At 50.9% G+C, this 57,671-nt stretch carries 51 protein-coding genes, 1 tRNA gene and 2 pseudogenes (1 of these 54 running past the window's edge); 21 read left to right on the plus strand and 33 right to left on the minus strand.

Annotated elements, in window-relative coordinates; translation table 11 throughout:
- The 5 genes and pseudogenes from tnpA to BUF15_RS17025 form a co-directional block, all read left to right on the plus strand.
- A pseudogene (gene tnpA, locus BUF15_RS17000) lies at positions 1–266 on the plus strand (IS200/IS605 family transposase); the annotation flags it as partial.
- Positions 267–675: 409 nt separating this feature from the next.
- On the plus strand, positions 676–2,064 hold the full coding sequence (locus tag BUF15_RS17005; protein WP_073614912.1) for a tetratricopeptide repeat protein: 1,389 nt from the start codon (positions 676–678) through the stop codon (positions 2,062–2,064).
- Positions 2,065–2,626: 562 nt separating this feature from the next.
- Positions 2,627–5,101 carry a glycogen/starch/alpha-glucan phosphorylase gene (locus BUF15_RS17015; protein WP_073614914.1) on the plus strand — a complete coding sequence of 825 codons (2,475 nt, stop codon included), beginning with the start codon at positions 2,627–2,629 and terminating at the stop codon, positions 5,099–5,101.
- A gap of 213 nt (positions 5,102–5,314) precedes the next feature.
- Positions 5,315–7,186 (plus strand): fructose-bisphosphatase class III, encoded by a 1,872-nt coding sequence (locus tag BUF15_RS17020; protein ID WP_073614915.1) that lies wholly within the window; start codon positions 5,315–5,317, stop codon positions 7,184–7,186.
- Between the two features lie 9 nt (positions 7,187–7,195).
- On the plus strand, positions 7,196–8,143 hold the full coding sequence (locus tag BUF15_RS17025) for a fructose-bisphosphatase class II family protein (RefSeq protein WP_073614916.1): 948 nt from the start codon (positions 7,196–7,198) through the stop codon (positions 8,141–8,143).
- A 71-nt stretch (positions 8,144–8,214) separates the two neighbouring features.
- Here BUF15_RS17025 and BUF15_RS17030 read toward each other — a convergent pair whose 3' ends face one another.
- The 7 genes and pseudogenes from BUF15_RS17030 to BUF15_RS28385 form a co-directional block, all read right to left on the minus strand.
- Positions 8,215–8,733, minus strand: coding sequence for a hypothetical protein (locus tag BUF15_RS17030; protein ID WP_073614917.1), 519 nt, complete (start codon positions 8,731–8,733; stop codon positions 8,215–8,217).
- 35 nt (positions 8,734–8,768) lie between these two features.
- Positions 8,769–9,116, minus strand: coding sequence for a hypothetical protein (locus BUF15_RS17035; protein WP_073614918.1), 348 nt, complete (start codon positions 9,114–9,116; stop codon positions 8,769–8,771).
- A 147-nt stretch (positions 9,117–9,263) separates the two neighbouring features.
- Complete coding sequence (locus BUF15_RS17040; protein WP_073614919.1) at positions 9,264–10,127, minus strand: methylenetetrahydrofolate reductase; 864 nt, start codon at positions 10,125–10,127, stop codon at positions 9,264–9,266.
- A 135-nt stretch (positions 10,128–10,262) separates the two neighbouring features.
- Complete coding sequence (locus tag BUF15_RS28380) at positions 10,263–10,769, minus strand: hypothetical protein (protein WP_073614920.1); 507 nt, start codon at positions 10,767–10,769, stop codon at positions 10,263–10,265.
- Between the two features lie 288 nt (positions 10,770–11,057).
- Positions 11,058–11,756: a sigma 54-interacting transcriptional regulator gene (locus tag BUF15_RS17050; protein WP_268753199.1), complete on the minus strand. Its 699-nt coding sequence runs from the start codon at positions 11,754–11,756 to the stop codon at positions 11,058–11,060.
- Positions 11,757–11,825: 69 nt separating this feature from the next.
- Positions 11,826–12,173, minus strand: a pseudogene (locus tag BUF15_RS27780) (response regulator); the annotation flags it as partial.
- 285 nt (positions 12,174–12,458) lie between these two features.
- Positions 12,459–12,629, minus strand: a complete 171-nt coding sequence (locus tag BUF15_RS28385) for a transposase zinc-binding domain-containing protein (RefSeq protein WP_234981209.1) — start codon at positions 12,627–12,629, stop codon at positions 12,459–12,461.
- Between BUF15_RS28385 and BUF15_RS27785 the strand changes: the two genes are divergently transcribed.
- On the plus strand, positions 12,555–12,797 hold the full coding sequence (locus tag BUF15_RS27785) for a hypothetical protein (protein ID WP_234981210.1): 243 nt from the start codon (positions 12,555–12,557) through the stop codon (positions 12,795–12,797). The two genes, BUF15_RS28385 and BUF15_RS27785, sit on opposite strands and share 75 nt — an antisense overlap.
- Positions 12,798–13,300: 503 nt before the next feature.
- Here the strand turns inward: BUF15_RS27785 and BUF15_RS17065 are convergent.
- Positions 13,301–15,715 carry an acetate--CoA ligase family protein gene (locus BUF15_RS17065; protein ID WP_234981205.1) on the minus strand — a complete coding sequence of 805 codons (2,415 nt, stop codon included), beginning with the start codon at positions 15,713–15,715 and terminating at the stop codon, positions 13,301–13,303.
- A 366-nt stretch (positions 15,716–16,081) separates the two neighbouring features.
- On the opposite strand from BUF15_RS17065, the gene BUF15_RS17070 reads away from it, so the two are divergent.
- From BUF15_RS17070 to BUF15_RS17080, 3 genes are all read left to right on the plus strand, one after another.
- Positions 16,082–16,741 carry a nitrite/sulfite reductase domain-containing protein gene (locus BUF15_RS17070; RefSeq protein ID WP_073614925.1) on the plus strand — a complete coding sequence of 220 codons (660 nt, stop codon included), beginning with the start codon at positions 16,082–16,084 and terminating at the stop codon, positions 16,739–16,741.
- Positions 16,742–17,008: 267 nt separating this feature from the next.
- Entirely contained in the window at positions 17,009–18,112 is a 1,104-nt protein-coding gene (locus BUF15_RS17075) for an OmpA family protein (protein WP_073614926.1), read from the plus strand.
- A gap of 120 nt (positions 18,113–18,232) precedes the next feature.
- Positions 18,233–19,138, plus strand: a complete 906-nt coding sequence (locus BUF15_RS17080) for a motility protein A (RefSeq protein ID WP_073614927.1) — start codon at positions 18,233–18,235, stop codon at positions 19,136–19,138.
- Positions 19,139–19,166: 28 nt separating this feature from the next.
- Here the strand turns inward: BUF15_RS17080 and nhaA are convergent, their stop codons facing one another.
- On the minus strand, positions 19,167–20,351 hold the full coding sequence (gene nhaA, locus BUF15_RS17085; protein ID WP_073614928.1) for a Na+/H+ antiporter NhaA: 1,185 nt from the start codon (positions 20,349–20,351) through the stop codon (positions 19,167–19,169).
- Between the two features lie 496 nt (positions 20,352–20,847).
- Between nhaA and BUF15_RS27440 the strand changes: the two genes are divergently transcribed.
- Together BUF15_RS27440 and dnaE are read left to right on the plus strand one after the other, a co-directional pair.
- Positions 20,848–21,762, plus strand: a complete 915-nt coding sequence (locus BUF15_RS27440; RefSeq protein WP_200802406.1) for a pentapeptide repeat-containing protein — start codon at positions 20,848–20,850, stop codon at positions 21,760–21,762.
- 5 nt (positions 21,763–21,767) lie between these two features.
- Positions 21,768–25,319 carry a DNA polymerase III subunit alpha gene (gene dnaE, locus BUF15_RS17095; RefSeq protein WP_073614929.1) on the plus strand — a complete coding sequence of 1,184 codons (3,552 nt, stop codon included), beginning with the start codon at positions 21,768–21,770 and terminating at the stop codon, positions 25,317–25,319.
- A gap of 114 nt (positions 25,320–25,433) precedes the next feature.
- Here the strand turns inward: dnaE and BUF15_RS28630 are convergent, their stop codons facing one another.
- Genes BUF15_RS28630 through xerA form a run of 4 tightly spaced genes read right to left on the minus strand, consistent with a single transcriptional unit; the run spans position 25,434 to position 28,968 of the window.
- Complete coding sequence (locus BUF15_RS28630; RefSeq protein ID WP_419249779.1) at positions 25,434–26,039, minus strand: zinc ribbon-containing (seleno)protein DG; 606 nt, start codon at positions 26,037–26,039, stop codon at positions 25,434–25,436.
- A gap of 13 nt (positions 26,040–26,052) precedes the next feature.
- On the minus strand, positions 26,053–27,468 hold the full coding sequence (hslU, locus tag BUF15_RS17110) for an ATP-dependent protease ATPase subunit HslU (protein ID WP_073614932.1): 1,416 nt from the start codon (positions 27,466–27,468) through the stop codon (positions 26,053–26,055).
- A complete protein-coding gene (hslV, locus tag BUF15_RS17115) occupies positions 27,465–27,995 on the minus strand; it encodes an ATP-dependent protease subunit HslV (protein ID WP_073614933.1) in 531 nt (176 codons plus the stop codon). Before hslV ends, hslU begins: the two co-directional genes overlap by 4 nt.
- Positions 27,996–28,050: 55 nt before the next feature.
- A complete protein-coding gene (xerA, locus tag BUF15_RS17120; RefSeq protein WP_073614934.1) occupies positions 28,051–28,968 on the minus strand; it encodes a site-specific tyrosine recombinase/integron integrase in 918 nt (305 codons plus the stop codon).
- Between the two features lie 354 nt (positions 28,969–29,322).
- Between xerA and BUF15_RS17125 the strand changes: the two genes are divergently transcribed.
- The 5 genes from BUF15_RS17125 to BUF15_RS17145 all read left to right on the plus strand — a co-directional run bounded on the left by BUF15_RS17125 (position 29,323) and on the right by BUF15_RS17145 (position 34,343).
- Entirely contained in the window at positions 29,323–29,571 is a 249-nt protein-coding gene (locus BUF15_RS17125; RefSeq protein ID WP_073614935.1) for an exodeoxyribonuclease VII small subunit, read from the plus strand.
- Positions 29,546–30,442, plus strand: coding sequence for a polyprenyl synthetase family protein (locus tag BUF15_RS17130; RefSeq protein ID WP_073614936.1), 897 nt, complete (start codon positions 29,546–29,548; stop codon positions 30,440–30,442). Before BUF15_RS17125 ends, BUF15_RS17130 begins: the two co-directional genes overlap by 26 nt.
- A 130-nt stretch (positions 30,443–30,572) precedes the next feature.
- Positions 30,573–32,495 (plus strand): 1-deoxy-D-xylulose-5-phosphate synthase, encoded by a 1,923-nt coding sequence (dxs, locus tag BUF15_RS17135; RefSeq protein ID WP_073614937.1) that lies wholly within the window; start codon positions 30,573–30,575, stop codon positions 32,493–32,495.
- 155 nt (positions 32,496–32,650) lie between these two features.
- Positions 32,651–33,250, plus strand: coding sequence for a metallophosphoesterase family protein (locus BUF15_RS17140; protein ID WP_073614938.1), 600 nt, complete (start codon positions 32,651–32,653; stop codon positions 33,248–33,250).
- The gene (locus tag BUF15_RS17145; RefSeq protein WP_084554124.1) at positions 33,216–34,343 is read left to right on the plus strand and encodes an Lrp/AsnC ligand binding domain-containing protein; all 1,128 of its coding nucleotides are present in this window, start codon (positions 33,216–33,218) and stop codon (positions 34,341–34,343) included. The genes BUF15_RS17140 and BUF15_RS17145 overlap by 35 nt, the downstream gene beginning before the upstream one ends.
- 146 nt (positions 34,344–34,489) lie before the next feature.
- On the opposite strand, the gene BUF15_RS17150 is transcribed toward BUF15_RS17145, so the two are convergent.
- The 4 genes from BUF15_RS17150 to BUF15_RS26840 all read right to left on the minus strand — a co-directional run bounded on the left by BUF15_RS17150 (position 34,490) and on the right by BUF15_RS26840 (position 37,945).
- Positions 34,490–35,503, minus strand: a complete 1,014-nt coding sequence (locus tag BUF15_RS17150; protein WP_073614939.1) for an NAD-dependent epimerase — start codon at positions 35,501–35,503, stop codon at positions 34,490–34,492.
- Positions 35,504–35,637: 134 nt separating this feature from the next.
- Positions 35,638–36,909 carry a class II fructose-bisphosphate aldolase gene (locus tag BUF15_RS17155; protein ID WP_073614940.1) on the minus strand — a complete coding sequence of 424 codons (1,272 nt, stop codon included), beginning with the start codon at positions 36,907–36,909 and terminating at the stop codon, positions 35,638–35,640.
- A gap of 272 nt (positions 36,910–37,181) precedes the next feature.
- A complete protein-coding gene (tatC, locus tag BUF15_RS17160) occupies positions 37,182–37,799 on the minus strand; it encodes a twin-arginine translocase subunit TatC (protein WP_143170756.1) in 618 nt (205 codons plus the stop codon).
- On the minus strand, positions 37,712–37,945 hold the full coding sequence (locus tag BUF15_RS26840) for a twin-arginine translocase subunit TatC (protein ID WP_234981206.1): 234 nt from the start codon (positions 37,943–37,945) through the stop codon (positions 37,712–37,714). The genes tatC and BUF15_RS26840 overlap by 88 nt, the downstream gene beginning before the upstream one ends.
- Before the next feature lie 119 nt (positions 37,946–38,064).
- Here BUF15_RS26840 and BUF15_RS17165 point away from each other — a divergent pair, with 119 nt between their 5' ends.
- From BUF15_RS17165 to BUF15_RS17175, 3 genes are all read left to right on the plus strand, one after another.
- Entirely contained in the window at positions 38,065–38,376 is a 312-nt protein-coding gene (locus tag BUF15_RS17165) for a GIY-YIG nuclease family protein (protein WP_073614942.1), read from the plus strand.
- Between the two features lie 292 nt (positions 38,377–38,668).
- Positions 38,669–40,063 (plus strand): sigma-54-dependent transcriptional regulator, encoded by a 1,395-nt coding sequence (locus BUF15_RS17170; RefSeq protein ID WP_073614943.1) that lies wholly within the window; start codon positions 38,669–38,671, stop codon positions 40,061–40,063.
- A 6-nt stretch (positions 40,064–40,069) separates the two neighbouring features.
- Positions 40,070–41,767: a two-component system sensor histidine kinase NtrB gene (locus BUF15_RS17175; protein WP_073614944.1), complete on the plus strand. Its 1,698-nt coding sequence runs from the start codon at positions 40,070–40,072 to the stop codon at positions 41,765–41,767.
- A 34-nt stretch (positions 41,768–41,801) separates the two neighbouring features.
- Here the strand turns inward: BUF15_RS17175 and BUF15_RS17180 are convergent, their stop codons facing one another.
- The 16 genes from BUF15_RS17180 to serA form a co-directional block, all read right to left on the minus strand.
- Positions 41,802–42,461 (minus strand): hypothetical protein, encoded by a 660-nt coding sequence (locus BUF15_RS17180; protein WP_073614945.1) that lies wholly within the window; start codon positions 42,459–42,461, stop codon positions 41,802–41,804.
- Positions 42,462–42,792: 331 nt separating this feature from the next.
- Positions 42,793–44,061, minus strand: a complete 1,269-nt coding sequence (murA, locus tag BUF15_RS17190) for a UDP-N-acetylglucosamine 1-carboxyvinyltransferase (RefSeq protein ID WP_073614947.1) — start codon at positions 44,059–44,061, stop codon at positions 42,793–42,795.
- Positions 44,062–44,079: 18 nt separating this feature from the next.
- A complete protein-coding gene (gene prmC, locus BUF15_RS17195; protein ID WP_073614948.1) occupies positions 44,080–44,952 on the minus strand; it encodes a peptide chain release factor N(5)-glutamine methyltransferase in 873 nt (290 codons plus the stop codon).
- A gap of 32 nt (positions 44,953–44,984) precedes the next feature.
- Positions 44,985–46,055, minus strand: coding sequence for a peptide chain release factor 1 (gene prfA, locus BUF15_RS17200; RefSeq protein ID WP_073614999.1), 1,071 nt, complete (start codon positions 46,053–46,055; stop codon positions 44,985–44,987).
- A 236-nt stretch (positions 46,056–46,291) separates the two neighbouring features.
- The gene (gene rpmE, locus BUF15_RS17205) at positions 46,292–46,507 is read right to left on the minus strand and encodes a 50S ribosomal protein L31 (RefSeq protein ID WP_073614949.1); all 216 of its coding nucleotides are present in this window, start codon (positions 46,505–46,507) and stop codon (positions 46,292–46,294) included.
- 167 nt (positions 46,508–46,674) lie between these two features.
- A complete protein-coding gene (rho, locus tag BUF15_RS17210) occupies positions 46,675–47,925 on the minus strand; it encodes a transcription termination factor Rho (protein WP_084554126.1) in 1,251 nt (416 codons plus the stop codon).
- 532 nt (positions 47,926–48,457) lie between these two features.
- Entirely contained in the window at positions 48,458–49,060 is a 603-nt protein-coding gene (gene coaE, locus BUF15_RS17215) for a dephospho-CoA kinase (RefSeq protein WP_073614951.1), read from the minus strand.
- Position 49,061: 1 nt separating this feature from the next.
- Entirely contained in the window at positions 49,062–50,033 is a 972-nt protein-coding gene (locus BUF15_RS17220; protein ID WP_084554128.1) for an RluA family pseudouridine synthase, read from the minus strand.
- Between the two features lie 162 nt (positions 50,034–50,195).
- On the minus strand, positions 50,196–50,675 hold the full coding sequence (locus tag BUF15_RS17225; protein ID WP_073614952.1) for a CarD family transcriptional regulator: 480 nt from the start codon (positions 50,673–50,675) through the stop codon (positions 50,196–50,198).
- A 288-nt stretch (positions 50,676–50,963) separates the two neighbouring features.
- Positions 50,964–51,557 (minus strand): aminoacyl-tRNA hydrolase, encoded by a 594-nt coding sequence (gene pth, locus BUF15_RS17230; RefSeq protein WP_073615001.1) that lies wholly within the window; start codon positions 51,555–51,557, stop codon positions 50,964–50,966.
- Positions 51,558–51,688: 131 nt separating this feature from the next.
- Positions 51,689–52,240 (minus strand): 50S ribosomal protein L25, encoded by a 552-nt coding sequence (locus BUF15_RS17235; RefSeq protein WP_073614953.1) that lies wholly within the window; start codon positions 52,238–52,240, stop codon positions 51,689–51,691.
- Positions 52,241–52,341: 101 nt separating this feature from the next.
- Complete coding sequence (locus tag BUF15_RS17240; RefSeq protein WP_073614954.1) at positions 52,342–53,280, minus strand: ribose-phosphate pyrophosphokinase; 939 nt, start codon at positions 53,278–53,280, stop codon at positions 52,342–52,344.
- A 46-nt stretch (positions 53,281–53,326) separates the two neighbouring features.
- A tRNA-Gln gene (locus tag BUF15_RS17245) sits at positions 53,327–53,402 on the minus strand.
- Positions 53,393–54,307: a 4-(cytidine 5'-diphospho)-2-C-methyl-D-erythritol kinase gene (ispE, locus tag BUF15_RS17250; protein ID WP_159441322.1), complete on the minus strand. Its 915-nt coding sequence runs from the start codon at positions 54,305–54,307 to the stop codon at positions 53,393–53,395. Before ispE ends, BUF15_RS17245 begins: the two co-directional genes overlap by 10 nt.
- A gap of 33 nt (positions 54,308–54,340) precedes the next feature.
- The gene (locus tag BUF15_RS17255; RefSeq protein WP_073614956.1) at positions 54,341–54,676 is read right to left on the minus strand and encodes a DUF1844 domain-containing protein; all 336 of its coding nucleotides are present in this window, start codon (positions 54,674–54,676) and stop codon (positions 54,341–54,343) included.
- A gap of 128 nt (positions 54,677–54,804) precedes the next feature.
- Positions 54,805–56,397 (minus strand): phosphoglycerate dehydrogenase, encoded by a 1,593-nt coding sequence (gene serA, locus BUF15_RS17260; protein WP_073615002.1) that lies wholly within the window; start codon positions 56,395–56,397, stop codon positions 54,805–54,807.
- A gap of 314 nt (positions 56,398–56,711) precedes the next feature.
- Between serA and BUF15_RS26845 the strand changes: the two genes are divergently transcribed.
- Together BUF15_RS26845 and gltX are read left to right on the plus strand one after the other, a co-directional pair.
- Positions 56,712–57,002 carry a hypothetical protein gene (locus tag BUF15_RS26845; protein ID WP_143170758.1) on the plus strand — a complete coding sequence of 97 codons (291 nt, stop codon included), beginning with the start codon at positions 56,712–56,714 and terminating at the stop codon, positions 57,000–57,002.
- Positions 57,003–57,092: 90 nt separating this feature from the next.
- Positions 57,093–57,671, plus strand: partial view of a glutamate--tRNA ligase gene (gene gltX / locus BUF15_RS17265; RefSeq protein WP_073614957.1) — the 5' end (the start) only. Its footprint extends 909 nt past the window's final position; 579 of the gene's 1,488 nt are visible here — the first part of the coding sequence; its start codon is at positions 57,093–57,095; its stop codon lies off the right edge, out of view.

Consider the following 57,671-nt stretch of genomic DNA (forward strand, 5'->3'; position numbering starts at 1 on the left):
ATCTGCAGCCGGACCACATTCACATGCTGATCTCAATACCACCGAAATATGCTGTGTCCCAGGTGGTTGGGTATATGAAAGGAAAGAGCGCAATCCACATTGCACGAAACTACCTTGGGCAGAAGAAGAACTAAAGTGGGATGCACTTTTGGGCACGAGGTTATTTTGTCTCAACTGTAGGCACCGACGAAGAGGTTGTTCGGGCATATATCCGGGAACAAGAAAAAGAAGACCATCGTGTGGAACAGCTATCGCTCTTTAAATAAGCGACCACCCAATGGTGGTCAGTAAATTTGTTTAACATACCGCTTTGAGCGGTCCAAAATCTAAAGCCACCGGCTTTGCCGGTGGATACTTACTTTTAGATTATAATGCATATCATCGGAAGAGTCAGCGGTCCCACCTGCAAAGAGCTGTTCTTTTGTCAGGCAAAAGAATATCCTACCAGCCGGCCAAGCCGTTGACTACGCCAAACTGTCACATTGTTTCAGGCTGTATAGGGGGCCATAAACCATGATCCAGACTGTCAAGCATGGCCGCCCCGACGTGAACAGCTTAAAAAGGTTGAATAATCAATTGTGACCAAGTAAAAAAGAAAGAGGCTTTCAATCCATTTGCCAACACTGCATCAAACACCACATCGTTTCCTCGTCTCCTTCGTAGTTGCAGAAAAACATGTGGCGTCTTGAAAAGATTATCAACCCTGACAGTCGATTTTCCTACCTTAGTGGGGCCGACCCAACACCACGAATTCGCAGCACCATGCATGACCTGAATACGATTTTCGCCGAAGCTGTCCGTTGCCATCAACAGGGGCTGTTTTCTGAGGCCCAATCCAGATACCTCACGGTTCTTGAAGCCCTGCCTGACAATATCAATATCCTTGGCAACCTGGGCCTTCTCTGTCGCGATATGGGGAATCTTGAGGAAGCTCTCCATTATTGCCTGCGTGCTGCCAAAGCCGCCCCAGATGACCCTGTCCAGCAAGTCAATCTGGGTGCCGTTTACGAAGCGATGGGCCGGCTCGACCAGGCCAGGAGCTGCTATGAAAAGGCTCTGGCCCAATGCCCGAACCATCCCAAGGCACTCAACAACCTCGGCAAGCTTCTCCATCTGCAGGGCGAGGCGGAAAAAGCGCAGACACTTATTGAACAGGCGGTGGCCATCGATCCAGGTTCATCCCTGGCGTTGAACAACCTGGGAGTCATCCTGAGTGCCCGTGGCAATACTCGTTCCGCTATTACTTATATCGAAAAGAGCCTTCAGCTCGACCCCGCCAATATCGAGACACTCTACAACCTGGCCGGCCTCTACAACTGCGAAGGACAATATGATTCGGCTGCCGAGTTACTGGAACGGCTGCTGGCGCTTGCCCCCAGCCACGGTCCGGCCAGCCACATGCTGGCAGCATTAAGAGGCGAGGTGCCCCCGACAGCACCGCCCGATTATGTGGCTATGACCTTCGATCGTTATGCGGGCCGTTTTGATCGGCACATTCAGGAGGTACTCGGTTACACGGCCCCTCTTGCCCTGGCGGAGATGACATATGAACTGACCGATCAGCCCACATTCGATCATTGCCTTGATCTTGGCTGCGGCACAGGCCTGTCCGGAGCCGCCTTCCAGCCACTGGCCGGACAGTTAACCGGTGTCGATATCTCACCGCTGATGCTATCTCAGGCTCAGGCAAAAAACATCTACGCACGCCTTGAATGCGCTGAGATCCTCTCATTTCTCGACACCGAAAAACAGCAGTATGACCTGGTTGTCGCCGCCGATGTCTTTATCTATCTGGGCCAGCTTGAACCAGTCTTTCAGCGACTACAGCGCCTCGCCGTACCAGGGGCCCTCCTTGCCTGCTCCATCGAGCGAACTCAGCAAAACACCCCCTTTACGCTTCGGGTCTCCGGACGGTATGCCCATAACCCCGATTACCTTGTACAGGAAGCCCACAAAGCTGGCTTTGGGGTCAAGAGTCATCGCGAACACGATCTGCGCAAGGAAAACAATAACTGGATAGCCGGCGATCTCTTTATTTTTGAAAAAGAAAGCCATCACGCCTGACCCGACTCGTCACATTTGCATCCGGGATATGGCACCGCACATGTCCCGGCTTGCCCCGCACTTCCACTCCCCATAGCGCTCTGTACCTTTTCCGCAATTACTGCCAACACTTTGTAGTTAACAGCAGAAATATGCTATACTAGCGTACCGTCAAAAACATATCGCTGATCTCTTCAACCGTTCGTATGTACATTCGAAACGCTCTCATCTCAGACGACAGAGCAAGCACTCGAACATGTGCCTAACCTCAACCGGTGGAGAAGTAATAATGCTAGGCAAGGTGATCAAGCTCGAGATACAGGAAACGTTCAGGTCCTGTCCCACCTGCGGATACAGGGATGGCTTTCACTCCTCCTTTCAAAAAGAGGGTGCGTTGATGAAGTGGCTCCTCAACTGCCCATCATGTCACGACACATTTGATATTGGGTTGACGGCAAACCAACAACTGGAATCCATAACCAAGAAGGGTTGATCCAGACTCCCGGCCGAGTTGTTTTTTCTCTACCCATCGGTCCCCTCCCCCTTCTGCCCTGGCCCCGCCCAGAGTGTGACAGGAGCCTCAATGACGCATATAAGCCATTATCCACCCGTGTGTAATGCCCTTGAAGCCGACAATGGTGCTTTACGGGATGCCATTTTGTACCATTTGCAATATTCCTGCGGTTCTACCAAAAAAGAGGCCACTCAAGGCGAGTTGGCCCGTGCGGTGATGCTCGCTGTCAGGGATCTGCTGACAGAGCGTATGCTGGCAACGGAAAAACGATACCAGCAGCATAATGCCAAAAGGCTTTATTATCTCTCAATGGAGTTTCATCTCGGCAGAACCCTTGGCAATGTGCTTGCCAACCTCGGTCTTACCACTCTCCTGGCCAGGACCATGGAAGAACTCGGTGTCGATCTTGAAGAGATAAGGGAACAGGAATCGGACGGTGCCCTTGGCACCGGTGGTTTGGCCCGGCTTGCCGCCTGCTTTCTCGATTCTCTCGCTACCCTTGATATGCCTGGTTTTGGCTATGGACTCAAGTATCAGTTCGGCCTGTTTCGTCAGGAATTGGTCCAGGGGTACCAGAAGGAACTGCCAGGCCGTTGGGATACGGAGCACAACCCCTGGTTGATCTCACGTCCCGATGAGGTGTTCGCAATTCCGATGTACGGCAGAGTGGAACCATCCAGAGGACGTAACAATCGTTACGCACCGGTCTGGCAGGATCAGAAATTCGTATTAGGTATTCCACACGATATGCCCATTGCCGGGGCCGGCGGCAAGACTGTCAACACCCTACGTCTTTTCTCGGCCAGGTCCGCAGATGCCTTTGATATTCAAATTTTCACCGCCAACGACTATTTTCAGGCAATCCGGCATCAGCTCTTTTCCGAATCAGTCTCCAAAATGCTCTACCCCAGTGACGTGGATGACCAGAGCCTTGAAATGCGGCTCAAGCAGGAATATTTCCTGGTCGCCTGCACCATCCAGGATATCATGAAAAAATATCTGAAAACGGGTGGTGAGATAAGCAATTTCGCACAAAACACTGCAATCCAGCTCAACGACACCAATCCCGCCCTTGCCATTGCCGAGCTGATGCGCTGCCTGGTAGACGAACATCAGCTGGACTGGGACAACAGCTGGGATATCACCAGGGCGACCTGTGCCTACACCAGCCACACCCTCGTTCCCGAAGCTTATGAAAAATGGCCAGTACAGCTCTTTGAAAAGGTGCTGCCACGTCATCTCCAGATCATTTATGAGATCAACCACCGGTTCCTCCATGAAGTCCGGCTGCGGTACCCAGATGATGAAAACGCCCCAACCCGGATGTCGCTTATAGAGGAGACCGGGGGCCGACAGCTCAACATGGCCCATCTGGCCATTATAGGCAGCCATTCAGTCAACGGCGTCGCAGGCCTGCATAGCCAGCTGTTGCGCGACAACGTCTTTCCCGATTTTGCCGACATGTTCCCCGAGCGGTTTTCCAACAAGACGAACGGCGTGACCCAACGGCGCTGGCTCTATAAAGCCAACCCGCCACTTGCTAATCTCATCACCTCGGCCATTGGCAACGAGTGGATTATTCGAGCAGAAACGTTGAGCCGCCTTGATGAGTTCGCAGCAGACAGTCAGTTCCAGAAACAATTTGCAGAGACCCGAAACCACAACAAGCGTAGTCTTGCCGACCACATTATGCGAGTTACCGGATTAGTTATAAATCCGGATTCACTTTTTGATGTCCAGATTAAACGGGTCCATGAGTACAAACGGCAGCTCCTCCATCTCCTCTATATTATCCATTGCTACCGGGCAATCATCGAAGATGGCGAGCCCCCCCAGGTACCCCGCACCCATATTTTCGCTGGAAAGGCCGCACCCGGTGACCCTGCCGCCAAACTGATCATCAAACTGATTAATAATATCGGCCAAGTCATCAACCGCGACACCCGGACTCGGGATATGCTGAAGGTGGTGATGCTGCCCGATTTCGGGGTGAGCCTGGCAGAAAAGATCATCCCGGCCGCGGATCTCAGTGAGCAGATTTCCATGGCTGGCACAGAGGCATCAGGCACCGGCAACATGAAACTGGCCATGAACGGGGCACTCACCATCGGCACTCGCGACGGATCCAATATCGAGATCATGGAGGAAGTAGGAGCCGACAATTTTTTCACCTTTGGCCTCGATGCAGATACCATAGAGGAGCTGCGCACCGAAAACAGCTATAACGCATGGGATTATTATGCGGACAATCCATTGATCAGACGGGCTGTGGACTGTCTTGACAGCGACATGTTCTGCCAGGAGGAACCGGGACTCTTCAGGGATATTTTTGCCAGCTTAATGTATGAAGGCGATTATTTCTTTCATCTCGCCGACCTTGAGAGCTATATCGACACCCAGCAACAGGTGAACGAACTCTACACCCATCCTGCTTCCTGGCGGAAAAAAGCGATTCTTAATATCGCCAGATCCGGCAAATTTTCATCGGACCGGACTGTTATGGAATATGCCGAGACAATCTGGCAGCTGAAACCGGTCGTCTGAATCCAGACGAGTCCGGCCAAGTTGCCTCCGGCTGTCAGCCGTATTCCGTTGCGACAACCAAATCTTCGCAAATAATCAGTTTGCGCCGTTACTGTGCAGATGCTACAATGCGCCAACGTTCTGAGATCATAAAAAAAGAGGTAACAGACGTGACCGTTCGCCGGCAGCTGCCGGTCCCAGCGACTGTAAACCACGGAACCCCGGAGTCATGAGATGCCCCGTACAACACATTCCGATACCGACCAGCCCGCACCAGCACTGTCTGTCCGGGTCGGCGAGATAGATAAGCTGGCCAACGAGCTTTTGCAAGTGGAAAGCCAGCTGGGAGCCAACATCCCGACAACACTCTGGATCAGCGATCTGCATGGTGAAGGAGACCGCTTCAAGTCGATTCTTCGTGGCCGGTTCGGCATGCTCTACCAGACCTGCCGTGAAGCACTCCCCAACACCTTTTCCTCGGAGAAGATCCAGTACCTGGTCCGCATTATCCGCCGTACCGAGTACTTCAAGGACAAAGACAACTACATGGATATCCAGGACGTCATCTTCTGCCTGACGGAAGTCCTGAAATATAAGATATCGAACCGGATGTACGATGTGCACGAAATTCTCAAACCGGAATTCCGCGATACCATCAGCAGGCTCCTTGCCGGCCTGCCGGTGCCGGACCCGATTTTCGAGGAAGAGATCATCTCCAGGCGCCTTATCGCCCATCTCTCCCTGGCTATCCGTGAAGTACTCCTCGACCGGATCCAGGTTGTCGGTGACATTTTTGACCGGGGACCGCAACCGGACAAAATTATCCGCATTCTCTCGTCTCCCGCCTACAATAGGATCGTCGACTACGTCTACGGCAACCACGACATTCTCTGGATGGGAGCTGCCTCGGGCAACCGCTCACTCATTGCCGAGGCTCTGCGCATAACCTGCCGCTACGATCATTTCGAGCTGATGGACAGACTGGGTTTTGACACCAGTCGCCTGGCCGAATTTGCTTCTGCGACCTACCCGGCTGAAACCGTTACCGGTAAATTCAAGGCGAAGACCGACCTTGGCCGGTCCATGGAGAAGGCGCTGGCGATCATCCAGTTCAAACTCGAAGAACGCACTATTCTCGAAAATACCGAATACGAGATGCAGTCGCGCATGTGGATGGACAAGCTTGCAGCCATGTTGAAAAGTGGCGAGACCGCAGGGCTGAACGACACATCTTTTCCAACCATTGATCTCAACGATCCATTGCAACTGAGCGCTGAAGAACAGACAATCATCGACGACCTCGCCAACCAGTTTGTTACCAACAGAAAGCTCAAACGACTACTGGCCTTCTTTTTTACCCGCGGCAACACCTACCATATCCACAGTAATACCCTGAACATCCACGCGCTGGTGCCCTCCACCGCCGATGGCCACTTTGACGATTTCATGGGCAGGAAAGGCAAACTCCTGCTCGACTTCATCCAGGATATGATTCGTCGGGTGGGTTTCAACTACATCGAGGGGAAACCCCAGAAAAAGCAGGACCAGGATCTCTTTTTCTATCTCTGGTGCGGGCCAAAGTCGCCGTTTTTTGGCAAGCACGCGATGAAGACCTTCGAACGCTACTTTCTGCTCGATAAGGAAAGCCATGTAGAACGATCGCTCTACTGGAAGGACAATATGCAGACCAAGGCTTTCAAGCAGAAGATGTTACAAGAGTTCGGGGTCAAACGGGTTGTCTACGGGCACACCCCCGTCAACTATATGAAAGGTGCGAAGATGGCCAGCGACGACGGCGTTGCCATCAATGTGGATGGCGGCTTTGCCGAGGCCTATTATAATCGCGGCCACTCTCTGGTGCACACCCCGCATCAGCTCTACGGCATCATCCTGCCAACCCCCGAAGAGATCAAAGAAGCGATGAAGCGGCTGGAATCGGCCCCACTTGATATCGAGCTGATCGACGAGTTCAGCCATCCCATGAAGATTAAGGACACCATCGAGGGCAAGGAATTGATGGCACGAAGAAATGATATTCTTCAGCGCATCCACGAACTGGCGAAAGCCAGCGGTTATGATCCGAAATCCAAAAAGAAACTGGACTGAGAAAGAGCTATGAACACCAACTACGGTATGGAAATTGTCCGGGCGACGGAAATTGCCGCACTGACCGCCGGCAGGATGCAGGGGCTCGGCGATCACGACGCCATTCTCAACACCACCCGCTCTGCCATCATCAAGACGTTGAACCGTATCCACATCGACGGTGCCGTGGTTAACGACCGCTTTCACGACCGTGAAGATATCGTCAACCTGCCTGAACGGATCGGTCAGGGCGGAGAAAAGACCGATGTTATGGCCATCGCGCTCGAAGGCTACCATAACGCCGCCGATGGCCGGAACAACGTCACCTCCTTTGCGGCGATCGCCCGGGAAGGCTCGATTCAGTCAGTGCCCAATCTCTCGATGTACAAAATTGTTGTCGGACCCGAGGTGGGCAACGTCATCGACATTAACCAGCCCCCGCTGGTGAACGTCAAACGGACAGCACGGGCGCTCAGAAAGTACACGGAAAACGTTACCGTCTGCATCCTGAACCAGGCCCGCCATTACCAGCTGATCCGGGAAGTTCGGAGCTGCGGTGCCCGAATCAAGCTGATCGACGAGGGTGAAATTTCGGGTTGCCTCGCCGCCATTACCGGCGAAAAGGCAGATATCTATATGGGCTACGGATTTGCTCCGGAAGGAACCATGGTGGCGGCGGCGCTGAGCTGCCTTGGCGGCTACTTTGAGGGTAAGATCTTCTATGAAAATGACAGGGACAAGGCACTGGCCGCCGAGCACGGCATCAAGGACTTTGACAAGACCTTCAGAGCCCAGGACCTGATCCGCTCCAAAGAGGTCGCTTTTGCTGCAACCGGTGTCACCGACGGCGAGTTCCTCGAAGGCGTACGGTTCACCTCAAACGGTGCCGTCACCTCCTCTTTTGTCGCCCGGGCCGAGACGCATACCTATCGTCGCTTGGAAACCAGGCACTTCTTCGACTATAAGCCGGTTTTTTAATCCTCGTGCAATATGCTTTTTTCGGCCGACAACAACGTCCGTCCTGGCATTATCGCCGAACGGACGTTGTTTTACTGCTCCCCCAGCCATTTTTTGATATGGCGGGTCAGCTGCTTTACATCCTTATACTGATGGTTGTTCCCGGGAACCTCGACTATGGTCGTCTGTGACGCCTTGCCGATTCGTTCACACAACATTCCACTAGTTCCGACCACATCATCTTTCTGCTGGATATAGAGGGCGGGTAGAGACAGCCCATCGACAAGCTGGAAGAGATCGATGTTCTCTTCGATAAAGGACGTTACCGGGGTACCGATAAAAACAGCACGTTTCGGTGCGATCACCGACTTCTGGCAAGCCAGCAGACCAACAACCACCCCTACAGACTTCCCTATCAGCAAATCAACTTCTACCCCGCGTAATCGTTCGATTTCTGCTTCCATCATCATGCACTGTTCACCACCGGTGCCATCCCAGTGTCCATAGCGCTGAATGGTGACGCTGCTGTCCGGCAGAGCCAACTCCGAGATAAGGCTAGCCCCCCATTTCTCGGTTTTCTGATTGATACCAGGTAATAATAGAATATTCATAACTCAACTCCTTTCCCGTTATACTGCATCTTCGTCTAGTGAAACTCTGTTAAATCCCCAGGTTTAAACGAACGAGATAAGTGAGACACGATAGTGTCATACTCTTTTTTCTGGTTGACAGCGTATTGAATATACAGATGATTTATTGAACCTTTACCTACATATGTTTTCAGATACAAAATATCCCCACCCTTGAACCCAGAAAGAACAAACCAGTTATCACCTTCTTTTCGGTAGGTGATTGAGTCAAAGGCCATACCCTGTTCAGCCATTTCGGTACTGAGGGTATTGTCAGTCGCGTTGTTGATCCCGCTGGCAATCATCATGAATTTATTACGATCAAAGAGTTGTATTCCATCACCATTATCTGGAGGTGTTTCCATCTGAAATCCATCGGGATACTCAACACAGAATCCAAACCGTTCATTACAATACGCCACATACTCTTGGGATTGCGCCGAACAGATAGTTGCAGAGTAAACCATACAAACAAGAACGAATGGAAAGCATAATCTTGTCATTTTGGCCAATCACCTGGCAACCAAACCATTGATAAATTCAATAATACGGTTTGTCCCTTTGACATCCCCCATCGCCATAATATGAATGCCATCGGTATAATCTGCGATCTTCTCTATAAATTCACAAGTAATCTCTATCCCGTTCGCACCGTCATGTTCCATTCGGGCAATAACCTCTTCAGGAACATCGATACCTTCGACATTATCGTTCATGAAGCGGGCCATCTTCACACTTTTAAGAGGCATGACTCCGGTTAATATCGGTTTACCAAACCTTCTGGCCTCTTTGAGAAAAGCTATCGCCTTTTCAGCATCATACACAACTTGAGTCTGAAAAAAATCGGCTCCGGCTGATATTTTCTCTGTCATTCTTCCGAGTTCAAGGTCAAGATTTTTTGCTGTCGGCATTGCCGTGCAAGCGATTGTGAAATCAGTTTTTCCACCGAATTCCTTTTCATTATAGTCAAGACCGCTATTCATCTTTCCAATAAGCCGGATAAGTTCAAACGTGTTGTAATCATATACCGCCTTAGAGGGATAAGGCCCATGCTTTGGCAGATCACCAGTAGTAACCAGAATATTGCGGATGCCAAGAGCATGGGCAGCAAGAAGATCAGCTTGGGTACCTAAGAGACTCCGATCCCTGCATGTGAAATGAGGTATTGCATCAATGCCCAGCTTATTCTGAATCAGGCTTCCCATGGCAACCGCATTTATCCTCAGATTAGCCATTGGACAGTCGTGAACGTTGATACCGCTTAGCGGAAGATACGCACTGGCTTTTTCAAGAGATTCATCTACCAATACACCCTTTACCGGGCCAAGTTCTGTGGTAATGACAAAATCATTGCCTAACTTTTCGTTTAGACTCATATAATAATCCTTTTAATTATAATGAATTTTCTATTTGAATAGTGGTAGCGTATTATTGCAAAATGGGTTTTACGTCCAAAGGAAGTGCCCCAGTGTCAGGAAAGCTGCCGCATATCTCCTGCATCGCAGTTGTAATCAGATTTTTCTCGAATCATACGCCCAGTGGAGGAGTGCTTGGCGCTGCTTGCGTCGACAGTTGAGGTCACCTTGCAAGCAGTTGTTTCTGATTTGCGCAATGTGTCGACGCATGGCACGCCACCGTTTGATTTGCCGGTCATCGTCACGGCATCGGCGCCCCATGTAGTATCGGCAGTACCATTGAAACCACCCACGTGGATCTTCTTCGTAGATCCATCCCTTCTTTTGCCATTCCGATAACGGTTGCGATGCGTTTAATCCAAAGAAGTTCAGCTTTGGGTCATGACGCGATGAACACAATCGGGCATTTTTGAACCAATCTGACGGAAATTCCTTTGTGCAGTCTGTCATGTACTTGCCACCAAACACGCCAAGTTCGAGCATTTGCCTGGGGGTAAGTTCAGGCTGAAATTCTTGATGGAAGTTCTGTCCGACCGGTTCGGTAAGAAGATAGCAATAACCCGACTGCATCAGGTCATCGATTTGTATTCGTCGTTCTATCATGAGATCAAAAGTTGCAGGAAGAAAAGATGGTCTTTTCGAAGACAAACCACGTTTTCAATTCAATTATTATGGTTCATCCGATTAAAGCGTACTTCGATTCATGCAGGATATAGATTTTCAGTTTAAAAAATCGAGTATAAGATGACCTATATACATTGATTTTGTTTGATGAATCGTTTTTTCAATCATGCCATGTGATTTTTTTTATACATTAAGAGTGTTTTTTGAGAGGTGTCTCAGTTCGTTTGAACAGGTTTCGTCATTCCTTAAGTGGAAAACCCGCCCTGGTTACGCTGCCAGATCCAATGCTGGCAGCGTTGCGCAATATACCTCATCCGGTGTCCGCCTGTTCAGGCCTGAATGCGGTCGAGATCGGTTGTACCAGTCAAAGTATCTCATGATCGATCTGCGCGCCTCAGAAACAGAGTCATATGCATGCAGATACACCTGTTCATACTTCACGGTTCTCCATAAACGTTCTACAAAAATATTGTCTCGCCACGCCCCTCTCCCATCCATGTTCAGCCTGCAGGTATTGGTGGCCGCAATGATTCGCACATCAACTTTTATTACCCTGTGCCCGCCAACACGCGTAAATTCCTGCTCCTGCAATACTCGTAAAAGCTGGGCCTGAAATTCACTTTTCAACGACGAAATTTCATCCAGTAACAAGGTGCCACCATTGGCGAATTCAAACTTACCCGGGGTGCGATTATGCGCTCCGGTAAATGCACCTTTTTCATGACCAAATAATTCGCTCTCGATCAACTCTGAAGGAATAGAGGCACAATTCAGAGCTACAAAGGATTTTTGAACTCGTTCGCTGCTGGTATGGATTGCCCTGGCAATTAATTCCTTGCCCGTTCCGCTTTCACCTGTAATAAGCACACTGCTGGAAGTGCCCGCCACCTTGTTGATGGTTTGAAAAACCTCCTGCATCTGCCGAGATTGACTTATGATTTGCGCATGTTTGGAAAACTGAGCCATTTCGGAGCGAAGAAAAGAAACCTCCTGTTCGAGATAGCGCTTCTGCAATGCCCGATCAACTCTGGTCAGAATGGTGTCGGGGTCGAAAGGTTTGGTGATATAATCATAAGCGCCTTTTTGAATGGCTGACGTCGCTTCCAACGCCCGGTCTATGGCCGATACAATAATCACATCAAGGGACTTATCGAAGATTTTGATCTGCTCGAGGGTTTCAATGCCGTTCATTTATGGCATCGAAACATCAAGCAGCACAAGATCGAACTCCTCTTTTTGTATAGCATTCAGAGCCTTATATCCATCTTCGGCACAGACCACTAGATAATCATCTTCAAGAATGGCCTCAAGGGACTCCCGTGCGCCTGCTTCATCATCGACAACGAGCAATCTCGCTTTTTTAGGTAAATCTGTCACGGTCATGATAGTACCACACAGGATTTCGGGGAAGGTCTCCAATCGAGATCAACAAACCAAAGGCCGCACAGGAGATATTCAGGAAAAAATGATCACGAATATATCTTCTGATTGCTCGATATACTAGCCTTTTACTTCCGACATGCCAATACTCCAGAGTAAATAAATTCAATTTCTCCAGTCTTTTAGGAAAGGAACCCCTTTTAAAATCATGGTCATTCTTTTGATTCTTTTACTTGAATGTGATGCTGATATGTCTGACAATGCTCAAGCGCTACAAGCACGTAAAAGCTATCGATGCCACGGATTGAGACACCCGTTCAGTGCCGTAAAAATGCATGAAGGATAGAACCAACGACCACGGCATGAGAATGCAAGCAGGTATTCATGATGACAGTCCGGACAGCGGATACGGGCGAATCCTTCATGCAGATCACCGCACTCCAGGTACTTGTTGGTCACGTGCGGGATGACCGCACGGTAAAAAACGTAAGTTCGAGAAAAGCGTTGGGCATAGCAGGATTCAAACTTGGGAAAGTGTACATTCAGCAATTGCCAGAGTGGCGATTCCTGAGGATTTCTCGGATGGTAGATTTTAGCCTGGCTGTTGATTCCCAATGTGGCACCTGAGACAAGAAGAAGGTGCCACGTTATATAACCAGAAGATTTTATAATTTTCCATCCATCACCGGCCTTGAAAGGCTTTTCTCTAAAAGACTATTGAGCCAATAGGCCAGAGGAGTCGTTGATGCAATACTTATTACCAATCGAGTATCCGGGTAATTATCCCCGCCCAGCCCCACACCACCTAGCATGTTGGTCCGCACTAGTCGGTTCCTGAAGAATATCGGACCGTAGCCGTATAAGACACATCCACAGCTCCTTGAGAGCAAGTTAGGCGTACAGAGTCCATCAAATATCTCGATATCATTTATATAAATTTGAAATGATCTGTATTTTTTTATTCCCCCGGCTCTATTACGACAACCATTCCTCACCCTGTTTCACCATGTCCAGCGCAGGAAGGTCCTGGGTAAGCCATCTCCTGCAACACAATTACGACATTCGCACCATCCAGGAGATATAAATACTATTTAACAGGTTATTTTCGCAAAATAACCTGTAAGATACTACTATCTCCGTAAACTCAATCGATACGCGGTATATCGTGCCAGCAGCGTCATGGCCAGACTACAGTTATCAAACACCGGGACGCCTCTGACTCGCAGTGCGTCATTGATCGGTTCATGAGCTCGTCCGGCATCGTTGAAGACGATGAGCGGTTTGGTGGATTCGAGCTGCAATTGCGGCAAAAGCGTTGCCAGGCTCTTCTCATTTCCCACCCAACCTGCCGGCGACGCCGGATCAGGCGTATCGGATGTACTCGGTGAAAGCGAACCGAGCGAGGTCACCACGGCGTCGATGTTCTCGTCCGTCAGCATGGCGCGGATACTCTCCAGATAGACCACATCGGGAGCGGCCGGACTGATATCCAGTGGGTTCTTCACCTCCATTATTCCTGCCAGCCCGGCCCGGTTGAACTGGTCGGAAATGGCCATCATCGTCTTTGCCGAGAAGGTCGGCAGTTTCAGGATTGAGTCCCGCGACTGCAGCGAATCGGCAATTCCCACGCTCTCAAAGCCTGCAGGACTGAGCGCGCCAATATTATAGCCGGTCACCTGCTTCTCGTGCAGAATTGCCGCAAGATTGATGAGGCCGTCAAACTCTTCCAAGGTATCGGCCACCAGCGCCCCTGCCTGGGTAAGACAGGAGGTGCAGACCATATAGTCGCCGGCTACAGAGGCGGTATGACCGGAGGTCGCTTTTTTCCCTTCCGGCGTGCGGCCCGCCTTGTAGACAATTACCTCTTTACCGTTTTCAACCGCCCGGCGAATCCCCCGGCAGGCGTGCAGGCCATCCAGATCCTGAAAGCCCTCAACATAAACGCAGATCACACCGACATTGTCATCGTCTGCAAGGTAGGTAAGGAAATCACCGATGGTGAGGTCCATCTGGTTTCCAACAGTGATATTATAGGCAGGATCACCCGTCACCAGCTTGGTCATCCTCACCAGTGCAAAGGCGCCGCTCTGGCTCACCAGGGCTATCGGACTCGGGGGCAGTCCCTTTCGCTTTGGCGAGCAGGTCTCAGGAGTGAAAAATGAGTCGACCCTGCCAATCCGTGAGATAACTCCCATGCAGTTGCCGCCGAGAATGACCGGACCGCCGCCTTCACGGCCATGGGATAGACAAATTTTTTCCACAAGTTCCCGCGCCTGCTCGTAACTCTCTTCAGTCTCTCCGAGCCCACCGGAAATAAGGATCACGCTTTCTGCCCGCCGGTTGTCAATGATCTCATCAATAAGTGACGGAACCTGTTCAGCAGCCACGGCTACGATCATCAGGTCCACCCCGTTCACCTCGGTAATGTCTTTCACACACCTAACGCCATCTATCTGACCAGCCGAAGGTGAAACCACCGTCAACTTTTCAGCTGGAAACCCGGCTGTCAGCATATTCTGCAGAATATTTCTGCCAAAGTTCATCTTGGTGGCACTGACCCCGATTAACGCCACCCGTTCCGGATGGAGCATATTCCCAATACGGGTGATAGCCCGTGGCGCCCGGGCCCTATAGGGCAGCGCAAATCGGCATAAGCCGTCCAGCGGCACCATTTCATAATCAACCAGAGCAAAAGGATTCACCTCAAGCTCCTCAATCACATAGGGAGCCTGATCATTTAAGGGTGAAAAATAATTGCCCACACCAATAAAAGCGCCGAAACATTCGATCAGCTGCTCATCAGAAACCAGTCGTTTTCCACCCCTGGTCTGACCCGAGAGTTTTTCGTAGGCGATGGTCTTCTTAAAGAGCTCGAAGAACTCCTCACCGCTCACATCGGCGGTGGAAGTTGAAACCACCGCCTGGCCAAGCCGGAAACGCTCGGCATAGAATTCGGTGTCCGTTCCGCCAAGGCCGGCAGTGATAACCATACCAAACTCACGGGTCCAGCGCAGACTAACCAGTAGCTCATTCCCCAGCGACTCGGACTCGGGTGGCAGATACTGGGTGATCAGCACCCCTTTGACCCGCTTATGCACTGCCTCCTGCAATTCTTCCCCGGAAAGCCCTACATACACAGACGGCCACTGATCGGGATGTGCTTCCAGGAATTCGGTATACCGACGCCCGACCGTATCCATCATCCGGCGGCTCTCACTACGCACTTTGCCGGCCATTTTCGGCACCACCTTCACCCCGCCGACATCGGATTTGTGCACCACATCCGGGCTCACCACTTTCAGCACCACTTTTTCACCTAAGAAAGGTGCCAGGGCATCAGAACCAAGCCGCTGGTTTCTCGAAAGAAGAAGATATTCCAGAACGGACTCCGAGCCGAGCGCCGCCAGCAGGTCGTAGGTCTCATGCTCATAGAGCAGGAACCGCTCTTTTTGTGCTGCCGTGGCAAATATCCGGGTCATCTTGTCAAAATCGATAAAGAGCTGCATAGCAATCCATTCCTCAGGAGGTAAACGAGTTGTCTGCACACCTTCTGTCCCTCTTTCCAGGTTGTTTGGCTGGCAGAAGACTGTCGGAAGATGTCGCGGTAGAACATCTGATACTTTAAGGACATTTCACCCAAACCGTCAAGCAAAGCCCCGTGTTGGAAAAAAGCGAGTTTTTTTCTCTTATCCCCAGTCCCTGATAATGCCTCTACGATTTTTGTTAAAATACCACTGGCTCATAGACCAAAGAGAAACGTAAACGCTGTTTCTAAATGTTAATTCGCCAAGATAGACCGAATCGCCTCGGCTGGTTTCAGTTGCAAGGATCATCTGAACAGGTAATATTGGCCCAGTTTCTATTGCTAAACTTCACATCCATATACTACTACTTCAAGAAGGAGACTCATTATGTCAAAAGCTGACGGGCCCAAGGGGGCCATACTGCAGCGTGATAAGAAAACCTATGCCATAGTGCCGCGCATTCCTGCCGGCGTCATCAAGCGAGAACACTTGAAAGCGCTGTCTGAGGTCGTTGAGAAATATGATATCCCTATCGTCAAGATCACCTCAGGTCACCGCATCGCCCTTGTAGGCATGAGCGAAGAGCAGATCCTGCCGATCTATGAGGATCTCGGCATGAATGAGGGTAAGGCCATTGAACTTTGCCTCCATTATGTTCAGGCCTGTCCGGGCACCGAGGTGTGCAAGTTCGGTATCCAGGATTCACTGGGTTTCGGCACACGGCTTGAAGAGCTTTTTTCGGGCACGGAAATGCCGGCGAAATTCAAGGTCGGCGTCTCAGGCTGCCCCTTTCTCTGTGCCGAAAGTCTGGTCCGCGATCTTGGCCTGATCGGCAAAAAGAAAGGCTGGACCCTGGTCTTTGGCGGCAACTCCGGTCGCAGGGTACGGGAAGCCGACGTCTTGGCCGAAGATCTGAGCGATGACGAAGCCATTGCCCTTGCCAGAAAATGTATCGACTTCTACACCACCAATGCCAAGACCAAAGAACGCACCGGTGCCTTTATCGATCGCATTGGGGTCGATGAGTTCAAAAAGGCCGTTCTATAATATACTGTTTCTCTTCGAACTGATCAGGCCGTTGTGACGATTGTATCGCTCTAACGGCCTTTTCATTTCTACGGAAATTCGACAGTACATATATGCTACGGCGAATTACCGTGAAAGATCTGCAACGAAGGAGATCGGACTTTTTACGAGTCAATCACAGATTCTTCCTTGTGATTTAGTCAGAACCTGCCGATACTACAGAAAGAACAATCTGATCGCTATCTTTAAAAGCAACGTATCATTGCTCCGCATGGTATCGAGGACAGGATGGACTCACAACAACCGATAGAGACCGAAGAACGGACGATAGAGCCGCCCTTCGGTGCCAAGTATGTCTCAATAGAACGCCGCAGCAACACCGATACGGTCTTTCTGGTGGACGATATCCCGTTCCGTTCCGCCATGCCCAGGACAACACACTGGTCAGTCGCCTGGTCCGATTTGATGATGACCATGTTTGTACTCTTTCTCTCCATGTACGTTTACAAGGCGGCTGATCAGGATTTTTTAAACAGACCTGCGCTTGAAATTATCGGCGGCGACACTACAGAGGCCCTGGAAACCGACAAATTCTCCGCTTTAAGCCCTCCTATCACGCCCATTGCCCCCGGCCTGCCGCTCATGACCGGTGGAACGGTAAAGAAGGTAGAGTCGATCAATTTGCGGGATGTCGACATCGATTCAGCCTTTTCCTCTATCAGTGATCAAACAAGAATCGAAAAAGAGGTGGTCGAAGTTCCAGCGGACAGGGTTATTCCGCCTCAGCCTGAACCGGGTGTGACTGCAGCGTATCAGGAAAGCGAGAGTAGCCCGCAACAGCCATCCACCCCGACCGTTGCCGACTCCGAACCATTCCTGCCAATCGGGGTAGGGAAACCGGATAAAATCCAGGAAATTTACCGGCTGAGCAGATCCGCCCTTGAAAGCAATGACCTCAACAGCTTTGCGACAGTGGACTTAATTGTTGACAACACCATGCGCATCATCCTGACCGGCGACCTGCTCTTTGACACAGGCCAGGCAGTGATGACCCAGGATTCGCGGAATAAACTCGAGCAACTGGCAACGGCCATCCAGACCACGCCATACATGATCAATGTGATTGGCCATACTGACAACGTTCCCATGTACTCCGGCCGTTACGCCAGCAACTGGGAGCTTTCCGTTGCACGCGCCAGCACCGTGGCCCGCTTTCTCATTGAAGACATGGGGATGAACCCCAACCAGTTTATCGTAAGCGGTTATGCATCGTATCGACCGTTGGTACCGAACTCTACCGCTGAAAATCGAAAATTGAACCGAAGGGTGGAAATCATCATCAGCAAACGGCTGCCCAATCCGGTTCCGGCTGACCAGCAGAACCTGCGTTAGCCAGTATTTCTGGCGAATTGCTAAGCGACACGTCACTGAAAAAATCTGCCGCTATCACTGCGGTAAACGCCTCCGAAAGGATCATTCCAGACGGACATCAACAAGAGGACACATCATAATATGATGCAGAAAAATATTATCGGCCTGATTCTCAGCGTAGGGATCTTTATTCTGGGGTTTATCCTGAACGGCAACGTAGGACTCTATTTCAACATTTCTGGCATGTTGATCGTCTTCGGTGGCACCTTGGCGGCCACTCTTCTCAGCTTCAAAATAGACCAGTTGCGGATTGTCGGCAAGGTCCTCTGGACCGGCTATAACCGTCCGATCAAGAAGGAGCCCGAGATTATCAACATCCTCATCGACCTCTCCATTCGTTCGCGGATCGAAGGTATTCTCTCCCTGCAGCAGCATGAAAACGAAACCACCGTCCTCTTTATGCGACGCGCCCTTGGTTGCCTCGTAGATGGCTACCATGCCGCCCAGATCAGGGATATCCTCAACACCGAGATGTACTTTTTCCGTTTACGAAGAGAGGATTCCGAGCGCATTCTTCGTACTATCGCTGACTTCTTCCCGGCCTTCGGCATCATCGGTTCGGTGGTCGGTTTGATCACCATGCTCGGCGGCATCGGCGACACCTCAGTGATCCTGAAGGCGATCCCCATCGCTCTAACCTCAACCCTCTACGGTCTGATCTTTGCCAATTTCTTTTTTCTGCCCTTTGCCGCCAATCTCAAAGAGAGAACCAATCAGGAACTGCTGTTACAAAAGATCATCATGGAAGGTGTAATCGCTATCGATTCGGAGATGAATCCGATCATCCTCAAGACCAAGCTTGAGGCCTTTCTCACCCCCTCCGACCGCGAGACAAAACTGGTCAGTTACCAGAAACTGCGGGAGAGATTCAAAATTGAGCAGCGGGAGTTAAAAGAACAGCAGGAGCAGCCCCAACATATGCGCACACGAGAAGAAGCCCACGACCTGGAAGAAGAGGAGGAAACGGGCCCGGCTGTTGACGTTTAAGGTTCAGGTATTCTTCAGGGAAAACCTGCTAGGCTGTGTGATTCCGAAGCGCCCTCTTCAACAGGATGTAACCCAGCCCCCCTGAAAGCACTGAACCCAGGATGACGCCCAACCGCTCATCGAAGATCAGGTCCACATCAGCCTGCCCAAATGCGAGGGTGGCTATAAAAAAGCTCATGGTGAAACCTACCCCGCACAAGGTTGATACCCCGTAGAGGGATAAGAAGTTCATCCCGTCCGGCAATCTGGCAAGACCAACCTTGATAGCCGCCCAGCAGATGACAAAAATACCAATCGGCTTACCCACAAACAGCCCCAGCATAATCCCCATCGGCACTGGATGCAGAAACTGCTCAAATTCCATCCCGGCAACACTGACACCCGCATTGGCAAAGGCAAAAATCGGCAGCACCATAAAGGCCACCACCGGATGCAGATCATGTTCGAGATCTTTTAAGGGCGAGAAGTTTTCATCACTCTTTGATCGCAGAGGAATGAACATCGCCATGATCACCCCCGCCAGGGTCGCATGCACGCCAGACTTCAGCATTGCCACCCACATGATAATACCAATAAAAATATAGGCGCTTTTCGACTCGACACCACGACGGTTCATCACCAACAGTACCGGCAAGCAGGCGAGCACCACGATAAGCGCAGTGATTGACAGATCGGCAGTATAGAAAAGAGCGATAATCACAATCGCCCCCATATCGTCAAAGATGGCTAACGAGGTGAGAAAGATCTTGAGCGATAACGGCACTCTCGGACCAAGCAACGCCAAAATACCCAGGGCAAAGGCAATATCGGTGGCCGCAGGAATAGCCCAGCCCTTCAACGCCAGCGAATCCCCGAGATTAAACAACACATAAACCAGTGACGGGATAGCCATTCCACCGATTGCACCGACCCCGGGCAGAACGATCTTGCGGATGTCCGACAGCTCGCCCTCAACAATTTCCCTTTTCAGCTCAAGGCCTACCAGAAAAAAGAAGACTGCCATCAGCCCGTCATTGATCCAGAGCAAAAGCGGCTTGGCAATCTGCAGTGCACCGACACGTACCTCCACCGGCATGTTGAGCAGCTGATCATACAACGGTTGTAACGGTGAATTATCCGCCATCACTGCCGCTAAGGCCGCCAGCATAAGACAGATACCACCTGCGGATTCCATTTGGAAAAAACGGGAAATGGACGTTTGTTTGACCTGCATTCCAGCACCTCGTAGTATATTGAGCGGTTCAAACCGCATCTTTTTTCGAATTTGTCAGGACTAGGACATTGAAAGCGAATGTATCTTGCTCATTAGCATAGATATTTAACTAACTCAAGGCAACCAGAACAATAAGGCAGCTACCGTCGTATTTTTTGAAATGAGGAGTCCCAGTGGTGATACCAAGAGATCATCGGCAAACATTCACACCGACCTTACGAGACAGATAAAAATAGTTTTGCCAGTTAACAATAATCAATGCACCTCAACGCTGAATGGCTGACTCTTACAGCTTTTGAGATTGAAAACAATTTTTACCGTGAAATTCAACCATCAGCTACAAGATCGATATTGTTATTGAATTCAGCATATTAAAGAAACCTCCCCTCTCTTCCAACTATCCCTCTTTCCTGTGCAAAAATGGTTCGGGTATGCTAAAACAATTCTGAAATTCAATAAAGTCATAAAATACCATTTATCTCAGCCAGAGAACTGTATGAATATTCATAAAAATCGAATCGTTACAACTGCTATGGCGGCAATACTTGCTGCAATTCCCGGATGCGGGATCAACAGTCTGGATCAGATGCCTCAAGCCGGGCAAAACACCTTGAGCGCAAAGTCACTCCATTCGCTCCTAGCTGGCCAAAACCTGCACTTAACCTCGATTGATTTCGACGCCCAGGTACTCTTCAAAGAGAACCAGAAACTTGCGGCCAGGAACCGTGGCGGTGAAACGGACACGGGCAAGTGGGACATCACTTCCGACGACATGGTCTGTCTTGATTTCGACACGTGGCATTTCGGTGATATGCGATGCTACTCCGTTGCTCAATATCCAGGTGGCAAAGGTTACATCTTTTTCACCGAGAATGGCGCCAGAGCCTATTCAGTAGAAGTCCTCGACACCATCCCGGCTGCACTTATCTCACTTGGAGCCGGCAAAAAACGAACATCATACCTCAAAGAGCAAAATAAGACGGTTGCCGCGCCAGCCACCCGGGAAATCGCGCCGGAGGTGACAGTACCCGAGCCACCGCCAGCTCCGGAACCGAGTCCTGAGGAGATGAAGCGTATTATGATCACCACCGCCAGGAACTGTCCGGCCTGCAATTTTGCCGGCGTCGACCTCCGCGGGGCGGAACTGGTCGGCGCCAATCTTGCGGGGGCCAATCTCGCAGGAGCTGACCTTACCGGCGCCAATCTGCGACGAGCCGATCTCTCGGGCGCCAACCTGCAGAACGCCAAACTACGAGTCACCAACCTCCCCGGGGCCAATCTCACAGGTTGCGACCTCACACAGGCTGATTTCAGTGGCGCCAACCTCATTAAAGCAAATCTTTCCGGCTCTGCCACTCAAGGTGCTCTCTTTACAGATGCACTCATGGAAGGAACAAAAGGAATTAAGTAACGCGTATGTCTGCAGGTTTTACTCATCTTCACGTCCACACCCAGTATAGTCTTTTAGATGGCGCCATCCGTCTCCCCGACCTGTTCAAGAAGTGCAAGGAATACGGGATGGAGAGCGTCGCCATCACTGACCACGGCGCTATGTTCGGCGCACTGGAATTTTATACCAAGGCCAAAAAATCAGATATCAAGCCTATTGTCGGCTGCGAACTCTATATCGCTCCAGCAGATCGTCGGGAAAAAGGCCAGGTCGACGGCCAGATCGCCTACCATATCGTCTTGTTGGCAATGAACATTACCGGCTACCAGAACCTGATGAAGCTGGCGAGTATCGCTCAGCACGAGGGTTTCTACTACAAGCCGCGTATCGACATGGAGACCCTCATCGAGCATAACGAGGGCATTATCGCCCTCACCGCCTGTCTCCATGGCCAGGTTCCGTATCTCATCGGCAAAAAGGACATGGACGGTGCCCGGGCCAAGACCCGTGAGCTGCTCGATATCTTCGGTGACCGGCTCTATTTCGAAATCCAGGAAAACGGCATTCCGGAACAGACCCCAGTCAACAAAGGATTGATGAAACTCGCTAAGGAGTTCGGCATCAAACTCGTTGCCACCAATGATTGCCACTACCTGAACCGCGAAGAAGCGCATGCCCATGAGGTGTTGCTCTGTATCCAGACCGGCAAGACTATCAACGACCCCAAACGATTCCGTTTCTCCACTGACGAGTTCTATTTCAAATCGCCGGACGAGATGAAGAAGGCCTTCGCCTACTGCCCGGAAGCCATTGCCAACACTCAGGAAGTGGCGGATCGCTGCAACCTTGAGATAGATTTCGGCAACTACTATTTCCCCGACTTTCCTGTCGTGGAAGGGGAAACCCTCGATTCGATGTTCACCAAAGCCTGCCAGGTGGGGCTGAAAAAGCGCTTTGCCAAGATGCGTGAACTGGGAAAACTCACCCCTGAAATCGAAAAGCAGTATCGGGAACGGCTCGATGTGGAGATGGATGTCATTATCACCATGGGTTTTCCCGGCTATTTCCTGATCGTTGCTGACTTCATCAACTGGGCACTGGACCAGGGTATCCCTGTCGGCCCTGGCCGTGGCTCCGGTGCGGGCAGCCTTGCGGCCTATTGCATGGGTATCACCAACCTCGACCCCATCCCCCATGGGCTCATCTTCGAACGTTTTTTGAACATCGAACGAAAATCGATGCCCGACTTCGATATCGACTTCTGCATGGACCGCCGCGGCGAAGTCATCGATTACGTCCGTAAAAAATACGGCGGAGCGAAGTACGTGGCCCAGATTGTTACCTACGGGACAATGAAGGCACGTGGTGTTATCCGCGATGTGGGCCGCGCACTCGACATACCTTTTTCCGAGGTGGACAAAATCGCCAAGCTGGTACCAGAACAGCTGAAGATGACCATCAAAAAGGCGCTGGATGAAGAGCCTCGTCTGCAGGAGGCGGCCAACCGCGATCCCCGGATACAGGAGCTGATCACTGTATCGAAAACGCTTGAGGGCCTCGCTCGTCATACCGGGACCCATGCCGCCGGCGTGGTCGTTTCGCCCGGGCCGATGACCCAGTATCTGCCCACTTGCCGAGGTACCAACGAGGAGACAGTCACTCAGTATGACATGAAGCATACCGAGATGACCGGACTCATCAAGTTCGACTTTCTTGGCCTGAAGACCCTTACCGTCATCGATAAAGCGGTCAAGCACGTCAAGTCGGATATCGGTATCGAGCTCGATATTGATACCATCCCACTGGACGACTCCAAGACCTTCAAGCTGCTTTGCGACGGCGATGCCCTTGGTATCTTTCAGCTGGAGAGTTCAGGTATGCGCGAGCTGCTGGTGAAGATGGCACCCGAGCAGTTCAGTGACCTTGTTGCCCTGGTCGCCCTCTACCGGCCCGGACCGCTTGACTCGGGCATGGTCGACGACTTCGTCGAGACCAAGCACGGCCGGGCCACCGCCAACTATCCGCTGCCACAGATCAAGCCTGTACTGGAAGAGACCTACGGGGTTATCGTCTACCAGGAGCAGGTCATGAAAATCGCTAACATCCTGGCCAATTACTCGCTGGGCGACGCCGACATCCTGCGCCGGGCCATGGGCAAGAAGATTCCCGAGGTCATGGACGAGGAGAAGGTCAAGTTCATGAAGGGGGCGCGGGAAAACAAGATCGACGAAAAGAAGGCCGAGTATATCTTCGACCTGATGGCCAAGTTCGCCGGCTACGGCTTCAATAAGTCGCACTCGGCCGCCTACGCCCTGGTCTCCTACCAGACCGCCTACCTGAAGGCCCACTATCCTGCCCAGTTTATGGCAGCCCTCCTCTCCTGTGATATGACCAACACCGACAAGGTGGTGATGTATATCAATGAGTGCAGGGAGCATGACATTGAGGTGTTGCCGCCGGATATCAATGAGAGCTTCAAGGACTTCACGGTTGTGAACGACCGCATCCGGTTTGGTCTGGCAGCTGTGAAGAATGTTGGCGAATCGGCGCTCGATTCCATTATTGAGGAGAGGGAACAAAACGGCAAGTACAGCTCGCTATCCAACTTCTGCAACCGGGTGGACTCCCGCCGGGTCAATTCACGGGTTATCGAGGCACTGATCAAATCGGGGTCAATGGACTCCATGGGATGCAAGCGTTCACAGTACATGGCGGTGCTCGACAAGGCCATGGAACAGGCCAAGGCGGTACAGCGCGATCTGCAGAGCGGCCAGATGTCGCTATTTGCCGTGGCGCCGGAGACTGAGCAAAAGGCGGAGATCAACGAGATCCTGATGCCGGATATCGACGAATGGGATGAACGCACCCGCCTTGCCCGGGAGAAAGAGACCGTCGGTTTCTACATCACCGGCCATCCTCTGGACGATGCCATGCCCGAGATCAAAACCATCACCGACAGCGATATCCATAATCTTGCTGAATGGGGGGATGAACAGCCGGTCCGCTTTGGCGGGTTAATCCGCAGCTGCAAGTACCATAAGAGCAAAAAAGGCGACCCCATGGCCTTTCTTACCGTCGAGGACATTCTCGAAGCAGTCGAGGTGGTGGTCTTCCCGAGTGCTTACACCCAGTGCGAACATATCCTTTCCTCCACTGACCCGGTGATTGTCTGCGGCACCGTCCAGCAGGATGAACGGGGCCCGAAGATCATCGCCGAAACCATCGACAGCTTGCCGGAAGCGCGTGAGAAATATACCGAGAAGGTCAAGGTTCGGCTTGATTCGGACAAGATCAGCAGAAAGCAGATTGAAGCAGTAAAGAAGACCCTCTACCAGTTTCACGGCTCCTGCCCGTTACTACTCACCCTCCACTATCCGGGAAGAGGCGAGGTCGATATAGAAGTGACCAAAGATCTCACTATCCGGCCTTGCCGCGAACTGAGCGACCGACTCTATGAGATCCTCAATTACAATGCAGTATCATTTAGCAAAAAAGCTGTTTTTATTGCTCCACGCAAGAAAAAATGGGGCAACGGCAACGGTAATGGTAATGGCGGGAACGACAACGGCAGTAATTGAAACCAAGGCGCAGAAACCGTTGGGTGAAAAAAGGTCAGTCCGGATTATGCCGGACTGACCTTTTTAATTTTTACAGCATTTAGTCCTTCCCCTTAATTGCTCGGAAGTATCTTATCAATGCAACGGCCGTTGACCGAAGCTGAGTCCGCACTCCGGGCAGGTAGCATCGTCGCCGGGGGTAAACGCTGAACCACAGGCCGGACAGACTGTACTCAGTGCATTTTCATCAAAAACCGCATCGGCAGTACTAAGATCGTGGCTGGAGATGCCGGTCGAGCGGAGATACTCCTCTTCGAGAATCTGCTGGGCATGCTTGGCATCAGCTAATCTGACCTCCAACTGGAGGTCGGGGCCGCCTCAGCCTTTACGGCAATCGCCCTCTTGACCGGTAAGAAGCGCAGGAATCCGTTCTTTGGCAAGGAGCAACTGATAGGGTTTGAGGTCCCGCAGTTTGCCGCCCTTGATGGCCACCCGCGGCTCCTCCGGACCGATCTCCATGGAACGGCTGAAAAAAGCCTCTGTTTTCTCTTTGGCCTGTGAAAGCTTCTCCGTTCCAGAGATCAACGCGATGTTGCATCCGGCGCAGGTTGTGATATCTGCCCGGTACTCGTCACCGCAGGAAGGACAGTAACACATTTCCGGATCGATACCCAGCTGCTCCGCCACCGGATCTTTTTTCCTGCCTGTATTTTTGCCCAGGCCAAACAGTTTTCTCAGCATGTATCAAAAACCTCTATAGAATATATCTGCTTAAGTCCTGGTCCTGAACAATATCATCCAGCTGGGAACGAACATACTCTCCGGTGACCACAAATTTCTTGTCACTGCGCTCCGAGGCATCAAACGAGAGGGCGTCGAGTACTCGCTCCAGAACGGTATGTAACCTTCGGGCGCCGATCTCTTCGGTTTTCTCGTTAACCTGTACAGCGATGTCGGCCATCGCCTCGATACCGTCGTCAGTAAAGATCAGCTCAATGTCCTCGGTGGCCATCAGCGCTACATACTGTTTTGTCAGAGCATTTTCCGGTTCAGTGAGAATCCGGATAAACTCCTCTTTGCCAAGCGACTGCAACTCAACCCGAATAGGAAAGCGACCCTGCAATTCCGGGATGAGATCAGACGGCTTCGCCACATGAAAAGCACCACTGGCGATAAAAAGGATATGGTCGGTTCGGACCATGCCGTACTTGGTGGAGATGGTGGAGCCTTCCACAATCGGGAGAAGATCACGCTGAACCCCTTCACGTGATACTTCCGGCCCATGACCACCACCTCCGGAACGAGAAGCAATTTTGTCGATCTCATCTAAGAAGATAATACCCGACTCCTCGGTACGCCGGAGAGCCTCTTTTACCACCTTGTCCATGTCCACCAGCCGCTCCATCTCTTCTTTCTTGAGCGCACCGAGAGCATCCTGAATCTTCATTTTGCGGTTTTTCTTCTTTTTCGGGAACATCTTGGAAAAAGCATCCTGCAGGCTGCTCTGCATATCCTCCACCCCAGAAGAACCGGTGACTATCTCGATCATCGGCATCGACTGCGAATCTTTCAGCTGCACTTCCACCTCACGCTCATCGAGCTTGCCGTCGCGCAGCATCTGCCGGAATTTTTCCCTGGTGGAATTTTCCTGAGGCGTCGCCTCAGTGGTCACCGGCATGTTGTAATCCTTGAGGGTAAAAGAGTTGTTTCCCTCCGGGCCGGTCGCCGCAGCAGGAGTTCCTCCTGCTGTCGGCAGCAGCAGATCCAGCAGCCGATCCTCGGCGTTGGCTTCGGCAATCCCCTTAATGCGCTCTTTTTCCTCGTTTTTCACCATGGCTATGGCCAGCTCTACCAGATCACGAACCATGGATTCCACATCCCGGCCAACATAGCCGACCTCGGTAAATTTCGAGGCCTCAACCTTAATAAACGGAGACTGGGCTAACGAGGCCAAGCGCCTGGCAATCTCAGTCTTGCCAACACCGGTGGGGCCGATCATGATGATGTTTTTGGGCATGATCTCTTCACGGAGCGGTGAAGCCACCTGCCGCCTCCGCCACCGGTTGCGAAGCGCAATCGCTACGGACCGCTTCGCGGCACTTTGACCAATGATGTATTTATCCAGTTCTGCCAGTATTTCTTTGGGAGTCAGCGAATCGGTTGTAATCATATCTTCTCAACAACTATGGAATGATTGGTATAGACACAGATAGAGCCTGCAATTTCTAAGGCGGTTCGGGCTATTTCCTCGGCGCCGAGATCACTCTTTTGCACCAGAGCCAGGGCCGCGGCCTGGGCGTATGGCCCACCGGAACCAATGGCTAGAATGCCCTGATCCGGCTCGATGACATCACCGGTGCCGGAAAGAAGGAGCGAATGATCCTTGTCCACGGCGATGATCATGGCCTCAAGACGTCGCAGCATCTTGTCCATCCGCCAGTCCTTGGCCAGTTCTACTGCCGCGCGCATCAGGTTGCCGTTGTATTGTTCCAGCTTCTGTTCCAGTTTTTCAAAAAGGGTAAAGGCATCGGCGGTGGCACCGGCAAAGCCGACAATAACCTTATCTTTATAGAGCCTGCGCACCTTGCGGGCATCATGCTTCATAACAGTGTTGCCGAGCGAGACCTGCCCGTCACCGGCAATGACCACCTCACCTTTGTGGCGGACGGCCAGAATTGTTGTCGATCGTATTTTCATTTCAACCTGATTCCTGGAATGTGTTGTAAGTGTTAATTTTACGGTACTTTTCAATTCACTCCCCTCGTTCATCTCCGGACGACAGCGGATGCGCCTTGTCATAGACATCGGCAAGATGATCGAGAGTTAAATGGGTATAGCGCTGGGTTGTGGAGAGGCTGGCGTGCCCAAGAAGTTCCTGTACTGCACGCAGATCAGCTCCCATCTCCAGCATGTGCGTGGCAAATGAATGCCGCAACGCGTGGGGCGTAACAATCTGGGTAATACCGGCCCTCTCGCCATACATCCGTACCAGACGCTCCACACTGCGACTCGTCAGACGGCTGCCCCTGTTATTTAAAAAGAGCGCCTCGGTAGTTGCAGGTTTTCCTCTGGCAGCCCGCTCGACAATGAGTTGGTGTCGTTGTGGTAGCCATGATTTCAAGGCCTCCAGCGCCGGGCGGCCCACGGGAACAATCCTCTCCTTGTTTCCTTTGCCCCTCACCCTAAGCACTTCAGTTGTGAAATCAAGGTCAGGGATGTCCCTTGAAACAAGTTCGGAAACCCGCATACCGGTTGAGTAGAGCAGCTCAAGCATTGCCTGGTCCCTCAGCATAAACGTATCACGGGAACCGGGTTCTTCAAGAAGAGCAAATGTCTCATCCACGGTGAGGAATACCGGTATGGCCTGCCCGATTTTCGGTCCGGTGATGCCGGATAGCGGATCTACAGTGATAGCGCCTCGCCGCTGCAGAAAACGACAGAAGGTTCTGAGAGCCGAAAGCTTGCGACCTACTGTTGCACTGCTGTTGCGACCATGCAGACTCACAACAAAGGAACGTATCTTCACCGCATCCATCATCTCCAGCCCGGGATTATCACCAAGGTACGCGGCAAACTCGAGTAGGTCACGACTGTAGCCGCTGACGGTGTGTTCAGAATAGCCTTTATCGACGGCAAGCCAACCTGCGAACCGGAGTATTGATTCTTTCATGAAAATCGGATAATTGTCGCCACTTCTTGAAGTTAGATAGTCTAAACATATGAATCCACAACCCCTTGCCAGGCCTCATATAGAAGAAAAATCGGCCTGACAATAGCCGAAATCAACGCTTGCACGGAACTGCCGGGATAGATATACTGTCCTCTTTGTTAAAAACAGCAGTAACCAACGACTCAATGGTGCAATTGAACGCTGTAACGTGGCGTGCATACAGACCTGTTCAGAAGCTCATCATCGTCATGGCCTGCATCACTGCCCAGACGATCGAGGTCACGAATCCTCTTTATCCTACACTGAATTCATGAGGGATTCGACCCTCTTTTACCCGGTAAACCGGACACAACAATGGCGAAAAAAACATTTGAAGCAGCGCTGGCACGTTTGGAAGAGATCACTCAAGAGCTTGAAGAAGGCGACCTGAGCCTTGACAAGAGCCTGAAGAAATTTGACGAAGGCGTGCAGCTTGCAAGATTCTGCAACGAACAGCTGGAAGAAGCACGGGCAAAAGTCGAACTGCTTCTTGAAAAGAACGGTGAAATCGAAGCGGTACCATTTGCCGAGGAAGAACGTGAACATCAAGACCTATCTGAGTGAACAACGCGCCGTTGTTGAAAGTGCACTAGAGCGTTTCATGCTCCCAGCAGAAGGCCCTTTCAAGCCCCATATCGAGGCCATGCGTTACAGTCTTTTTGCCGGCGGTAAACGGGTCCGGCCGATCCTGTGCCTGGCAGCTGGCAGTGCAATTGATGACAGCCGGCAGACATATGAAAATCTCATGCCGGTAAGCTGCGCTCTGGAGTGCATCCACACCTACTCGCTTATTCATGACGATCTGCCCGCAATGGACGACGATGAGCTGCGCCGGGGCAAACCGACCAACCATGTGCTCTATGGCGAAGCCGGTGCAATCCTGGCCGGCGACGGACTGCTTACCTTCGCCTTTCAATTGCTCTCGGATGACACAACTGCCACTCTTGAACCCACCAGCCGGCTGCGCATCATGTCGCTTATTGCCACAGCTGCGGGTTCTCTTGGCATGGTCGGTGGACAGTCACTCGATATCGCATCAGAAAATACAGAGTTTCCCTTTGAAACCCTCAAAACCATTCACCGCAGCAAGACCGGAGCACTGATCACCTGCTCGGTGCAGGCCGGTGCTGTCGCGGCAGGCGCCAATCAGGAACAGTTTTCCCGTCTGACAGAATATGGAGATAACGTCGGCCTTGCCTTTCAGATAGTCGACGACCTGCTGAACGCAACCGCCACCACCGAGCAACTGGGTAAGGCGGCTGGCAGTGATGTGGTACGGGGCAAGGCTACCTACCCTGGATATTTCGGCATAGAAGAGACACGACGCCTGGCGCAGGAGGCGGTAGATCGCGCTATTGCGTCGCTTTCCAGTTTTGATGCCAAGGCCGAGCCTTTACGGGCGATTGCCGAATATATTTACACACGCAGCAACTGAGTTCTTCCAACCTCTGATGCCAACCAGTTTGCAGATCGCACACGGTGTGGTACTCTTTATTTTGGAAATCGGTTTATAGCGTTTTTCGCGTCGGCAGCATTGATTGTCGACCTCTACGTATTGTAATGACATGTTAACCACACTTCTCCAAGATCCGGCCACGTTGCTGTTGCCGAAAGTACACTCTCCCGAAGACATCCGCGACTTTTCCCTGCCGGAGCTGAACCAGCTCGCCCAGGAAATCCGTGACACCATCATCCATACCGTTTCCAGGACCGGCGGCCACCTCGCCCCGAGCCTCGGCGTGGTTGAGTTGACCATAGCCCTGCATTATGTCTTCAATACTCCGGACGACAAGCTGATCTGGGATGTGGGTCATCAATCCTATGCCCACAAACTTCTCACCGGACGGGTGGAACAATTCGCCAGCCTAAGACAGTACAAGGGGATGAGCGGTTTTCCAAAATTCAAGGAAAGCATCTACGACGCCTTTGAAACAGGCCACAGCTCAACCTCCATTTCGGCCGCTCTGGGCATGACGGTCGGCAAGAGCCTTGGGCAGAATGGCAACAAGGCGATTGCCATCATCGGAGACGGTTCGATGACTGCCGGTATGGCGTTTGAAGCGCTCAATCATGCCGGCCACCTGAACAAGGACCTGATCGTCATCCTCAACGACAACGAGATGTCAATCTCCCCCAACGTCGGCGCACTTTCGAGCTTTCTAAGCCGCAAGCTCACAGGCAAAACCATGCGTCGGGTAAAAAACCACATTGAAGAGCGGCTGACGGCACTTTCCAATGTGGGCGAGAACATCCTGAGCGTCCTCAAGAAAAGTGAGGAATCGTTCAAGTCGTTTTTTACGCCGGGTATGCTCTTTGAGGCATTCAAGTTCGACTATATCGGACCAATCATGGGCCACGATTACGAAGAGCTGATCCCCGCCCTGCGCAATGCCCGTGATAACTCCCACGGCCCCACCCTCATTCATATTCTCACCACCAAGGGTAAGGGGTATGAACCGGCGGAAAAAAATCCCGGTCTATATCATGGTGTCGGGCCATTTGATATCGAAACAGGAACACCGCATTCGTCCAACGGGTCTCCAAGTTACACCAGCATCTTTGGCAACACCCTCTGCGACATGGCCGAAAATGATGAACGCATCACCGCCATTTCCGCCGCCATGGTGACCGGCACCGGCCTGGCCGGTTTTGCCAAGAAATATCCAAACCGTTTCTTTGATGTAGGCATCGCTGAGCAGCACGCTGTTACCTTTGCCGCCGGCATGGCCACCGAAGGACTGCGCCCCGTGGTGGCAATTTATTCTACCTTTCTGCAGCGGGCCATGGATCAGATACTGCATGATGTCTGCATTCCCAACCTGCCGGTCACCTTTGCCATCGACCGTGCCGGAGTTGTGGGCGATGACGGACCGACCCATCACGGCGTCTTTGACATCTCGTTTCTTCGCTATATTCCAAACATTGTCCTGATGGCGCCTAAAGACGAAGATGAACTGCGCCATATGCTCTACACCGCCGTGAATTACAATGGACCAACGGCGGTTCGCTACCCCCGGGGAAGCGGAGAAAATGTGGTAATGAAGAAAGAATTACAGCTACTGGAAATAGGCCGTGGTGAACTGCTCGCCGAAGGTGATGATGTGCTGCTTCTGCCGGTTGGCAACAGGGTCTACCCTGCGCTGAACGCGGCCGCAAAGCTTAAAGAAATGGGCTTTCAGGCTGCGGTCATCAACCCGCGCTTTATTAAACCCCTTGACGCCAACCTGATTCTTGAATGGGCACAACGCACTGACAGAGTCGTTACCATAGAGGATGGCGCCATTGCCGGAGGCTTTGGCAGTTCCATACTTGAGCTGCTTGCGACCAGGGGTCTGCATACGGTGCGAACCAGGACACTTGGCTATGCTGATGGTTTTGTCGAACATGGGCCACAGCGGACACTGTGGAAAAATGGCGGTATTGATGTTCCCGCAATTGTCCGAGCAGCCTTGCAGATTATGGACAAAGATCCCAATATTTATCTCTGATGATCTCATGCAAAAGCGATTCACGTCGTTGTGGGTCGAACTTTTGCTTAGCCCGCTTGTATGGCAAAGATGACTTTTTACGAGATCATCATTTCTGACAGGTGCTGTGTTCCCGTTGAACCTCATGAGCTGCTGCTCTTTTTCCAGCCAACCAGATGAAAATTCTTACTGTCGCCGACACCGTCACCGAAAAGCTGCTGGACCGTGACAATCCCCCGCCCGAACTTGCTGGCATAGAGTTCATCATCGGCTGCGGTGATCTGCCACCCGAGTACCTCACCGCACTCCGCTCCATCTACAATGTGCCGCTCTATTACGTGCTCGGTAATCATGACATTCGCTACGATGCTGCACCGCCGGTAGGGTGCCATGCCATCCATCGGCGACTGGTTGTACATCATGGAATAAGGATTGCCGGTTTTTCTGGCAGCCGCTGGTACAACGGCAATGTCAATCAGTACACCGAAAAAGAGATGACCCGCTACATCCGCAGAATGTGGTTTAAATTCTGGCGCACCGGAGTAGATCTCATCGTTACCCATGCACCACCCCGATATATTGGAGACGCCGAGGATCCCTGCCATCGTGGATTTCATGCCTATCATAAGCTGTTGGCCAAAAACAAGCCCCGCTATATGGTGCATGGTCATATTCACAGAATTTTTCAAGATGATGCCGAACGTACGAGCATGTTCGGCACAACTCAGGTAATCAACAGCTATGGCTACTACACCTTCGAAATCGAGCCCGTTTGATTTTATCAACAAGCTGAACCCGTTTGCCCAGAGAAAAGAGAGTGACCAGCTCCAGAGCTTCGGCGATCGACAGGAGAGCGAACAAGCCTACGACTCTGTGGACCGGGGGAACTCCATGGTGCCACTGGACCGCATTGTCGGCAGCGTCGGCCGGTATCGCGATTTCGACAGCCAGTTCAATCCTATCCGTGACACCTCCGGCAACGAACGACTACAAGCTATTTTGAAGAGGATGCGTGAGGGTCGTGCCCTCCCACCGGTATCACTCTACCAGATCAAGGATGACTATTTCATTCTCGACGGTCACCACCGGGTCACAGCAGCCAAAGAGCTGGGTCATACCCACATCAACGCCTGCATCCTTGAGCTGCTGCCGTCCACCGACACTCTTGAAAACAGACTCTACATCGAAAAGACCGAGTTTCGCGACAAAGCCGGTCTGGCCAAAACCATTAATCTCACCGAATTCGGCCAGTTCGCTCACCTTGAATGGCAGATCCGCGAGCACCAAGCCTGGCTCTCAGAAGAAAAACAGCAGGATATCAGCTACAAGAAGGCGGCTGCAGACTGGTATCGCACCATTTATCGACCACTTGCAACCATCATTAACAATAGCGGCCTGGTTAAATCATTTTCTCACCGCACAGTCGATGATCTCTACTTATACATCTCGGTGCACCAATGGGAAAAAGGCAAAGCAAGGAAATACGGGATTGGCGTAGACAAACTTATCCCAAAAGACATGGAGGAGTTTCGGGCCCAGATGGCCGAACACAAGGAACAGGAATACCCGGAAATGCGCCGCGAAATAATGGCCTTTGTCCTCCTTAATGTTGACGGCAAGTATGAACAACGCATCTTCGACAAACTGGTGGCACTGGATGAGGTTCGCGAGGTCCACTCGGTTCACGGCTCCATCGACATTATCGCCAAGATTGTCCTGACCCGCGACCTGCTCTCCTCGGATGCGGAACTGCTCTCCCAGTTTCTGACCAGTACCATCCGGCAATGGAAAGGGGTTCGGGCAACCCAGACTCTCCTGCCAGGGATTGCGATTGATAAAGATAAGAACGGAACGCTACCAGCGGCCTGAAAGCAATCTGGAAAAATGCTCTCCGGCCATTGAATTCTCAGGTCGACTGTTTTTATAAAAAAAAGGGTTGGTGCAAAATTTCTCTTTGCACCAACCCTTTTTGTATTCCACATTGAGGAACTACCAATACACCTGGATCTTGTCTGTCAGCTGACCTTGTAATATTTCTTATACCACTCAACAAACTTACCGATACCGTACTCCAAGGTGGTGCCCGGCTTGTAGTCAAAATCGCGTACCAGATCCTCGACGTTGGCATAGGTGGCGGGGACGTCACCCGGCTGCATGGGGAGGAAATTTTTGTCCGCCTTTTTCCCCAGGCAGTTCTCCAGCACCTCGATATACCTGAGCAGCTTTTCCTTATTATTATTGCCAATATTATAGACCCGCCACGGACAATAGGAGGTAGCCGGATCAGGCTTGTCGCCACTCCAATCGTCATTGGGCTCAGCAATCTTGTAAATTACCCGGTAGACGCCCTCGACAATATCATCAATATACGTAAAATCCCGCTCCATATTACCGTTGTTGAACACATCAATAGGCTCACCGGCAAGAATCGCCTTGGTGAAGAGAAACAACGCCATATCCGGCCGGCCCCATGGCCCATAGACCGTAAAAAACCTGAGCCCAGTTGTCGGTAACCCAAAGAGGTGGCTATAGGTATGAGCCATCAACTCATTCGCCTTCTTGGATGCTGCATAGAGAGATACGGGATGGTCCACGTTATCATGCACTGAAAAAGGCATGTTCGTATTGGCGCCATATACCGAACTGGAAGAGGCGTAAACAAAATGTTTCACCCCCGAGTGGCGGCACCCCTCCAGCAAGTTGACGAAACCGACCAGATTGGTGTCCACGTAGGAGTGTGGGTTGATCAGTGAATAACGCACTCCAGCCTGGGCGGCAAGGTTCACTACCGCATCGAAGCGATGCTCCTGAAACAACCGCGCCATGGCCTCTCGGTCGGCGATATTGATATCCAGATGGGTGAAACGCTCACCCTCAGCCAGGGTTGCCATTCGATCACGCTTGAGCTGCGGATCATAATAGTCGTTAATATTGTCGATGCCCCAGACCTCGGCACCGCTGGCAATAAGTTTTTGACTTAAGTGGGCGCCAATGAAACCAGCCGCACCCGTGATGAGTATCTTCTTCATTTCCTTTCCCAATGAACATTCAAAAAAATCCGGGGTTCCCTTGTAAGGGCAATCCCCGGAATATTGGTAACGCATTTACGATACGACAGCTATCTTATCGCAAGATATTGCTTTCTCATATATACATGGTGCAATCAGTCGTCAAAATTCCCTGCGGGACCAGAATTGACAACCAGCGTTTTCGCCCGTTCAATAATTTTTTCACGGCTCCAGTCAGCCGCATCCTCGACGCGACCAGCTTTTGGTCCGAGATCATAACTTTTAGCTTTCATGAGCAGGTCTTTGGCAATGGTACCAGTACCCTCAGCGTTAAATACGTTTACTAAAAGTGTGTAAACAAAGTCCTCAACCCGCTTGGCCATGCGGTCGCGGATTGTTCTTTCCTGAGCGAGAATTTTGGTCTCGAACGGCAGATTGAGTTTTTTGTAGTCACCGCCCTTGAGGCCCTGTTTGGCGGCGTAGGCTGTCATCTCCGCCCACAGTTCTTCACTTACTCCCTCACCGGGCAATTTATGGAAATTGCCGTCATCATCGCGGATAGCATTGCCATAATCGTTGACCTCAAGCCCCCAACTTACCATCTGCAGCGCTGTGGCGACATTGGCCTTGGTAGTGTATGTGTCACTGGCAATGGCTCGGAGTTTTTCCGAACTGTTGCCGGAAGTTCCATGCTGCGCGCCGGAAACCCTAAACGGCTCCAATGCTTTATGGATCGAGGCAGTCAGCTCCACCTGAATCCCCTGACCACTGGCCTCAAGTCCATGGGTAGTGCCGTTGTTCAAGGCGATCCAGTCTGCAGAAATACCGTAGGCGTTTAAACCTTTGATAAGAAATGAAGCATCATCAACGGTGGACAGCCCTTCAGCGCCTTTAATTTCTCCAACCTCAGTCTCAAGCCCGGCCCAGGAAGGAATCAGGGCGTTCAACTCGATATTGGCCAGCAGGTTTTTGTCATCAGGCATATGTGAGGCATCCACCGCGATCGAGGTAATGCCTGCATCAAACATTGAGGGGAGCTCTATCTTGGCATAGGGGATATCGGCCTCACTCTTGATCCCGTAATGATCAGCGTGGACCGCAACCGGTACGGTAATCCCCAATTCATTGCAAAGAGCATCCACCTGTCGGGCAATATTATAAAAATTTACTGGACAATAACCACACTCCGAACGGGCAATTTCGACGATAATGGCTGCATCGGCCCTCTGTGCCGCCATAAGAGCGCCGCGAATAACAAGGTGACTCCGGCCGTTGGCCGCAATCGTCATTGCCCGCCCTTTGGCGAACATGGCCCGATCGATGACCTTACCACTGACGATCAACGCCTGTGAATGGGGAAAGAGCCTTGCGATATTGGGTGGCCGACCAATCTTCACAACCTTTTTATATTCTTCAGCAAGAATCATGTTCTCCTCCGTTGTTGTCTTCATGTCAGTTGCAGGGACGTTTCACTGCAACACAAAATGACAGACCCACCATAGCAGAACCTTTAGAACGTACACGTCAAATGAACAGATCAAATAATTGAACTTTGGCCACTCGTCGTTCGTTCTTACCAGGTCAGCGGTGGTTACATATTCTTATGTTATACAGTAACTGCAGCTGGAAATCCAGAATCTATAATCGTATTCATGATATTATAATATCTGCATTTTCCAGCAACAGCCTGACATATGAATCAACCACCCTGAAAGTCGACAAACTTTTTCCGGCCAAACAGCCAGACAGCCACCACACTGATCTCATAGAGGATGAGCAGCGGAATCCCCATCATCATCTGGTTGACAACATCTGGAGTGGGAGTGAGTATGGCAGCAATAATGAAATTAATAAGAATTGCATACTTGCGGTTACGGTTGAGAAAAGATGTATCGACAATACCCGCTTTGGCAAGGAAAACCATCAGCATCGGCATTTCAAAAATCACCCCAAAGGCTAGCAGAAGCCGTATTGCCAGGGAGAAATATTCGCTCACGGCCGGCAGCGATGTAAGAAATTCGTTGTTGTAACCGACAAGAAACCGAAAGGCCGGTGGGAAGACCACTAAATACCCGAAGGCGGTGCCACCAATAAAGCAGAAAGTGGAGAGTAGGCTAAACGGCACCAATACCCGTTTTTCGTGCTTATATAGTCCTGGGGCTACAAACCGCCAGATCTGAGAAAAAATCACCGGGCTCGCCAAAAGCAGCCCGCAGACGAGGGCAAGCTTTAGATAAAAAAAAACCCTTCCTGGTAGGATGTGAAGATAAGAGAGGTCCCTTCGGGCAGCACTTCGGTCAACGGCTTGAAAAACCAGCTGCCGATGGGCTTGATAAAGGCGTAGGAGAGACAGAATCCGGCAAAAACGGCAACAAAGGAGACAATCAGGCAGGAGCGCAGCTCTCTGAGGTGTTCAGTCAGCGCCTGACTTTCAAAACTATCTGGTGTATTGTGTTGATCCATAACATTCCGCATGCTGAAAAGAGCCCCTTAACAAAGGGGATAAGAAAAACTTCACACTCAATACCACCTGACAGAAGAATTTGCAATGCCCAGCCTTTTTCCCCACGAAATCACCCGCTATGCCATCGAATCCAACAGATGAACAATACGACGACTGGGTCGTGTATATGCTCAGGTGCGCCGATGGATCACTCTACACCGGTGTCACCACGAACCTGACCCGCCGATTACGGGAGCATAATGGTACTGCCGCCGGTGCCCGCTATACCAGAGCACGCCGCCCGGTGCAGCTGGTTCATGTAGAAAAAGCCGCAAACCGTAGCGCTGCCTGTAGGCGGGAATACCAGCTCAAGCAGCTCAGCCGAACCGAAAAGGAGACATTGATTTCCACCGACAGCGCCTCGCTGACATTCAACACGAAAGAAGTTTAACTGCTTGAATAATCTCAAATCGTATTATACACTTAAGCCAGCCGTGTTATTCGTTAAGACTGTCGTCCATAAAGCTTTGAGGGGAAGCTTTATGAAAAGTACAGGAATGAAAAAGATGTAAGCTCGTTTTGAGTTGATGTTGACTATTTTTTTTCACGCACCGTAGCGTGAAAAAAATGATCGTGACGCCAATACATGCGACTTTTTTTGGCCTCATTTGTCTGTTTCCTTGAGAACGTTCTCGTTAATTTTCCGTATCATCCTTCTCCTGGTTGTTTTGAGGTGAGTAGCTATGTTTCAGATTCTGGTTGTCGATGATGAGCGCAGTATGCGCGACTTTCTCAAAATCCTGCTCACCAAGGAAGGACATCAGGTTGCGACAGCCCCCAATGGTACGGACGCGCTGGAACATCTTCGCAACAACAGTTGCGACCTGGTCATCACCGACATTCGCATGCCAGGCATGAGTGGCCTGGATCTGCTGGAAGCCATCAAGGAAGATTTTTCCGATCTTCCTGTGATCATGATTACCGCCTTCGCTTCACCAAACGATGCGGTGCATGCTATGAAATTCGGGGCCTTCGACTATATCAGTAAACCGTTCAACGTTGACGAGATTAAATCAGTCATCAACTCTGCCATCAAAAAGGGTAGTAATGATGCCAATGCCGGAAAGGTGACCGACACCTTTCCCGGCATCATCGGCCAGAGCCGGGAGATGGTCAAGATCTTTGATATGATCAGACGGGTTGCCCCCACTCCCGCCAATGTCCTCATCTACGGCGAATCCGGTACCGGCAAGGAGCTGGTTGCTCAAGCCATCCATGCCCACAGCAAGGTCGCAGGCAACCCTTTTGTCCCGATCACTTGCAGCGCCATTCCAGAAGAACTGATGGAAAGCGAACTGTTCGGCCATGTCAAAGGTTCATTCACCGGTGCCATCCATGACAAACTCGGCCTTTTCCAGGTAGCGGACAACGGTACGGCCTTCCTCGACGAAATCGGCGAGCTGACCCCCATTATTCAAACCAAGCTTCTCAGGGTTCTGCAGGAACGTGAGATCAAACCAGTGGGCGGCAATAAGATTCTCAGCATCAATGTGCGAATCATTGCCGCAACCAACCGTGTGCTTGAAGATGAAATTACCGCCGGCAGATTCAGAGAAGACCTTTTTTACCGGTTGGCCGTGGTCCCGATCAGGGTTCCGTCCTTAAGAGAACGGAAAAGTGATGTCCCACTTCTGGTCAACCATTTCCTGGAGAAGTATTCACGTCTTCTGGGCAAGGAGGTACGGGAAATATCCTCTTATGCCATGCAAGTGTTGATGAACTATAATTTCCCAGGCAACGTGCGTGAGTTGGAAAATATTATCGAACGAGGTGTGGCTCTCGAAAGCTCCAACATCATCCTTCCGGAAAACCTTACCCTACCGGGCTCCACATTAACAGGGAGGCAACATGAACAGACATCACGTGACGGCCATGGGCAACAGGGCGATTTTCTTGCTGTCATAAAGGAAGATGAACTCTACGAATTGGGCATGGAAGAGGTAATTACCAACCTCGAGAAAGAGCTTATCTGCCATGCACTCGAAAAGACCAACAACTCCAAGATGCGCGCCGCCGACCTGCTGCGGATGAGCTTTCGCTCATTCAGGTATAAAGTCAAAAAATACGACATCCAGTAACAGGTCATGAATATATCCTTCCTTCTCCACCGAGCCGGCCAGACAGAAACCGTCAACCAGATTCTGCGACATCAGCTCCTGTGGCTGCTGCTGCTGCGCGTCGTCCTCTATACCCTTCTCTCCATCGTCAGTTATTTTTTCGGTGGGGCAAGTTTTGAAGTTATTCTTATGCCGAGGGAGCTGATGATCGGCTTTCTCTTTACAGTCTATCTGGCCTCGATCTCTTCCGCCATCTATCTGTTGATGAGTTCGGTATCGCCAAGGACGTTCGGTTTTATCCAAACCTTGCTTGATACCCTGTTTGCGACTCTGCTCATTTATTGCACGGGGATTTCGCAATCTATCTTCACCTCAGTCTATTTCTTTCCCATCATCGCCGGTGGTCTGCTGCTACCTAGAAAAGGCGGACTCGTGGCAGCTGCGGCAGCCACGCTTCTCTATGGCGGAATACTCTTTTGTGAGCTGTATGGTATTGTCCCCGATTACCTGGTCAGACTCGGCTATGTCGGCAACAAAGGATTCATGACCTCCCTGAATCATTTTTCTGTGCAGGGACTCACCTTTTTCCTGGCCGCCATCCTGAGTGCCCTCTTCAGTCTGCGGGTTAAGTCAACCGAGCTGGCGCTTTCAAAATCACTGAAAAATTATGACCGCCTAGCGGTCCTGTACAAGCAAATTTTCGACAACATCGCCACAGGAATTGTGACCATTGACCGCTTTGGCAATATCACCTCGGCCAATAATGCGGCAATGGAAATAACCGGTTATCCGGCAGATCTCATCATTGGCAGAGAATTTTCCCGCTTTTTTTCTCAGTTGAAACTTTCAGCGCCACGAATGCGGCAATCTACTGATTTTGAGCGCGTTGACGGCAAGACGATCCGACTCGGCTACTCCCATGTGGATTTGCGCCATGAAGACGATGGGCGCTCTGGGGATTTCGATCACCAGAAGATCGTCACCCTGCGCGACATCAGCGAAATAGAACAGTTGGAGCGCCAGATGCGCCAGGCGGAAAAATTGGCGGCAATCGGGATGATGAGCGCTGGTATCGCTCATGATTTTCGCAATCCGCTTACAGCTATTTCCGGCTCTGCCCAGGTGCTTGTCAATGAGTTTTCCCAGGAGGGCAGCGAAAATCTCATCAACTACGAGCTTGCTGATATCATCCTGCGGGAATCGAACAGAATGATAGATACCATCTCCGACTTCTTGAAATTTTCCCGTCCGGAACTCCCCAATCGGGAGTGGTTTTCCCTACGGGGATGCCTCAGCGAGGTTATTCAAGTCTCCAAGGCCGCCCCATCCTGGCCGCTGTCTGCCAACATCTCGGTCAAGTTCTCAGAATCCATTGACATATGGGCCGACCGAAAAATGATGTTCACCGTTCTCAGCCACTTGATCCAAAACGCTCTGGCATTCTGTCCGCCGGGGCGTGAACTGATTGAAATTGATGCTGATGAAATAAAACTTAGCGACTCAGGGGACACCATCCGCATCACAGTCGTCGACAACGGGCCGGGGGTGACGGAAGAAAATAGAGATAAAATTTTCGAGCCATTTTTCACATCCCGGGCCGACGGCACGGGCCTAGGCCTCGCAATCGTGCGACAGATCATCACAGAACATGATGGAGAGATCACAGTTGACAGCGGCCTGCTGGGCGGCGCGCGATTCAATGTGTATCTGCCGTTGCCATCGTAGCCGGTCCCCGCTCGGAAGTGGTTGTAATCATCCGCTACTCTTTCGCTGATGCAGGCTCTCCTGACCGTTGACTTCCATCTCCTTGGCCATCGATTGCATCCAGCAACCCTTCTTCAAAGCGGATTTCATCACTCAAAATATGGATCCTACCGGTACCGGTAGGATCCACTCCAATAATTTCACCGGCTAGCCACACTTTTTTCCCCCTTTCCGTCAGCAGGATCTCCGGAAAACGGGTTGTGTCGATATCGGTCACAATGGTTGCCCCAAAGCCATCCTCACTGACATCAAACAATACGGTTGCCCGCCCGCCCTCTTCTTTTTGCACCTGGAAAAAATAGCAGGGCCACATGACACTAAAACCGGCATACTTCTGGTTTTGCTGAGGTAGTTGAGCCTGCCCCAAGTCCCGGATCAGGGTCAGCATCTCTTCAGCCGTAGGTCGAAGGAAGTAGGATGTGGTGGCGGCCTTACTTGACCTCTTCTGCCCTCCCTCCCCGACCTGTTTAGGCGGGGCGAATGTGACTTTTTCCGGTATACGGGTGGCCTCCTCTTCAGCTCGCTGACGCATGCCGTGGTCTTTTTGCATTCTGGTGCCGATCACAATCAATAGCAACACGACAATGACCGTCAAAACGACAATAATCATATCTCGTTTTTGTCGAATTTTATCTTTGATATCAGATAAATTCATTATTCCTCCCACCCAGAGCGATGTATATGAAAACCTCTTCCACTGCGATTTCCTTTTTTGCCCGCTTCTCACATCTCATTATTGCAGATCACAGTAAAACATCCAATATTTCCATATCATTTTCAAACAATCCGGTAGTCGTAAATGATAATCTTGAAAAAGTCGATCTTACTACACAGAGGATAAAGTATCGGAGAAAAAAACAGGGAGAAGAGAGCTGAAACCCGGCTCACGAGTTTCCAGGTAGTGCGGAAAACATGACGCGCCAGTCAAAACGACGCGTCAAAGTAGATAAGAAGGAAGCGAAAAATGAAGCAAAATCTGGAAAGTACTATTCCTGCTCCTTCCACACAGAGCCACCGAGACCTGCCAGCTTTTCCACCAGTTTTTCATAGCCACGCTCCAGATGGTAAATACGGGAAATCTCTGTGCGTCCAGAAGCGGCAAGACCGGCAATAACAAGCGAAGAGCTAGCTCGCAGATCAGTGGCCATAACCCGTGCGCCACTCAACCCTTCCATGGTCCGCCCTTTCACCATGGCGGTGTGACCATCGATCTTGATATCGGCGCCAAGTCGCTGCAACTCGGCCACATGCATGAAACGGTTTTCAAAAATGGTTTCGTGTACAACCGACACACCGGAGCCAAGCGACATAAGAGCCATGAACTGGGCCTGGAGATCGGTGGGGTAACCGGGATAAGGCATGGTGGTGATATCAACACTTTTCAAAACCCCATTAGCCGGCTGACGAACGGTGATAGTGGTTTCAGTTTCCTCAATCACCAACCCGGTGGCACGTAATTTTTCAAGCAAGGCCGGAAGATGTACAGGATTGCAGTGGGTCACCGTCCCTTCACCACCGGTTGCGGCGATAGCGATCAAATACGTTCCGGTCTCAATCCGATCCGGGATAATGGCACAGTTGGCAGGAGAAAGGGTCTCTACACCATAAATAGTGAGCCGGTCCGTGTCTTTTCCTTCAATCCGTGCACCCATGCCATTCAGCATATCGATGAGATTGCCCACCTCGGGTTCACGGGCCGCATTTTTCAATACAGTCTTCCCTTCAGCCTGTACCGCCGCCATGAGAAGATTTTCGGTAGCCGTAACAGACGGGATATCAAAATAGATGACATTCCCTTTCATTCGACCGTCGATAGAAGCATCGACGTAGCCGCCTTCGAGAAGACATTTCACCCCGAGAAGTTCCAGGCCGTTGATGTGAAAGTTGATGGGGCGGGCACCGATGGCACAGCCACCTGGCAACGATACTTTTGCTCTACCAAGCCGGGCCAGAAGCGGACCCAGCACCAGCACGGAAGCGCGCATGGTCTTGACCAGATCGTAAGAAGCCTCTGAATAAATTATATCCGTGGCGTCAATGGTCAGCACATCTTCCTGACGGGAATGTTTCACACCTAAATTTTCCAGAAGTCGCAACATGGTCCTGGTATCCCGCAAATCTGGGACATTGCGGAGTACATGGGTTCCCGGTGCAAGCAAGGTAGCGGCGATAAGCGGTAACGCCGCATTTTTTGCACCGCTGATTCGTACCTGCCCCTGCAGCTTTCTTCCGCCTTCGACTATGAGCTTTTCCATTCGCTTCCTTTTCGCCTGTTATCGTATTCTGGCATGCAGTACCCTATCGCGGCCTGCATAATCCTTGAGAATCCGTATATCGTAAAAATCACTCAAGCCCACTTGATGGGCAGCAAACATCTCCGCCACCGCCTCCCCCTGATCATAGCCGATCTCCATAAAAAGTTGACCGTTTGGCGAAAGTATCCGGGGCAAATCATCGCGGATGCGTTGAATAAGATCAAGCCCACGCTCACCTCCGTCCAGCGCAAGCCATGGTTCATGTTCCCGCACCTCTGGCTCAAGTTCGTTTTCAACGACAGCAGTAGCTATGTAGGGAGGATTGGAAACCACCAGAGAAAAACTACGATCGTTTCGTAACGCCGATAGAAGATCAGACCGTACCGGCATGACCAATTGGTTCACACCATGCCGCAGACAGTTCTGACCAGTTACAGCAAGTGCTGCTGCAGAAAGATCAATTGCCACCACCTGCCGTTTGAGTTCAAGTGCCAATATAATGGCAATAACCCCACTCCCGCAACAAAGATCAAGTACCGCCCCTTGGCCAAACCCCTTACCGGATTTCGACTCTTCAAAAACGGTTTCAAGCAAAAACTCTGTTTCGGGACGCGGGATGAGAACTGAAGGATTGACAAAAAAGGATTGAGACCAGAATTCCTGTTCGCCAAGAATGTAAGCCAGCGGTTCGCGCTGTTTCCGGCGTTGCAGCAAGCCGACAAACAACTGCTCTGCCCTGGTCGATACCTCTTCCCTCGCTGCCAGCAAGAGCTGAGTCCGGCTTTTCCCAAGACAGAAGCCAAGCAGAAGATGGACATCACTTGTGCACTCCGGAATACCTGCCCCTTTCAGTTCGGTTATCCCGTAGTGTACAAGTTCGGCTGTCTGCATCCTATAAAGAAGAGGGGTCGGTAACCCTCAAATCATTGTACTTTACTAAGTTTTTTGGCCTGATCTTCGGCAATGAGCGGAAAGATAACCTCTTCGAGTTTACCGTTCATGATCGTCTCAAGCTTGTACAGCGTCAGGTTGATACGATGATCGGTCAACCTGCCTTGCGGGAAATTATAGGTCCGAATCCGCTCGCTTCTGTCACCTGAACCGACCTGGCTTTTACGATCTTTGGAAATCTTATCCTGCTGCTCTTGCTGCATCTGATCAAACAGTCTGGCCCGTAGAACGGTGAGAGCTTTTGCTTTATTCTTATGCTGGGACTTCTCGTCCTGACAGGTTACCACTAATCCTGTGGGCAGATGGGTGACCCGCACAGCGGAATCTGTGGTGTTGACGCTCTGGCCGCCGGGACCGGATGAACGATATACATCAAACTTCAACTCGTTCATGTCGATCTGGAGTTCCACTTCCTCGGCCTCTGGCAGAATGGCTACTGTGACGGCAGAAGTGTGGATACGCCCCTGGGTCTCTGTTTCCGGTACGCGCTGAACTCGATGCACACCGCTTTCATACTTCAGCTTAGAGTAGACCTGATCGCCGCTGATAAGGGCGATAATCTCTTTAAACCCGCCAATTCCGAGCGGATTAGAGCTTATGGTCTCTACTCGCCAGCCCATTGTCTCAGCAAATCGGCAATACATGCGGAACAGGTCGGCCACGAATAATGCCGCCTCATCGCCACCGGTTCCGGCCCGAATCTCAAGAAAAGTGTTTTTATCGTCGTTGGGATCCTTCGGTAACAGCAACACCTTGATGTCGTTGTCGATCTGACGCTCTTTCTCCGCCAGGTCAACTAACTCTGCTCGGGCGAGTTCCCGCATCTCCGGATCTTCATCCTCATCGCGGGCGATCAGTTTGTTGTCGGCAATATCGCTTTTTACCTGCCTGTACTTTTCGTACAGGGCATGCAACTTGCTCAAATGTGAATGTTCACGGACAACAGCCTGATATTCTTTCTGGTTGCTCACCAGGGCCGGATCGGAAAGACGGCCTTCGAGCTCGGATAGTTTATCCTGCAGTTCTTCAAACTTCCCTAACATGATAACCTCACAGATACCCGAATTCGATACGAAAGCCCGCATGCTTAGAGCTGCGGGGATGGAATCTTGGAATCAGGGCGGGACTGCCGAAAGCATCCCATCCAAAACTCAAGAGATCAATGAAAAAAGTCCACAGTCATGTGAAAACACAACTGTGGACCTGATACAACTGCTGTTGCTGCCACGAAGAGCAATAAACCTCTTCACGACAGAAAAAAAAAGCCGATGAAGCGTGCTTATTTTTTATCAGCGAAGTGCTTAGCGTAACGCTGCTTGTACTTCTCGATACGACCAGCGGTATCGATAAGCTTCTGTTTGCCGGTAAAGAAAGGATGGCAGTCAGAGCAAATTTCAACTTTGATCTCATCGAGCACAGAGCCCATTTCAAATGTTGCGCCACAGGCACAGCTAGCTGTCAAATTATTATATTCCGGATGTATACCGTTCTTCATGATTTTGTATTCCTCCAACACATCAACTGTGGTGTTCAAAAAGCAGTAACTGCCTCGTTTCAAAGACACAAGGTGTGCATTATACCGAGGCGTAGCAATATTTCAACAAAAATAACCCGAATTTCTCAGGCCAATTCTTTCGGTGGCGACAAGGTCCCCTCGAACGCTTAACCATTCATCGAGTCGAGAAAATCCTTATTACTCTTCTGATGCTTCAGCTTATCCACCAGGAAATCCATGCAATCCGCAGGATTCATGGAATTCAGCAGTTTCCTGAGAATCCATATGCGATTCAGCACGTCAGGCTTCAGCAAGAGGTCTTCCTTCCTGGTTCCGGAACGCTTGATGTCAATGGCCGGGAAGATACGTTTATCGGCCATCTTCCGATCAAGAACCAGCTCCATGTTGCCGGTGCCTTTAAATTCCTCAAAAATAACCTCGTCCATCCGGCTGCCGGTTTCAATAAGAGCCGTGGCCATAATAGTCAAACTACCGCCTTCTTCGATATTTCGGGCAGAACCGAAGAACCGTTTCGGCCTATGCAGGGCATTTGCCTCAACACCACCGGAAAGAATCTTGCCACTGGCAGGCGTGACGGTGTTATACGCTCGCGCCAACCGGGTAATACTGTCGAGCAGAATCACGACATCTTTTTTATGTTCAACCAGTCGTTTGGCCTTTTCGATGACCATTTCAGCCACCTGGATATGGCGCTGCGGCGGCTCATCAAAAGTTGAACTGACCACCTCGGCTGTCTTTACCGATCGGGTCATCTCCGTGACTTCTTCCGGTCGTTCATCAATCAGCAGAACAATAAGGTAGACCTCTTTATGGTTCCTAACAATGGAGTTCGCGATCTTCTGCATCAGCACCGTTTTACCGGTACGGGGCGGAGCGACGATAAGCCCTCGCTGCCCCTTGCCAATCGGGCAGAACATGTCGATAACACGGGTTGAATAGTTGTCAGGTTGCCACTCCAGAATGAATTTTTCATTGGGATGAAGGGGCGTGAGGTTGGCAAAAAGCGTTTTCTGCTTGGACGCCTCTGGCGGATCGAAGTTGACACTCTCCACCTTCAGGAGGGCAAAATATCTTTCGCCTTCCTTGGGGGCACGTACCAGACCATCAACAACGTCGCCTGTACGCAGATTGAGCCGGCGGATCTGCGAAGGTGAAACATAGATATCGTCAGGGCCCGGTAAATAGTTATAATCGGGAGCCCGCAAAAATCCAAAACCATCGGGCAGGATCTCAAGGACACCACTGCCACGCATTTTGCCATCCTTGTCGGCCTGGGCCTGCAGGAGGGCAAAAATCAGCTCCTGCTTACGCATCGAACTGAAGCCTTCTACGTTGAATTCACGGGCAAGCTTTACCAGATCACCGATTTTCATCAGTTTCAATTCCGCAAGATTCATTAAAACCTCTCTCCTTTGGGAACTCTTGTTGGTTTCGTAAAAAAGGACGTAAACCAGCGTTCTATATATTTCATGTTAATTTCGCGTGATTATCCTGATTTTCTAAGGACTTTCTTACGAGTCCACAGACAGTTAGCAGGATTATTTTGACGTATTGTTACAGCATGCTGATGCTCCCCTTTACGGAGAACACATGATTCGCTGACCAGCCTAAGCAGCCAATAACGACTCGATTTCAAAAACGAATCGCCAGCACATTGATTTTTGCTAAAGGTCTATATTGTGTTGTGTTTCAGATTGGCAATAGAGTGGAATAATGGAAATGATTCACATGGAATCGCAACATTTCAGCCGATCACTGAATTTGGGAATACACCTACCTGAAAGGGTGTGCTATGAGACGCTGGATTGTGTTGCCGGAACAACGAAAGACTCATTAGAAGGCAGGGATTCTTCTCTCGCCACTCCATCTCTTATACGTGCTCATTCCGTGCGTGTCAAGCTTTTTACGACCGATTTCTCGAGCGTTTATCTATTCCAAACCATTTGATTCGAGCTGACGGACCAGATGCGAGATTTGCAGTACCGTAGCTGCCCAGATACCACCATTATTCACCACCAAATCGGCCCTTTTAGCCTTCTCTTCAGAAGAGAGCTGCAGGGAGAGGATCGACTCTACCTGCTGGTGGGGAACCCCGTCCCTCTGGCTGGTTCTGGCACCGCATACCGATGTCGGTGCATAAACAGCCACCACACAGTCGAAATCTTCTTGCCAACCCACTTCAAAAAGAAGGGGTACTTCAACAAGCAGATACTTCCCTTTCGCCGCAACATCTTCTGCCGCCTTCGCCACCAGCTGTCGAACCCGCGGATGAAGGATCTCTTCTAAATCCTGCCGCACTGTCGGATCGGCAAAAACAGCCTCTCGCAGCATGGTTCGATCCAGTTGCCCATCATCGGCAAAAAAGCGATCCGCGTACTGCTTTTTCAGCTCAAACCATCCGGATTGCTCTGGCATCAACAATTGGCGGCAAACCATGTCGGTATCGATACAGTCACAGCTCAGTGCTGAAGCAAGCATCGCTGCCACCCTGCTCTTTCCTGAGCCCACAGCGCCGGTTATGGCGATAATCATGCTAAAGTCCCTCACCTGTGGCCAACTGATCCAAAATCTCCTGCATGTCTTGCCAGATCGGAGCTCGAAAGTGGAGATTTACACCTGTTATGGGATGATTAAAGGCGATACGGGATGCATGGAGCATTTGACGAGGAAAGGGTTTGTTGTCTCTGTTTGGACCATAGATAGTATCACCGGCCACCGGATGCCCAAGGTGAGCCATATGGACACGTATCTGGTGAGTTCTGCCGGTCTCAATCTTGACTCGTATCTTACTGAAGCGGTTTTCATACTCGTCCAGAACTCGCCAGTTGCTCACCGCATATTTGCCTGTGGTTTCCTGGACAGCCATTTTCTGTCTGTTGTTCTGATGACGACCGATAGGCGCAACAATCCGCCCTTCTGGTTGGTCGAGGATCCCAAAAACCAGCGCGATATACTCTTTCTCCACCTCCCGCGCCTTGAAAGCTTCAACCAGCGCCCTATGGACCTGATCATTCTTGGCAACTACCATTATCCCGGAAGTATCTTTATCAAGGCGGTGAACGATGCCCGGCCTCGCCGCATCACCGACTTCGGCAATGGTCTCGCAGTGATGCAGCAACCCGTTGACCAGGGTACCATGATGATTGCCGCTACCAGGATGGACTACCAGTCCAGGGGGTTTGGAGAGAACAAGAAGAGATGGGTCCTCAAAGAGAATGGGAAATTCAAGTTGTTCCGGGCTCACCTCTAGCGGCGGAGTATCAATCAGGCTACCACTCACCAATTCGCCGTTTTTCAGTTTGTAACCAGCCTTCTTCGCTTCACCATCTACCAATATATGGCCGGAACGAATAGACGCACCGATCCGCGATCGTGAACTATCGGGAATGCACTGCACCAGAAGATGATCCAGCCGCACTCCGGCCTGAGTAGCATCGATACGTATAACAACCTGTTCCGCATTCTGCTCTGTAGCGAGCGGTTCATCACTTACTGTCACTTCCATAGCAGATATGCGGTGTTTCTCTGTGGTGTGCCTGTGTCGGCATCATACCCGGGATCGGGAGGAAGCCCTGCCACGTCACTGCAGCAGCAGGTCGAGCACGGCAATAAAAGACAATAGAGAGTTTTACGGTCTGTTTTGCTGTTTCCTGCAGAAAGTCAGCGTTTACGCAAAAATCGTCTCAATGCGCTTGGAAACCATAGCCTCTTCAATTTTCTGCGCCAGCGAAAGCTCCTTTACCAGGAGGTTCTTGGCTGTGTCGAGCATCTTCCTCTCGCCATACGACAAATCCTTATCGACACTCAAGAGGAAAAGATCTCGCAGAACTTCAGCGACTTCGTGAACGGAACCGGTTTTGATTTTCTCCATGTAATCACGGTAACGTCGATTCCAGGTCTGGCTTCCAATCTCGATATCCCTCTCCTCCAGAATGTCGATGACCTCATCCACTTGCTGGCTGCTGACAATTGCTCTCAACCCTACATTCTGACTGCTGGCTGTCGGAATCATGATTGTCATTCCGTTCTCCAGGATCTCCAGTACATAAAATGTATGGTCGACACCTGCAACAGACTGTTTTTCAATAGCTTTGATAACGCCTACGCCATGGGCCGGATATACCGCCATATCACCTTCAGCAAACACTGCTTTCACCTCTGTCGGAAAATATCATAATACTAGAAAGACAGGGAAACACTTCCCCGCATGCGAAAGAATTTTCACATGACATTCAGATGAGAACCTGGGCTTCAAATGACAACTTTCTGTCAATCCAGGCATACATTGAATCACGGTCCACAAAACCTGCGAACCGTCTTTACATCTTCAAACGTTATTTAACACTATACCATATCTAGCACAAACATGCCCTGATTTTCCGTGGAAAGTCGTCAAGGGCATAAAAGCACAGAACTCTTGAACAATATTTTCAGCTTATTTGATGCTGTTGATAAGGCTCATGGCCCGGGCCGGACCATCACTGACGAAATATTTAAGGCCATCCTCAATACTGGAAATCCGTTCATTCATAAGCTCAACCTCGTCCCGTGACATAGCCGAGAGGACATATTGGTCCACGGGAAAGTCGGGATGAACACCATTTTTTCCAGGCCTGCCGATGCCAATCTTCAGGCGATGAAAACCATTGTCCCCCAAGTGCTGGGTAATAGATCGAATACCGTTATGGCCACCAGCCCCGCCCCCGGTCACAAGTTTAAGTCGACCGGGATGCATGTCGAGATCATCATGTATAACGACGATATTTTCGACGGGAATCCGGTAAAAATTGACGAACTGAGCAACTGCGCGGCCGCTGAGGTTCATGTAGGTCATCGGTTTGATCAGCGTCAGTCGCGAGCTCCACCGGCTGAGACGACAGAATTGCGCCTCCCATTTCTGCGAAGTAATCGTTTCTCCCCAAAGTCTTGCCAGTTCATCCACAACAAGGAAGCCGACATTATGCCTGGTGTCACTATATTTTGGTCCAGGGTTACCTAAACCGATGAAGAGAAATTCATTATCAGTCATGAGAATATCGCCTGCATAAATGCAAAAATCCGGAGAAGGTAACACCATCTCCGGATTTGCTTCAACATAACCATCCACTCATCCTGCCCCCCTAAGGGGTCAGATAATGGCGGAACAGCATGAACGGTATATTACTTCACAACTCCAACACAAGGAGCATCCGCCTTGGAAACCATTTTCACGTTCTCTGGCAGAGCGATAGCAGAAAAGCTCAGGTGCTGACCAATGGCAATTCCGGCCACATTCAGCACAACATCGTTGGGAATATCGAGGGGCTTGCCTTCCAGCATAACGGAATCCGCATAGGTTTCCAGACGGCCACCAAGGTCAACACCCTTAGCGGTACCTTCGTATTTCAAAGGCACGTTGAAAACTGCGGGTTTCTCCAGATCGATCTCACAAAAATCAGCATGAATCAGAGTGTCCATTACCGGATCGGTCTGCACCTCTTTCAGTACAACGCTTCTATCCGCTGCACCGTCGATCTTCATGGTAACGACAGCATTACGTCTATAAATCTCAAGCAGTTTGGTCTTCATCGACTTGCTGTCTAACTGAAGAGCCAGGGCCTCTCCACCTGCACCATAAACAACTGCAGGGGTTATCCCCTCGCTACGAAGACGACGCATGGGACCCTTACCGGTAACCGTCCGTACGGCAGCGGTCATTTCTACCTGAAGCATAATTCCTCCTTGGTCCGCCTGCCATCTCCAGTTTGTATGGATACTCTCAGCGGCCGAGTGTGTATGTTAAAACTCTCTTCTCTGTATCTATTCCCCGCCCGTTACACAAAGAGTGAACTGACGGAATCTTCATTATGAATCCTCTTTATGGCATCTGCCAGCAACGAGGAAACATTCAGGACCTTAATTTTGCCGCAAGCCTCGGCCTCGGGACGTAACGGTATAGTGTTGGTTACGACCAGAGATTTAATTTCCGAGTTAATAATCCGCTCAACAGCCGGACCGGAAAGAACAGGATGGCTACAGCAAGCGTGAACTTCTTTGGCACCATTCTTGATGAGTGTGGCCGCACCGTTGCACAAGGTACCGGCGGTATCCACCATGTCATCCATCAAAATAGCTGTTTTGCCTCGCACATCACCAATGACATGCATTGCTTCACATTCATTCGGCCGGTCTCGACGTTTATCGATAATCGCAAGCCCTGAATTCATGCGCTTGGCAAATGCTCGTGTTCGTTCCACACCACCAGCATCCGGGGAGACCATGATAACATCCTCGAAATTTTTCTTGATGTACTCAAGAATAACCGGAGCAGCGTAGAGATGATCCACAGGAATATTAAAAAAGCCCTGGATCTGGCCAGCATGAAGGTCCATGCAGAGCACACGGCGCACACCGACCACCATGAGCATCTCTGCCACTACCTTCGCGGATATGGGCACGCGTGGAGCGTTTTTCCTGTCTTGCCGGGCATAACCGTAATAGGGGATAACTGCGGTAATTCTTCTGGCGGAAGCACGTCGCAGGGCGTCAACCATCAGCACAAGTTCCATCAGATGGTCGTTGACCGGGCTGGATGTGGGCTGAACCACAAAAACATCGGCCCCACGAACATTCTCACTTATTTCGACGAAGATCTCTCCGTCGCTGAACTTTCGGAGTTCCGAGCCGGTGATGGGCATTCCGAGATGACTGCAGATTTCCCGCGCCAGAGTCGGATGGGCATTACCAGAGACAACCTTCAGCACTTTTGGCATTTTTCCATCTCTTTTGTATGGCAGAGCAGGATCACATCACACGAACTGGCTGGGGCGCTAGGAGTCGAACCTAGGAATGCCGGGATCAAAACCCGGTGCCTTAACCACTTGGCTACGCCCCAGTGTACGATCGTGTAACAAAAACTCGCTCTTTATATTCCAGGCACAACCGATCGGCAGCACCCTGTACAGCTACCATATCTGACCTGTCATCTGGAAAAACACCGAACACTGTCGGTCCACTCCCGGACATCATAGCCTTGTACGCACCGAGATCAAGCAATTTTTTCTTCATCTGCTCGATTTCTGAAAACGTACCGCTGGTAACCTGTTCCAGATCATTGCACATGTCGTTAAGCGACAGCGCTTTGACATCGTGAATTCGGGAAGGAGACATTCTAGATTCTTCAGAATCACTTGTCAACGCAAAAGTTTCAAAAACCCACTTGGTAGAAACAGAAAAACCGGGATTCACCAAAATAATGGAGCAATTGGTAAGCGGCTCCACAGGAACCATCACTTCACCAATGCCGGTAGCGAGCACTGCACTGTGTTCCACGGCGAAAAACGGCACATCGGCTCCTAACGGAGTTGCCATTTTCACCAACGCCTGATCAGTGAACTCGTGGTCAAACAATCTATTCAGCCCCCGCAGCACCGTTCCTGCATCACTACTGCCACCACCAAGGCCTGCACCGGAAGGAACCTTTTTCTGCAGATGAATCTCGACACCTTTACCTGTACTTTTTTGGCTAGCCTTCAAAAAGGCCTGCGCGGCCCGCCAGGCGAGATTTCCTGCCCCACCGGGAATATCAGGATCGTCGCAATGCAGGACAATCTCTGGTTGCGGCAGGATTCTGAGGCTGATTTCATCGGCAAGATCCAGTTTCTGCATCCAGGTTTCCAGCTCGTGGTAGCCATCCCCCCTTCTGCCAAGCACCCTGAGCAGGAGATTTACCTTACACGGTGCCAGCAGCTTTACCACCTGCTCTGGAGGGTTGACACCTTTATCGGCACTCTTCCGCACGCTAGCGACCATCGATATTTACGAAAAAGCAGTTCACTTTCGTGCTTTCACAAACCGCAGCTTGACGTCATAAATGATATTTTTCAACATTTCCTCTTCGTCCCGCGACAGGTTACCCTTGGTTTTCTGCTGCAGCATCACCAGGGTATCGATCGCATGCCGAGCAAGGTCATGATCGACATTGGTCTGTCCGGTCCGTGGATCCCTGATCTCACCCAGATGATAGAGGGCCGAAGTATTCAGCGACATGACAAAAGTCGAAAAAGTCACCTCGGGCATCACACATCTCCCCTCTTTATCAGGCACCTTGCCCTCGCCGCAAATACAATCTTCGGCAGCGTCGGTTTTTGCTGTTGTATCTTCTACCATATCTATTCCTTTTTGCTGTTTTCTCTTCCCTCTTCAGCCCTGTGAGCTGGTCGGAAAAAAGTACACGAACCCAAGGCCATCATTTCGGCCCTGGAGTATCTATTATAAACTTACTGATCCCACGTTGTTTAGTATCCGTTCAAATCGAGCCCCTGTGCTGCATCGATATTCTTCAGAGCCTGGACTTTTGCCAGAAGATCCCGGGAAATCAGCTGATCGGTGCTTAAAAGAATGATATTCTGATTGCTCGCCTCTTCCCGACCAACCGTCATCCTCGAGATATTCACCCCGGCCTTACCGAGTGTCGTTCCCAAATCGCCTATAACGCCAGGCACATCTTTATTAAAGACCAGGAGCATCGGTCCGCTCGGCAATGCCTCAAGCCGAAACATGTTCAGGCGCACCAGCCTTGGTTCGTTTCTACCGAACACCGTGCCAACCAGTACATTTTCCCCCTCACTCGCCTTCACTTTGATGGAGAGGGTGTTGGTGAAATCACCGGCCTGGTCCGATCGCGATTCGATTACCCGAATGCCACGGTCTTTGGCAATAATTGGCGCATTCACGTAATTGACCGCATCCTGCAAAATCGGGGTAAACAAACCTTTTAAGAACGCCACAGTAATTGGACTGGTGTTCATATCCGCCAACTCCCCGCTGTACTCGATATTGACCTCCTCGATACCACCGCGGGAAATCTGCATGTGCATCGAACCGAGCATTTCGCCAAGGGTGATATATGGTCCTACCTGGGCCAAGACATCACTACTCACCGAGGGAACATTCACCGCATTGGTCACCGAACCATTCAGAAGAAAATCACTGATCTGACGGCCAATAATCAGTGCCACATTATCCTGGGCCTCGCTTGTGGATGCGCCCAGATGCGGAGTGCAGACAAAATTATCGAGCTGCAGTAACGGACAATTCTCAGGGGTAGTGGGCTCCACAGCAAAGACATCCAGCGCTGCTCCGCCAATAACCTTTTCTTTTAAAGCCACATAGAGTGCCTCTTCATCACAGACACCGCCCCTTGCACAATCAATAAACATGGCATCCGGTTTCATGTTCGAAAAGAACTCGGTGGATACCAGGTTGGCCGTCTCCTTGGTTTTCGGGACATGTACAGTTATATAGTCTGAGCGCTTTGCCAACTCTTCCAAGCCCACCAGTTCGACCCCGATCTTCTCAGCCATCTCTTTAGGCATGTGCGGATCGTAGGCGATCGTCTTCATCTTCAAGCCCTGGGCCCGGCTGGCGGCAATGGAACCTATGCGTCCTATACCAATAATGCCAAGGGTCTTACCTGTCACCTCCCGGCCCATGAATTTTTTCTTCTCCCATTTGCCGGCCTTCATAGAGGCAGTGGCCTGAGGGATATTGCGGGACAGAGCAAGCATCATGGAAATTGCATGTTCAGCGGTAGTGACAGCGTTACCGTCCGGGGCATTCATAACTACAACCCCCTTCTCACTGGCAGCATGGATATCGACATTGTCGAGCCCAATACCTGCCCGGCCAACGACCTTCAATTTCCCAGCAGCCTCCAGCAGATCGGCCGTAACCTTCGTGGCACTACGGATCACCAGACCATCATAAGAGCCTATAATCTTTTTCAACTCATCCGGGGCAAGACCGGTGTTCACGTCAACTTTTAATCCTGCATCTTCAAGAACCTTCACACCAACCGGGGATAAATTATCGCTGACCAGTACTTTCATTTCCGCTCCTTTCTCGCTATGGATCTCAAACCGCCATATATCTGGCGCCGGTCCATGATTCTCATCGTGAAAAGCAGCACGGCCCATCTCCAACTGCCGTCACCGCCGGAAGAACTGACTTGCTGGGTTGTCGGTTTTGTAACGCGGCGAAAGGCTCGCGATTCCGCTTGGCAACATTTACGCATGTAATATCGCCTCTGAATGTCTCGACGCCTCTCTCGTTGAAAAAAATCTCTTACTGAGTAAATCCGAAAATATACTGGGTTCAGTGACAGAGAACAATAGAAAACGGTCTGGCATCCAGCTCACCCTTCATGAAGACAAAACAGGTTGTTTATCGGCCAGCAATTCATGACATAGATATTGAAGATTGGTTCTATTCTGGCTATATAGCATGCACACCGTCCCGGCAAAGAACGCCTTTGCCCCCAAAACCGGTCAGCGACAGCGAAAAGATCGACCACTCCCCGGCAAACCTCCCTGATTTTTCTTTCTGCCAGTGGAAAAGCAGTGCGACTACGCCAAAGAGTGCTTATATCTTTCAAGCAATATTGACAATTTTATCCACAAACGGCAGTGTTAACGCTCTATTGAGCCAGCGCTGAATCTGTGTCTTTTATCAGGCACCCACTATCGTTTGTGGTTTTTCTATACACACATCTGCTAATTTTTTGCACAAACTAGGAGCTCTCTCCATGACCGAGACACGACTGCGTTTTCCACCGAGCCCAACCGGCTACCTTCACATAGGCGGGGCCCGCACCGCCCTTTACAACTGGCTCTATGCCAAAAAGACCGGTGGCAAGCTGGTTTTACGAATCGAAGATACCGATGTTGAGCGGTCCACCCAGGAGTCTATCCAGGGTATCCTTGACGGCCTTGAGTGGCTGGGCATCAACTTTGATGAAGGCCCATTTTTCCAGACCGATTTCAGCGACGATCACTGCGCCGCCGCAGACAAACTACTGGCAGAGGGCAAGGCATATAAGTGCTTCTGCACCAAAGAAGATCTCGACGCCAAACGCGAGGCAGCTCTCGCTGCCAAACAGAATCTTGGTTACGACCGGACCTGCCTGAAATTGAGTGAAGCGGAACGGGCTGAAAAAGAAGCGGCCGGGGTCCCTTACGTTATACGGTTCAAAGTACCTGATGGGGAAAGGGTCATCAGCTACGATGACCGGATTCTTGGCCGCATTGACTGCAATATTAAAGAGGTGGACGACTTTGTCATCGTTCGCTCCAATGGAAAGCCGCTGTATTTGCTCTGCAACGTA

The organism is Desulfopila aestuarii DSM 18488 (genome assembly GCF_900143695.1).
Taxonomy (GTDB): Bacteria; Desulfobacterota; Desulfobulbia; order Desulfobulbales; family Desulfocapsaceae; genus Desulfopila; species Desulfopila aestuarii.

Bases quoted from the DNA above. Each gene is read 5' to 3' on its own strand.
- BUF15_RS17005 (WP_073614912.1), top strand. From the start codon at position 676: ATGTGGCGTCTTGAAAAGATTATCAACCCTGACAGTCGATTTTCCTAC.
- BUF15_RS17015 (WP_073614914.1), top strand. From the start codon at position 2,627: ATGACGCATATAAGCCATTATCCACCCGTGTGTAATGCCCTTGAAGCC.
- BUF15_RS17020 (WP_073614915.1), top strand. From the start codon at position 5,315: ATGCCCCGTACAACACATTCCGATACCGACCAGCCCGCACCAGCACTG.
- BUF15_RS17025 (WP_073614916.1), top strand. From the start codon at position 7,196: ATGAACACCAACTACGGTATGGAAATTGTCCGGGCGACGGAAATTGCC.
- BUF15_RS17030 (WP_073614917.1), bottom strand. From the start codon at position 8,733: ATGAATATTCTATTATTACCTGGTATCAATCAGAAAACCGAGAAATGG.
- BUF15_RS17035 (WP_073614918.1), bottom strand. From the start codon at position 9,116: ATGGAAACACCTCCAGATAATGGTGATGGAATACAACTCTTTGATCGT.
- BUF15_RS17040 (WP_073614919.1), bottom strand. From the start codon at position 10,127: ATGAGTCTAAACGAAAAGTTAGGCAATGATTTTGTCATTACCACAGAA.
- BUF15_RS28380 (WP_073614920.1), bottom strand. From the start codon at position 10,769: ATGATAGAACGACGAATACAAATCGATGACCTGATGCAGTCGGGTTAT.
- BUF15_RS17050 (WP_268753199.1), bottom strand. From the start codon at position 11,756: ATGGCTCAGTTTTCCAAACATGCGCAAATCATAAGTCAATCTCGGCAG.
- BUF15_RS27785 (WP_234981210.1), top strand. From the start codon at position 12,555: ATGATGACAGTCCGGACAGCGGATACGGGCGAATCCTTCATGCAGATC.
- BUF15_RS17070 (WP_073614925.1), top strand. From the start codon at position 16,082: ATGTCAAAAGCTGACGGGCCCAAGGGGGCCATACTGCAGCGTGATAAG.
- BUF15_RS17075 (WP_073614926.1), top strand. From the start codon at position 17,009: ATGGACTCACAACAACCGATAGAGACCGAAGAACGGACGATAGAGCCG.
- BUF15_RS17080 (WP_073614927.1), top strand. From the start codon at position 18,233: ATGATGCAGAAAAATATTATCGGCCTGATTCTCAGCGTAGGGATCTTT.
- nhaA (WP_073614928.1), bottom strand. From the start codon at position 20,351: ATGCAGGTCAAACAAACGTCCATTTCCCGTTTTTTCCAAATGGAATCC.
- BUF15_RS27440 (WP_200802406.1), top strand. From the start codon at position 20,848: ATGAATATTCATAAAAATCGAATCGTTACAACTGCTATGGCGGCAATA.
- dnaE (WP_073614929.1), top strand. From the start codon at position 21,768: ATGTCTGCAGGTTTTACTCATCTTCACGTCCACACCCAGTATAGTCTT.
- hslU (WP_073614932.1), bottom strand. From the start codon at position 27,468: ATGATTACAACCGATTCGCTGACTCCCAAAGAAATACTGGCAGAACTG.
- hslV (WP_073614933.1), bottom strand. From the start codon at position 27,995: ATGAAAATACGATCGACAACAATTCTGGCCGTCCGCCACAAAGGTGAG.
- xerA (WP_073614934.1), bottom strand. From the start codon at position 28,968: ATGAAAGAATCAATACTCCGGTTCGCAGGTTGGCTTGCCGTCGATAAA.
- BUF15_RS17125 (WP_073614935.1), top strand. From the start codon at position 29,323: ATGGCGAAAAAAACATTTGAAGCAGCGCTGGCACGTTTGGAAGAGATC.
- dxs (WP_073614937.1), top strand. From the start codon at position 30,573: ATGTTAACCACACTTCTCCAAGATCCGGCCACGTTGCTGTTGCCGAAA.
- BUF15_RS17140 (WP_073614938.1), top strand. From the start codon at position 32,651: ATGAAAATTCTTACTGTCGCCGACACCGTCACCGAAAAGCTGCTGGAC.
- BUF15_RS17145 (WP_084554124.1), top strand. From the start codon at position 33,216: ATGGCTACTACACCTTCGAAATCGAGCCCGTTTGATTTTATCAACAAG.
- BUF15_RS17150 (WP_073614939.1), bottom strand. From the start codon at position 35,503: ATGAAGAAGATACTCATCACGGGTGCGGCTGGTTTCATTGGCGCCCAC.
- BUF15_RS17155 (WP_073614940.1), bottom strand. From the start codon at position 36,909: ATGATTCTTGCTGAAGAATATAAAAAGGTTGTGAAGATTGGTCGGCCA.
- BUF15_RS26840 (WP_234981206.1), bottom strand. From the start codon at position 37,945: ATGGATCAACACAATACACCAGATAGTTTTGAAAGTCAGGCGCTGACT.
- BUF15_RS17165 (WP_073614942.1), top strand. From the start codon at position 38,065: ATGCCATCGAATCCAACAGATGAACAATACGACGACTGGGTCGTGTAT.
- BUF15_RS17170 (WP_073614943.1), top strand. From the start codon at position 38,669: ATGTTTCAGATTCTGGTTGTCGATGATGAGCGCAGTATGCGCGACTTT.
- BUF15_RS17175 (WP_073614944.1), top strand. From the start codon at position 40,070: ATGAATATATCCTTCCTTCTCCACCGAGCCGGCCAGACAGAAACCGTC.
- BUF15_RS17180 (WP_073614945.1), bottom strand. From the start codon at position 42,461: ATGAATTTATCTGATATCAAAGATAAAATTCGACAAAAACGAGATATG.
- murA (WP_073614947.1), bottom strand. From the start codon at position 44,061: ATGGAAAAGCTCATAGTCGAAGGCGGAAGAAAGCTGCAGGGGCAGGTA.
- prmC (WP_073614948.1), bottom strand. From the start codon at position 44,952: ATGCAGACAGCCGAACTTGTACACTACGGGATAACCGAACTGAAAGGG.
- prfA (WP_073614999.1), bottom strand. From the start codon at position 46,055: ATGTTAGGGAAGTTTGAAGAACTGCAGGATAAACTATCCGAGCTCGAA.
- rpmE (WP_073614949.1), bottom strand. From the start codon at position 46,507: ATGAAGAACGGTATACATCCGGAATATAATAATTTGACAGCTAGCTGT.
- rho (WP_084554126.1), bottom strand. From the start codon at position 47,925: ATGAATCTTGCGGAATTGAAACTGATGAAAATCGGTGATCTGGTAAAG.
- coaE (WP_073614951.1), bottom strand. From the start codon at position 49,060: ATGATTATCGCCATAACCGGCGCTGTGGGCTCAGGAAAGAGCAGGGTG.
- BUF15_RS17220 (WP_084554128.1), bottom strand. From the start codon at position 50,033: ATGGAAGTGACAGTAAGTGATGAACCGCTCGCTACAGAGCAGAATGCG.
- pth (WP_073615001.1), bottom strand. From the start codon at position 51,557: ATGACTGATAATGAATTTCTCTTCATCGGTTTAGGTAACCCTGGACCA.
- BUF15_RS17235 (WP_073614953.1), bottom strand. From the start codon at position 52,240: ATGCTTCAGGTAGAAATGACCGCTGCCGTACGGACGGTTACCGGTAAG.
- BUF15_RS17240 (WP_073614954.1), bottom strand. From the start codon at position 53,280: ATGCCAAAAGTGCTGAAGGTTGTCTCTGGTAATGCCCATCCGACTCTG.
- BUF15_RS17255 (WP_073614956.1), bottom strand. From the start codon at position 54,676: ATGGTAGAAGATACAACAGCAAAAACCGACGCTGCCGAAGATTGTATT.
- serA (WP_073615002.1), bottom strand. From the start codon at position 56,397: ATGAAAGTACTGGTCAGCGATAATTTATCCCCGGTTGGTGTGAAGGTT.
- BUF15_RS26845 (WP_143170758.1), top strand. From the start codon at position 56,712: ATGAAGACAAAACAGGTTGTTTATCGGCCAGCAATTCATGACATAGAT.